Genomic DNA, 57,671 nt, shown 5'->3' with positions numbered 1-57,671 from the left:
GTTTTCAAATATCCCGCTGATTTTTTTGGATAAAAAAAAACTGGTTCGGTTTTGAGTTCTAATTGGAATCGTTAGAATTCCTCAAAAATTGGTTTTGCGCAAGTGCCAAATGAACCGTGATTTAAAAAAATAATTGCTGGATCGAGAAGGAATTGTGATTTCACTTGTTAAAACAGAAAATTAAAAGTATCTTAAGGAATATTCAAGTATTTATGTGTTTGTAAAGAAACGCGCCATTTTGGATTGTTCATTACATAATCGACAATAAGTGGTGTCATTTCTTCTTTTTTACTCCATTCGGGTTGGAGAAATAATATGGCTTTTTTGTTTACTTTTTCAGCTTGTTCTTCGGCAAAAATAAAGTCGTGTTTATTAAAAATAATTACCTTCAGCTCATGGGCTTTGTCATAAACGGTTTGTGTTGGCAATTTGTTTTTCTTTGGCGAAAGACAAATCCAATCCCATTTACCAGAAAGTTCATACGCTCCTGAAGTTTCGATATGTACTTTCAGGTTTTGGTCTTTTAGTTTTTGCGTCAATAAAGTCATATCCCAAGTTAAGGGTTCGCCTCCAGTAACCACAACCGTGTTGGCATATTTATTGGCATTGGCCACGATCAAATCAATATTTGTTGGGGGATGCAATTCTGCATTCCAACTTTCCTTCACATCGCACCAATGACAACCCACATCGCAACCACCAATTCTTATGAAATAAGCTGCTGTTCCTGTATGAAATCCTTCGCCTTGAATGGTGTAGAATTCTTCCATCAACGGGAGCATTGCACCCTTATTAACTTCTAATTGTATTTCTTTTGATAACATTTTTTTGATTTAAAGTGCAAAGATAGTGAATTTAAAAAGGTAATTTTATGCCATAAAAAAACCGATAGCTTTATTGAAACTATCGGTTTTGAATGATAAATTTCTTGATTATTTCAACAATTGCAAAGACTTGGTTGCATAATCATTAGTTGGATCAAGCGCTAGTGTTTTTGCGAAATATTCTTTAGCTTTAACTTTATCAGTATTTGCATAACTTGCAGCTATTGTATTATAAGACTCTATGACTTTTTTAGTTGTTGTTGGTTTTGCTAATTCCTCTGGGCCTTTTTCAGTTACTTTAGCAACATATTCATCATAATACTTAATCGTCATTGCATCATTCCCCATTAAACTATTCGTTCTACCTCTGTAAAGATATGCGTCCTGATACGTTGGCGAAGCTGTTATGACATTTCCAAAAGCAGTATCAGCCTTTTGTAAAGCAATTAAATCAGGCTTTACATCTTTTTTGTTATTGGCATAATAAATTGACAATCCGTAATAAATATTATCATCTACATAATTTTTATATTCTGTATTTGTTGTCCCAAATTCAAATATAGGAATAGCTTCTTTATATAATTTTTGGGTAAATAATTTTTTACCAACTTCATTTAAATCTTCGATAATTAAAGGCTCTATTTCTATCGCCTTTTTAATATCGGACAAGCCTGAATTATATAAATTTGCATCCATTGACAATCCATCTGCACTCAATCCTTTTTTAAATTTGGCTGTACCCAAATATAAATAGTCTTTTGCAATAACTTTATTGTCTGGATTCGCAATAAAACTTTCTAATGATTTAATAGCAACTTCAGTGTTTCCATTTTCATATGCTGAATAACCTAAATAGCGAAAGATTCTAGGATTAACTTTATCCATTTCAATCATTTTATTAGCCTCAGCTTCAAGTGCTTTATAATCTTTTACAAGAACAAGAAAGTCTGCGTGACGCATTCTTGAGTTCAAAGAATAATCTGTAAGACTAAGATATTTTTCATAAAATCCAATAGCAGTCTGCATATATTCGGGAGATTTTGAAGGCTTGTTTCTTCCCCATTTGTAATAAGTCTCAGCTAATTCTCTGTAAACAGGTCCGTAATTTGGATTGATAGCGATTACCTCATTAAAAGATTTTATAGCCTCGTCATAAGATTTTGCTCCTTTTAACAAAACGCCTAATTGCATTTTTGCTCTTAATAATGTAGGATCAAATTGAAAGGCATTTCTATAAGCAGCATAAGCTTCATTTTGGTTTTTATCTCCGTAAAAAGCATCCCCAAGCGCCAATTGTACTAAAGCATCATTAGGATTTATAAGTTTAGCTTTGTTTAAATATTCAATTGCTTTCTTATAATTAGGTTTAGTAGAATAAGTATAAGCTCTCCCTATGGCAATTAATTCTTCAACATCTTTCTTTTTGGCATCTTTTAACGCTAAAGCAAAATTTGCTTCAGCAGAAACGGCATTACCATTATCCAAATCTAATGTCCCTAAACCAATAAAATTTAGTCTAGCACCATCAGTACCTGCCAATCCTCTTTGATACGCAATTTTTGCCGAATCCGTTACGAATTGAATAAGATAGATATTTCCTAATATAAAATTTGCTCTACCGTTAATTGGACTAGTCTGTATAATCGACTTTAATATCGATTTTGCCTTTTCATATTGTTCTGCATCTATTGCCTTTTTTGCTTGGTTAATATCTTGGCCAAAACCAATTGTAACTGAAGTTAAAAAAACAATACTAAAAATTTTAAATTTATTCATCGATATTATATTAATTTATTTCTTTTCATTACTAATCTCATTCCTAATGTTTAATTTTCTGCCTGGAATTCTTACGGGTAACAATCCAGATTTTAAAATTATTCTTTGACCAATATCCCCAGCAACAAATGAGGCAAACCCCATTCCTAAACCAGAATATCCTTGTCCGTTGATGATATACAAATCACGTGCCAAAGGATATTTTCCTTCTGCAATATTGTTTTGACTTGGAGCATAAAAATTTACGCCAGTGAGGCTTTTTACACTTAATATATTTACCTTATCAACGTATTCTTGCATTACAGGCATTGGTTGCGACAACCAATTAACTCCTACAACACCAATCATTCCATTATTTTTAGCAACAAATTTAATTACGTCTTGATTTGATTTAAAAGAATAGACTCCTTTTTCAGGAATTGCCTTTACCCCGGCAAGTTTATTCATAAATCGTACTGTACTCGAATTAGGATTGTCAAAAACCAAACCTTTAATACTTGAATTAGGTTTTCCTTGCAAAAATTCTAAAACACTCTTTAACTCTACTAAAGTATCTTTATTACTCTTATTTGAAATAAAAGCTATAGCATCCGTTGCAAATTTAGTGATTTTTGGAGTAATTTTTTTTTGTTCAAAGATTTTATTTTCTTCAGAAGTTAAATTTCTGGTTAAAACAGCTATACCAGATTTATCTTTAAACAATGAAATGATTATTTCGGATTCCGATTTTGAAACAATATTGATTTTAGCATCATAATTGCTTTCAAAAACAGCAACCTGATCCTCAATTATTGGCGTAATTGTTTCGTCAACCAAAATATTCGCAGAACCTTTCAATATGGATTCTTTATTTGTATTTATTTTTTCTTTTTGATTACACATTACAAATAAAAAAACAATAAAAAAAAGGACAAAGACTTTGTTAATTTTACCCATGACTAATCATTATTTGAATTCATAAACCTCTTAAACCTAAAGAAAGAATAAACAATTAGAACAACACCAAGTAACATTCTGTAATTTGATGACATACTAATTGGAAATTTTTTGGGAAAAATAAAATCCCAAAAAAACACAACTAGACCCATACACAAATATAAGAAAAAAAACAAAATTCCTATAATGAAAAGAAATCGCTCTTTAGGCGATTTCTTTTTACTTTTATAAAGTGATTTTTTTAACATTATTCCGCTGATTGGATACTAATTGGTAAACTAAAAGTACACCTTACCTTTTTACCATTTTGTTCACCGGGAGTCCATTTTGGGCATTTATTTAAAACACGGATAGCTTCTTTTCCAGTACCGTAACCAATATCTCTAAGTACTTTGATATCAGTTAATGATCCATCTTTTTCTACTACAAATGTAACATAAACTTTTCCTTTAAGGCCTTCTTCTTCTGGAGCTTGGTAATTTTTTGCCACAAAAGCGTTAAACTTATCCATTCCTCCAGGGAAATCTGGTTTAACCTCTATTCCTGCAGTATTGTAAACCGTATTATCTTCTTCCACGACAGCTGCAACACCTGTTCCAACAGGTTCAACAGTTAGCTCAGCATCTGGATCACCTTTTATTGTTTCTTTACCAATGTTTTTATCTTTAAGATCTTTAACTACGGCAATTTCTTCAACAACATCTTCTGCCTTAGCAACTACCGGTTTAACAAATTTCACTTGATCCACTTTTGGTGGTGGTGGCGGTGGCGGCGGAAGATTCTCTTTTGGCTTGTCTTTTGGCGGTAACTTTATCGCTGTTATTTTTTGATCTAAGGTTGTGTCCTCTGATCTATCCGGAATCATACGCAAAATTGTAGGTATGCTTACAAGGATAACAAAAATTACTGTTCCAATGATAAAAGCCCTAACTGTGTTCTTGGTAATTGACTTTCTTAAATCGTAAGCACCATAACTTTTGTTACGACCTTCGAAAACAATTTCTAGCCAGTTATTATTTAATAAATCTAATTTCATATTTCTTAATTATTAGGTTATTGGGGAATAAGGATAGTTCTTATTTTCCTTCTAACAATTTTGTTTCTTCTGGTGTAAACTCATTCACAATGGCATAAGTTGGCACTTCAACAATTCCCATTTCATCTAAGATGTCAACCAAATTACGGTAATTTGATTTTTTACTTGGTTTGATAATTACAATCATCCCGTTTTTAGGTTTCCCTTTTGCAGTTGAATAAGCTAAAACTGATGCTTTTCTTGACAACAATTCTTTACGGATTCCTTCTTTACCATAAGCAAACTCTTTTGGGGCCCCTCCTGCAACAGGAGTCGCTAACAAACCTACATATCGAACTAACTTGTTATCTTTTCCTAACAAAATAGTCATAGTACGATTTTCATCAACTTTTATATCAACATTCTTTTGTTTAGGATCTTCTTTATCTGGCAATCCCAATTCCATTGCTTTTGGTTTAGACAAGGTTGTGGTAAGCATAAAGAATGTAATCAATAAAAAAGCCAAATCGACCATAGCAGTTAAATCTACTTTTGAGTTCTGTTTTTTACTTCTTACTTTTTTATCTTTTCCGCCACCACCGTCGCCTGTATTTAATTCAGCCATTTTAGTGTGTATTTTTTAATTAAAAATTCTTTCCTCTTAAACCAGTAACTAAACTAAAGCTATTGATTCCCTGGTCTTGTAAAATATCCATCACTTTTTTAATAGAAGGATATTCCTCTTTAGCATCTCCTTTTATGGCAATTTCCAATTCCTTGTCATTAATATCAATATTTGCACGGCGTGCAAATTGAATCCATTCTGCTAATTGATTATCAAGAGAGTCTTTTGGAACACCCGTTTGACCAGCTTTAGATCTTTCAGCACTCTTCATTTCGATAATCTGTTTCAGATTCCCAATAGGCACTCCAAAACCTTCCATTATTGAAAATTCTTTTTTATCATCCTCTGTGAATTCAACCCCATATTTTTGAGCCATCATTTCTAGAGCTTTAACACGTACTTCTCGGCCTTTCAAATCAAAAAACACTTTTCCTTTTCCAATTGTTAAGGTAGCTAAATTATTTTCTGGCAACTTAGATTGTACCGTTGATGCTGGCATGTCTACAGGCAATGCTTCCGGTACTTTGGCCGTAGCGGTCAAAATAAAAAAAGTAAGGAGAAGAAATGCTACATCACACATCGCCGTCATATCAATAGACGTCGCTTTTTTTTGCGTTTTTACAGCCATTAAGTATATATTTAAATTGTTAAGGAAATAGCATAAACTAATTAACCTAAATCCTTAAAAATTATTATTAATTATTTTTGAGTACCTCTGAAGTGTCTGTAAGTATTCACGATTGTAGAACCAGCCTCATCAATTGAATAAGTTAAAGTATCAATTTTTGAAGTAAACAAGTTGTAAACTATAATTGCCAAAGCTGAAGTAGAAATTCCTGTAGCAGTATTAATAAGTGCTTCAGAAATACCATTTGCTAACAATGCTTGATCTGGTGTTCCTGAGCTAGCCAATGCACCAAACGCTTTAATCATACCAGTTACAGTTCCTAATAATCCTGCAAGAGTTCCTAAAGAAACTAAGGTAGAAAGAATAGTCATGTGTTTTTCTAACATTGGCATTTCAAGTGAAGTAGCCTCTTCAATTTCTTTGTGGATTGTTTCAGCAGCAGTTTCGCTGTCTAAACCTTCTTTTTTAACATCTTGATATTTAATCAAAGCTGATCTTATTGCATTTGCAACAGAACCTTTTTGTTTATCACATGATACGATTGCACCTTCAATATCTCCTGATTTGATACTTTTCTGAACATCGTCCATAAATTTATCAAGATTTCCTTTACCAGCTGCTTTGGAAATAACAGAAAAACGTTCAAATGAAAATACTATTACCATTAAAAGTAATCCCATTAAAACTGGCACAATAGAACCTCCTTTGTAAACCATTGCTAAATAATTTCCCGGAAGTGGATGACCTGTATTAACTCCTCCTTCAAAATTTGCTCCATCACCCATTATGAATGACCAGATTAGCCATCCTGAAAAAATACATAATACAATTATGATTAATGAAATACTTCCTCCTAAACCTGCACCTTTTTCTTTTTTAACGTTTGCCATTTTCTTTAATTTTAATAGTTTTAATAGTTTTAATAATTTATTTTTTGTTACAATAAACTTTTGTTGAGGAGCAAATTTATATTTTTAGTTTAAATAAAAAAACTTTTTTTACTTTTATTCTAATTATTTTAACTTTACTCAAAAAAAGTTACTTTTTTTCATTTACGTTAAAATCAAAAACTTCCCAAAAATTTAGCTTTTTAAAAAAATAACACAGTGTTTTATGACTTTTTAGAACAAATTTTTAATGCTTTTTAAAAATAATTGAAAAATAAATATTTTGTTTTATCTAAATCGAAAACGTTATAATTAAACGTAAATGTTATCAAAATGTTATATTTACACATGCAAAAAATAATCTTTTGATAAATAAATTTAATCTAAAAACAGAGTATGTGTAAAAAAAAAGATTTCATAAAACAAATTAATGATAGCTGTCTTTCAGAAGAAAAAAATATTATTCATTGCAGTTTTATACTTGACATAGAAGCTTTAACCAACGCGCATAAAAAAATCACTATAGACGACAAGGAATGAAAAAAATCATACTAACGTTCTTTACACTTTTTGCCATCCAAACATTGATTTTTGGACAGTTAAAAGCAGAAACAAATGATGGAAAAAATCTTTTATTATATGAAAATGGTACTTGGCTTTACACTGACAGTATTCCATCAAATAATATTAAGGTAACAGGTATAACTAAATTAGAACTTCCCAAAACTAATTCCAAAGAAGAAATTATTACACACACAGGATATTCGCTTTCATACAACGAAACACACGAACAGGCAAATTGGGTCGCCTACAGGCTAACTAAAGAAGAAACAAATAGACTTTTTAAAAGAACCAATAAATTCATCCCTGACCCAAAAATTAAAACAGGTACTGCATCAAACAAAGATTATGAAGGCTCCGGTTATGACAGAGGACACCTAGCTCCTGCTTCTGATATGGGCTGGTCCTCTAACGCAATGGCAGAATCTTTTTACTACAGTAATATGAGTCCACAAACACCTAGTTTTAATAGAGGTATATGGAAAAATCTAGAGGGATTAGTTCGCACTTGGGCAATTGAAAACAACAGTATTTACATTACAACAGGACCCGTTTTAACAAATGGACTTCAAACAATTGGAGCAAATAAAGTTTCTGTTCCAAAATATTATTATAAAGTGATTTTAGATTACAGTGAACACGGCATAAAAGGTATTGGCTTTATTCTTCCAAATACCGGCTCAAAAGAATCCCTTCAATATTATGCCGTATCAATTGACAGTGTTGAGAAATTGACAGGAATTGATTTTTTCCCTTTGTTACAAGACGAGCAAGAAGATATTATTGAAAAAAAACTTTGTATTAAATGTTGGTCTTGGAAAAATATTAACACAACAAGTAAAAATAATGAAAATAAAGCTACTAAATCAGTTCAATGTTCTGGAACTACTAAGTCTGGTAATAGATGCAAAAGGATGACTACCGACTCCAGCGGAAGATGTTATCAACATTTGAATTAAAATCAAAAAAAACCACATCTAATTGAAATTAAATACGTTTGTGAAATAATTTCAATGGAAAAAGTCAATTTAAACAGCAAATATTTTTTTTTAAATGATAAGGACACGCAACATTTTGATTACTTATATTATCGAATATTTTTATGACCTTAGCTTGGTATGGACATTTAAAATTCAAAGAACTCAAATGGTTTGAAAATGCAGGCTTGATAGTTATTACTCTCATAAGCTGGTGATTAGCACCCTTCAAATGCTGTTTTGCTTTGCCAGTTCGAGCAAAGCTCTCGGGTCAAGTCCCAGCAAATCGAATAGGTTATGAAGGCAATGGTGGGCCATTTTCTTTGGTTCAACTCAAAGTGATTCAGGAAATAATAACCTTGGTAATCTTCGTGGGTTTTTCTTTATTATTTTTCAAAAACGAAACCTTTAGATGGAATCATTTTGTTGGGTTTCTATTTTTTGGTTTTGGCAGTTTACTTTATAATTAAACGATAAAAAATGAAAAAAGCTCTTCTATTGGTTTTTATTCTTATTATAATGTTTTAGTTGTATTCCAAAAAAGGCAATTCAATCAAAATACACATTAAAAGAAGAAGTATTCAAGGCTGAAGATGACTTTAAAAATCTTTCACTTTTCAAAGGAATTTCAGAAGCTTTTTATACTTTTGCCGATGAAAACGCTGTGATAAAAAGAGAAAACGACACACTAATCCGCGGCAAATAAAATATCAAAAACTATTACAGTAATCCTAAATTCAAAAAAGCCTCTATAACCTGGAAATCTAATTTTGTTGAAGTTTCGAAAGATGGAGAAATGGCTTTTACTTATGGGAAATATATTTGGACGGTTATAGATTCTTTGGGAAATAAGAAAGATTTCAAAGGTATAATTCACACCGTTTAGAAGAAACAAAAAGTTGGCTCCTAGAAATATGTCTGGGATTAAAAAAATATTGATAACTTAAATGAGATTGCTTCGTGCCTCGCAATGACAAAAATGAAAAAATACTTTATTCAAAAATCGCCTTTCGCAGTTCCAACAACTGATGGAAAACTAATCGAAGAACATCACGGAATGGCAACCACAAATAATGCAGCGATTTCAATTGCCCACATGATTGCACCACCACATTGGAAAGAACCTTTTCAAACTCCTGAATTTGAGGAATACACTTATATTATTTCGGGAAAAAAACAATTTATTATTGAAGGCGAAACCATAATTCTTGAAACGGGGCAATCGATAAAAATCGATAAAAATACGCGCATACAATATTCAAATCCGTTCGATGAACCTTGTGAATATATGGCAATTTGTATTCCGGCATTTGATTTTACGAAAGTACATCGGGAGGAATAAATTCAACCCTGTCAGGAGCTAAAACCCTGACAGGATTTGCGAAAATTATTTCATTGGACTAAAAACCAGTTTTGTCGAAGTCTTAATGATTTCTTCCTTGTTCAATTTCATTTTTCTGAACTTGCCAGTATTGTACATTTCCGCCTGATCGTTGTAGTGCTTGCTAAACGGATTTCCGGATTGGCCAGTTGGCAAAATGCTCATACTGTTTTCTATATCCGAAAAATCAATAACTCTTCGGGTTGATGGTCCGCCTTTCACGATATATTCACCGCTATCGGTAAAATCAAAAAACAGATTATTAATCACTTCGGTTGAACCCGGTACGTTAAAAGGACCAACATTAAAAATGCCTCTCAATGCAGCAACTTTCCCTAGAGGATGCTGATGTTCCAAGGTATGAACTCGGTTCCAGGTCCAAGAATCCACCTCTTTTCCCAATTGCTTTTCGAGTGCTGCAATTCCTTCGTGAAAAGATTTGTTTAGAATTTCTGCTCTTGTTTCTTTTTCCTTTTTTGTAGTAACATCATCCCACCAAACCGAGTTTTCGTTTTTACTTTGTGGGGCAATAATTTGTTTGACAATATGTGTGGTCAAAAGCATTTTAAAATTATCTTCTCCCAACTCGTCCTGAAACGTATTTTTTAAATACTCATAAATCCATTTCTGATAAATAGTCGGTGCAATATCCTTTAAATTATTCGAACCGCTCCATTTTTTAAGGATTTCCATGGCGCATTTTTCATTGTTTGAAAGGGATTTTAAATCCAAAACCGAAATCAAATTTTTAACCACACTTGGTGTAACTGATGATGTATTATCATTTATCATATTACCCACATCTTCTTTTGTCCAATTGTTTTTTGGCTCTAATAAACCAGAAATTCTTTTGGCTCTATCTTGCGGTAAATAATATCCCGGATACAAATAACCATTGACAGCTTCAGGCTGATTATTGGCAGAATAGATATAATTCCAACTTGGGTTTATGGCGTGAGGGTTTTTCGAGAAATTCAAATATTCTTTTTTGTCATCGACTCCATTTGTTCCATTTAATATGAAATTTGGATTGACTGATTTGTCTAATTTATATAATTTTCCAGAAGTATTCCAGGCGATATTTCCTTTGGCATCTCCATACATTATATTTAATCCCGGCGCAGCAATTAAGGAAACCCCTTTTCTAAAATCCTCCAAATTCTTGGAATGTGAAAGCGAATAAACAGCTTCCAGCATCTGATTGTTAAGCTGTGTATAAACCCAATACATTGCAACCGGCTTCTTGTCCTTGAGCCCTGCCAATAAATCGTTCATAACAGGGCCATGCTGGGTTTCCCGAACTTCTAAAACCACATCAGAACTGTCTTTTACCTTAATGGCTTCTTTCCGGATTTTATAATCCTGAAATCCGTTTGTCGTTTTGTATTGGTTTTTATTGTTTGGATTTTCTTCTTCCTGAAACAAATCGACATCATCGTTTTCGAACATTGTTAATCCATAAGCATAATTGTGATTGTGTGCCAAAAGTGGAAATGGTGTTCCAGCCAAATAATACCCGTAAATTTCATAATCAGGCACCACAATATGTGCTTCGTACCAAGTACAAGGCTGCGAAAAAGCAATGTGAGGATCATTGGCAAAAATAACTTTTCCGTTTTTGGTTTTATTAGGTGCAATTACCCAACTGTTGCTACCAATAAAAGCCGGCACTTGTGAACTCTCCAGCAAATCAGTAACAGATTTTGAGATTTTAGCATATTCAATGGCTTTCCCATCGAAGTTTTTAATTTGAGTCGTTCCTAAAGAGCCATCCAGGCCAAACTCTTTTAAATAATTTGCACCTAATTTATTCCGAATATCAGTCATTAACGGGTCATTTTTTTGAGCCATCGCAAAACTGAACGACATATATCCAAAGATATTATAGACATCCTTTATCGTGAATTTTTCTTTTTTTATTCCCAATATTTGGAACTCGACTGGTGTTTTTCCTTCTTTTATATATTGATTTACACCATCAATATAAGCCAAAGTGAGTTGATATGCTTGGGAGTTTTTATCCAATTTAGCAATTGCCTTTTCGGAATTTTCATTGATGCCCAAACCCGCAAAAAACTTATCGGTCTTTAAAACTTTCGACCCAAACATTTCTGACAATCTTCCCGGAGCAATTCGTCGCATTAATTCCATTTGCCACAAACGATCTTGTGCGTGAACATAACCCAAAGCAGTCATTGCATCTTTCTGAGAATTGGCATAAATATGCGGAACCCCAAAATCATCAAAATAGACCGTGGTTTCCTTTTGAATGTTTTTAAGTTGTAGTCTTCCTTCATAAGTTGGCTTCAAATAAAAAGCATAACCTACTAATACAAGTGCAAGAATAACAATCAAGGACAAAATGACAAGAAGAAATTTCTTTAGGTTTTTCATATTTCAATAAATTGGAGAAACAAATATATAGGATTTAAAAGTTATTTTAAACTATTTATTTCCAATGTGTTTATAATTCAAGATTCGAAAATTAAAATATTTTGTTTAATTTATACTGTATATCGTTAAACAAAAGTATCTTTGCATTAAAATAAAAAAGATGAAACACATTTCAAGAGATAAAATTTCTCAAATGGAGAAAATAGAAAGGCTGAATTTAATCAATTCTTGTACTGGATATAAATCGGCAAATCTTATAGCCACAAAATCTTTAGATGGTAAACCAAACGTGGCTATTTTTAGCAGTGTTACGCATTTGGGAAGCGAACCGGCATTAATTGGATTTATTATGCGTCCAACGACAGTTCCAAGAGATACTCATAAAAACATTAAGGAAACCGGGTTTTTTACGGTAAACCACATTACGGTAGATATGATTGCTGATGCGCATCATACATCGGTAAATTACGAATTGGGCATTTCAGAATTTGACAAAACAAACCTGAAAGAAGAATACAAGAATGCCATTGAAATCCCTTTTGTAAAAGGAAGTCCCGTTCAGTTGCACTGCAAATATGTGAATGAATATTACATCAAAGAAAATGACACTATTCATATTATAGCTTCTGTTGAAAACTTGTTTTTTGATGAAACCCTGCGACACGAGGATGGCTGGTTACAAATTGACAAAGGCAATGTTATCGCTTTGAATGGACTCGATGGCTATTGTTTGCCAAAATTAGTGGATCGTTTTCAATATGCCAGAAAAGACAAGCCTTCAAAATCATTTTTTAAATAAAAAATCTCGCCATTGCTGACGAGATTTAGTGAATTAATATTTTAATAGTTTTAGATGATTAACATCGCATCACCATAAGAATAGAACTTATACTGTTCTTTAATCGCTTCATCGTATGCTCTTTTCATTAAATCGTGTCCGCAAAAAGCAGAAATCATCATTAATAAAGTCGATTTTGGTGTGTGAAAATTAGTAATCATACACGTTGCCAAGCTAAAATCGTGAGGAGGAAAAACAAATTTATTGGTCCATCCTTCGAAAGGATTCAGTGTTCTTTGTGATGAAACCGAACTTTCAATGGCACGCATAGAAGTTGTTCCAACGGCACAAATGCGTTTTCTGTTTGCTTTTGCATTATTAACAATATCACAGACTTCCTGAGTAATTTTTAATTCTTCGGAATCCATTTTGTGTTTTGATAAATCTTCAACCTCAACAGGATTGAAAGTTCCCAATCCTACGTGAAGCGTTACTTCGGCAAATTTTACACCTTTGATTTCCAGTTTTTTCAACAAATGTTTCGAAAAGTGCAAACCAGCAGTTGGCGCTGCAACAGCACCTTCTTCTTTAGCATAAATGGTTTGGTAACGATCCGCATCTTCCGGAGTTACGTCTCTGCTGATGTATTTTGGAATTGGCGTTTCGCCAAGTTCGGTCAATTTATTTCTGAATTCTTCGTAAGAACCGTCATATAGAAAACGCAAAGTTCTTCCGCGTGAAGTTGTATTGTCAATAACTTCGGCAACTAATGAATCATCATTGCCAAAATACAATTTATTTCCAATACGAATTTTACGGGCTGGATCTACCAATACATCCCAAAGACGTTGTTCAGCATTTAGTTCTCTAAGCAAAAAAACTTCGATTCTGGCTCCGGTTTTTTCTTTGTTTCCGTATAAACGTGCTGGAAAAACTTTTGTGTTATTCAAAATAAGAACATCACCTTCATCAAAATAATCGATAACATCTTTGAACGTTTTATGCTCAATAGTTTGTTTTTTTCGGTCGATAACCATAAGACGCGATTCGTCTCTATTTTCGGCTGGGTATTCTGCAAGAAGTTCTTTTGGCAAATTGAATTGAAAATGTGATAATTTCATTTGAAAAAGTTATGAGTTATGGATTATAAATTACAAGTTTTGATGTCATAATTTTAAATCGTGTGCAAATATACGATTGTGAGATAGGCGTTGTCAAGTGTTTCGACGTTTATTTTAATAAGTCCAATGCCACAAAGGCTTTAAGCAGCAAATAGAAATTTAATTTAATCAATTTCTGATATTCCGAAACCCAAACTTTTTAAATCATTCCAGAAATCAGGAAAGGATTTTGAAACGACTTCGGCGTTTTCTATAATAATTGGCTCTTTTAATGCCAAAGGCGCAAATGCCATTGCCATTCGATGGTCATTATAGGTTGCGATTTTTACATCGGGATTAATGCGATTTGAAGGCACCAAAGTCAAACTGTCATTCGTAACCGAAATATTGGCTCCGAGTTTTGTCAATTCGATTCGTAAAGCTTCCAATCTGTCGGTTTCCTTAATTTTTAAAGTATGAAGACCCGTAAGATGGCATCCAATTCCCAATCCAAGACAAGTAACCACAATGGTTTGAGCAATATCTGGCGTGCTGTTTAGATCAAGGTTTAAAGTTTCAAGTTTAAAGTTAGATTGCTTAACCAATGTCATTTTATTTCCATCGAAATGAGTTTCAACACCCATTTTCTTGTAGATTTCTACTAAAGCGGAATCGCCTTGCAAGCTATTTTCTTTATAACTGGACAATGTAATTGTTGTTCCATCTTTGGCCAAAGCCACAATACTGAAAAAATAAGAAGCGGAACTCCAATCGGATTCGACCGTCATTACTTTTGTTTCTATTTCTGGTTTTGGAAAAACTTTGATTACATTCTCTTCAAAACTAGTATGTATCTTTAAATCATTAAGTAAGGCCAATGTCATTTTTATGTAAGGAACAGAAGTAATTTCACCTTCTAATGTCAATTCGATACCGTTTTCAAGCTTTCCAGCAATTAACAAAAGTGCCGAAATATATTGGCTACTTATGCTTGCCGGCAAAGAAACTTTGCTTTGCGACAATTTTTGTCCTGTGATTTTTATTGGCGGAAAACCTTCATTTTCTAAATATTCTATTTTGGCACCTAATTGTCGTAAAGCTTCAACAAGAATCTTAATAGGTCTTTCTTTCATACGCGGAGAACCTGTAAGCGTCACGGTTCTGTTTTCTTGAACGGCAAAAAAAGCAGTCAAAAATCGCATCGCCGTTCCAGTGTGATGAATATCGATGATTTCCTCGTTGCCTCTCAAAGCCATTTGCATCACTTCGCTGTCGTCCGAATTAGAGATGTTTTCTATGCTAATATTTGGAAACAAAGCCCGAAGTAACAATAACCGATTTGACTCGCTTTTTGAACCCGTAATCTTTAAGTGTGAATTGTCAATTATGAATTGTGAATTTGTGATTAATTTTAAATTCATGGTTTTAATTATGAGTTTTGGTTTTTTGTTTCAAATAATTTAGGGGCGCAATTTACTATTACTCCTTCACAATTCATAATTTACAATTCACAATTATTTCAACTTTTCATTGTTTTTGTGTCGGTCTTTATCCCGAATTGATTTTAAATCCATTTTCTTGTCAAAAGCGGCTTGCAAATCGATTCCGGTTTGATTTGCCAAACATAAAACCACAAAAACCACATCGGCCAGTTCTTCGCCAAGGTCTTTGTTTTTGTCGCTTTCTTTTTCGGATTGTTCACCGTAACGACGGGCTATAATTCTGGCTACCTCTCCTACTTCCTCAGTAAGTTGTGCCATATTTGTGAGTTCATTAAAGTAGCGAACACCGTGTTCTTTGATCCAATTGTCGACTTCGAGTTGGGAATTTTTTAGGTTCATTTGTTTTTGTCTTTTTAAAACCCAAAGATATTTATTCTAAAATTTGATTCCTTATATTTTTTTTAAAACAATTTTCTCATTTTGCTTATCAATCATTTGTTGATAGAAAACTTTTAAATCAGCATAAAAATCTGCCGAAACTATAGGCGCATTTGTTTCTTTTGTAATTACAATCTGTATTTTATTGTCAGCATTTGCAGCTAAAAATTTAAAACTCCCCATATTTTCTCCCGTAGCAATATTTATGGCGGCTGGTAATGATTCTACAGCATATCCTTTTGGAATCTCGATGTTAATATTATATTTATTTTGAACAGGAAAACCAAAATCAATTGGGGATTCCCTTACCTCTTGTTTTAATGGGTTTTCTTTTGTTGCCAAAAATAACATCGGAGAAATATAAATTTTATCATTAATAATTTCTATATCCTTGTTATCCTTAAAAGAAAAATTCTCAATGATAGGTTTAGACAAATCCAAGTCGTTTTCTCTTGCATAATCATTTATTTCAATATTATTATTTTGGTTTTCGAGTTCTTCGCGATAAGTATCTTTTGCAGTTAATATATTTTCCTGCCTAAATTCCAATGCTTTGTGATTGGTAAATTGTCTTCTTATTTTTCCATCAGCTGATCCATCACTATTCAAAACAATATTTACATTTGACACTACTTTCGAAAGTTCTTTTGGCATCAAATCCACTTCAGTTGAAGTTCCGTCCTTTCGTATCAATCGCCCTATCCAGTTTAAATCACGTAACGGCAAAACATTTGGCAATGAATATTTTTCAGTTGCATCGAGCAATATATTTCCCTCTGGTGTTTCTATTGCTGCAATCACATAATTAAAAGCCGTTCTGCTCGGAAATAAGGCAATCCCATTATCACGAGTACTAACCAAAACGGGGTTGGCATTTAATCCCGCAAAACGTAACATCGCAATAAGCATTAGGTTAATTTCAGCAACATTCCCTGTTTTGTCTTTATACGCTTTTTTTACACCATCATCACATGAATAGTTGTACAATTCATTCCATTTTACGGATGATTTAACGTAATTAAAAATTACCGAGATTTTCTCTTCATTGGTAACTAATTCTTTAATTAATGGATTTATATCTTCTTCAAAATAACCGCTTTTTTTGAGTTCTAAGCCAAAATCATCATAATCATAAATGGTTTTCACTACAGACTTCCAATCCGTTGAATACGTTTTTAAAGGTTGATTGGGATATTTAATTATTGATAATTCTTGAACTACACTTGCGGTATAATTATTCACATTATTCACATAGGCTTCTTCCTTCAATGCAGGAAGATTGTCAGCAACATAATTTGTTTTTGTTTCTTCGTAATTTAGTTCACTTTGAACATAAGAGCTTGTTTGTCTTGCCACAAAATTACCATCGTTTCTCTGAATATCCGAGAATTTTTGAGATTTTTGAGATTTCACAACTGTCACTTTTGGAAAAATATATCCTTTTGTATTTGTATTATAAACATAATATTCAGGCACATAGGTTGTGTATTCAGAGTGATTTACTGGAATAGAAGTTTGAAAATCCCAATCTCTAATATTTCCTATCGAATTGGAACGCAAAACATATTCAAATTCTATAATAGATCCTTCTTTAACATTAGGCATAGCAATTTTTTTTCGCCCCCAATATCTATTCCCTTTTTCATCAAAAACACCATCACTTTTTAGTTTTGTCTTTTCAATTTTTCCATCCACAAGATTATAGGTTATGGCATCATCAAATGATACCGACTCATTAATATTGGTCCCTAAATAATACCGAACGGCTTTGTTAGCCCATTCATAGCCCCCTTTTTTGTAAATTTTAATTTTAGATTTTACAGTATTAACCATTACAAAACCCTCATTCTTATTAAACACAAATCTAACTTCCCCAACACTAAATAATATTGCGGCATCTGCCGATGGGTCTTTTGGACATTCTTTTTCCTCCAGTTCTGCAATGGTTACCTTTCCTAATTCAAATTTTTGGGCATTTGTTTTTGAAAAAGAAATGATAAATAATAAAATGATAAGTGATTTGATTTTCATTTGGATTATATTTTCTTGGTTAAAATAATTTTGGCATTGTCGTTTCTTGAGACTTGCTCCATAAAAAGTCGGAATTTGTCATATTCATTCTTCTCATAAAGCCCTTTTTTTATAAATAAAGTACGTTTGTAAACTAAGTTATTATCGTCTTTTTTAGTGATTTCTGTTTTGCATTCCCCGAATTTACTGTTCAATTCAAAATTTTGAGGTAAAAATTCAATTGCAAAACCAGCGGGCAAACTGATTGCTATTTCATCCGAATCATTAGTGCCCCTTTGAATTTCGAAAGGCGTTTTACGGTTTCTGATTCGCTTTATACTTCCGGTGTATTGACTAAAAGCATTGACGACAAAAATCATTTTATTTCCTGAATTTTTGCCATAATTCTCCGCAGTAATTTCTAAATTTTCGGTAAAACTTATTTTTTCTTTGTCATTAGAAAATGCTGTTTTGTTTATTTTTAAATTACTGATATTGCCCCAAAACTCTTTATAATGCACTTCTTTATCCGTAGGTTGCAGCTTTTCAATTTGGGCTTTTCGGCTATATTGAGAACCTTCGGAAACCATTGAAATTATTGCCGTAAAATTGCCGTTTTCATCTAATGAATAATTGCCTTTCTTGATTTGTGTGTTGCCTTTGTCGGGATATATTTTGGTTCTCACTATTTCGCCTCCCTCGGGTTTCATTATTACAACATTCCTGTCATCTGTAAAATTGGCTTGGTATCCAAAAGGATCGTCCTGACTGGTGCATTCCAAAAACACATAATTATCCTTGTTTGGAATTGCCAAAATCACGTGATTTCCCTGTATGGAACAAAAATCAGATCTAATATCTATTTTATCGTTACCCCCAAATAACTCCGTATAATAGGAAGGTACGTCAACGGCATTTAAAAGAGCTCTTGTATAATTAGACAAAGCTTTGCAATCGCCATAACCCAAACGATCCACGTCATTGGCATACATGGGTTTAAAACCCCCAATACCAACTTGAATACTGACGTATCTTGATTTTTCCTGCATATAATTGTAAATCAACTTTGCCTTCTTGATTGGATCTGTTTCATTTCCAACCATAGTTTTCATTTTTGCTTTCGTCTCATCCGATAATTCCATTGTTCCTGTCAGAATTTTGTCCGAAAACCATTGCCCATATTCCTTCCAGTTTTTTGCATTACCATCGACTCCTTCTAGATTAAAAAACTCCAAGCCCATCATTACTTTTGGAAAAATATTAGAAAACGACGGACTATAATCTTCCTCTTTTTGAGCTGGGATATTCGTTGCTACATAAGAAAGTTGTGTTGAAGAATCAACAGTTTTTTTGATTTGGAAATCGGAAAAATTGAATTCCGTTTTTTTGAAACCAAGATCGGCAGGGTAATTCACGTTCAAAACGCTTTTTTCTATGCTTAAAACATAATTGTCCAACGGGAACCATTGCGGAATAAATGCGGTGTTCGAAGTTTCAACTTCGCTTTCATAAACTATGGTAAACGGGTATTGGGTTGGCGTATAATTCAAATAAATTAATCTGTTGTCCGAAAAAAGAGTTACACCATCTAGCGCACATTGATCTCGAAAATCTTTTCTCTTGACTTTTTTAATTTCGTTTCCAAAACCGTCAAAAACGGTCGCATTGATACTTTTAACCGAGGTTTGCTTATCATAATGTTCGAAGGCGTCAATTCCTCCAAGTCCCTTTTCGTTCAAGACAGTAACCACTCTTTTCTCTTTGATATTCATATTCCGTTGAGACGAAATTACAATGTCAATTTGGTTCAAACGTACCACAGCATTGGCATTTTGCTTTAAACTGTCTGAAATAAGTAATGTGGAGTATTCTGTTTTTTGGGAGTAAAGTGAAGTGGAAAATAAAAAAAATAGGAACAAAGCAGAAATAAATTTCATATCAGGGAAGTTTCCTCAAATTTATGAAATTTTTTTTAAGAATAATCCTAAATTATTCTTTATTTTTAGAATCAATTAAAATTGTCACCGGTCCATCATTGAGCAAAGCCACTTTCATATCGGCGCCAAAAACTCCGGTTTGCACTTTTTTGCCCATTTCCATTTCTAATTGTCTCGTGAAATTCTCATAAAGCGGAATGGCGATTTCGGGTTTTGCCGCTTTGATATAGGAAGGACGATTGCCTTTTTTGGTCAAGGCGTGAAGCGTAAATTGCGAAACAACAATTATTTCTCCATCAATATCTTTTACCGAGAGATTCATCACCTCATTTTCATCACCAAAAATGCGAAGATTGACAATTTTTGAAGTCAGCCAATCAATGTCTTCTTGATTATCGGCATCTTCAATTCCAAGCAGAACAAGCAAACCGTCTTGAATTTTGGCTACAATTTTAGAATCGATGGTTACTGATGCGGAAGAAACTCTTTGAATTACTGATTTCACTGTTGGCTAATTTACTGTTGGCTTTTGCCTAAATTATTTTCTCGTTTCATCACTTGCTTTTCGATCTTCATCATAAGAATCCGTGCGGTAATTTTCGTCGTCACCTTCCAGAATTTTAAGATATGAATTGTAGCGTGACCAGGCGATTTCATCTTTTTCCAAAGCCTTTTTTATGGCGCAATGTGGCTCTTCTTTATGCAAACAATTATTGAATTTGCATTGGTCTTTCAACTTGAAAAACTCCGGAAAATATCCACTAATTTCTTCTTTTTCCATATCGACAATCCCAAAACCCTTAATCCCCGGCGTGTCGATTATTCGGGCGCCAAAAGACAAATCATACATTTCGGCAAAAGTCGTGGTATGTTGTCCTTGCTTGCTGGCTTCGGAAATAGTTTTCGTTTTTAGATGTAAAGAAGGTTCCAAAGCGTTGACTAAAGTTGATTTTCCAACACCAGAATGCCCAGAAAACATGCTCACTTTGCCAATCATCATTTCCTTTAATTTGTCGATTCCCTTACTTTCTTTGGCAGAAGCCCGAAGGCATTTGTATCCAATGTTTTCGTAAATATGCTGCAAATACAATTGTTCGTCCAATGTTGGATCGTCAAAAGTGTCAATTTTATTGAAAACTAAAACCGTTTCTATTCCGTAAGCTTCAGCAGTAACCAAAAAACGATCAATAAAATTAGGCGTTGTTGGCGGATTATTGATGGTGACCAAAAGGAAAACACGGTCAATATTCGACGCAATAATGTGCATTTGATGCGATAAATTCACTGATTTTCGAACGATATAATTCTTTCTTTCGTGAATATTATGAATGGTTCCTGTAACTGTATCCGAGGTTTCTTCGAGTTCATAATCTACAATATCGCCCACGGCAATTGGGTTCGTGCTTTTTATTCCTTTAATTCGGAATTTCCCTTTCATACGGCATTCAATAAAATTACCGTGCTCGGATTTTACTGTGTACCAACTTCCTGTAGATTTATAAACGGTTCCTGTCATTTTTAATTACAAATGATAAATGGTGAATTGTGAATGCCAAAATTACACATTCTAATTCACCATTTATAATTTACCATTTACAATTTGTTCAAGATTTTTTCTTGATGACCAATACTTTCCTGGTGAATATCTTTGAATAATTTAACGATAAACTCTTCGGTTAATCCTTTTTTTCCACCTTCGGCAATCATTTTTGCCTGAATTTCGTTCCAACGATTGCTTTGCAGTACAGCAACATTGGCATCTTTTTTCACTTGGCCAATTTCATCCGCCACTTTCATACGTTTTCCTAGCAATTCCAATAAGTTGGCATCCAAAACATCAATGTTTGCTCTCAATTTTGTCATTTTATTGGCAAACTCATCAGTATCACCACTCACTTTTCTTACTTTCAAATCTTTAAAAATTTGCAGTAAAGCTTCTGGTGTCACTTGCTGTGCGGCATCACTCCAAGCATTGTCTGGATCATTGTGTGTTTCGATAATCATGCCGTCATAATTCAAATCCAAAGCTTCTTGCGTCACTTCAAGAATCATATCGCGATTTCCTGTGATGTGTGATGGATCAATAATCAAAGGCAAATCAGGGAATTTATTTTGCAATTCGATAGCAATTTGCCATTCTGGAATGTTTCTGTATTTTGTTTTTTCGTAAGTAGAAAAACCTCTGTGAATCACTCCTAAATTTTTGATTCCGGCAGCATACAAACGCTCCACACCACCAAGCCACAAAGCCATATCTGGATTTACTGGGTTTTTTATCAATACAATTTTATCCGTCCCTTTCAATGTGTCAGCAATTTCCTGAACCGCAAACGGATTTGCCGTTGTACGAGCGCCAACCCATAAAACATCAATATCATTTTCCAAAGCCAATTTACAGTGGGCAGCAGTGGCAACTTCAGTTCCCATTAACATTCCTGTTTCCGCTTTTGCTTTTTTTAACCATTTCAATCCAATTTCTCCAACACCTTCAAATCCTCCCGGACGTGTTCTTGGTTTCCAGATTCCTGCTCTAAAAACACTCACATCTGAATCTTTCAAGGCGTGAGCAATTTTTAAAACTTGTTCTTCGGTTTCAGCACTACAAGGTCCTGCTATCACAAATGGATGAGTCAAATTGAATTCGTTCAACCAGTTTCTCATTTCTTTCTTGTTTTCCATCTTTTCTAAATATTTATTTTATTATTTTATTCTGTGTTGTTTTTTTCTCAGTGTAAATTGCGTCAATACTCAGCTTACTTTTTACTGTTCATGCCGTTTAATATTTCCCTAATTCTATTTACGCCTTGCATTTCGTTGAAAATTGCATCGTAATTGTCATTCTCTAATAATTCTTTGAAATTAGATAAATTAGAAATATATTCTTCTAATCCTTTCACCACTTGTTTTTTATTCTGTTTAAAAATTGGTGTCCACATTGCCGGGGAACTTTTGGCCAAACGAACCGTACTTTCAAATCCAGAACCCGCCATATCAAAAATATCCTGCTCGTCTTTTTCTTTGTCAATCACCGTTTTTCCAAGCATAAAAGCACTAATATGGGACAAATGCGACACATAAGCAATGTGTTTATCGTGTGATTTTGGATCCATATATCGGATTCTCATTCCCATGCTTTTAAATAATTCCAAGGCTTTTTCCTGTAATTTGAAAGTCGTTTTTTCCACCTCACAAATAATATTGGTTTTCCCTTCGAACAATCCTCTTATCGCCGCCGAAGGCCCCGAAAATTCCGTTCCCGCAATGGGATGCGTAGCAATAAAATTCCTTCTTCTTGGATGATTTACCACCGCTTCGCAAATTGGCGTTTTCGTAGAACCTACTTCAAATACAATTGTATTTTCACCAATATGGTCCAAAACTTTTGGCAAAACCGCCAGTGCAACATCCACAGGAACCGAAACGATTACAAAATCGGCAGCAGCCAAATCATCGAATGTGGCGGCAGCATCAATAACTCCTAAAGCCAAGGCTTCCGCCAAATGGATTTCGTTAGTGTCAATCCCATAAATGGTCGCTTCCGGATGCAGTGATTTGATGTCCAACGCCATCGAACCGCCTATTAAACCAATGCCAATTACGTATATTTTCATCTGTTAAAATCTATCAATTGCTTCTTGCACTATTTCTTCTTTTACACACAATGCAAACCGAATATACCCTTCTCCATTAGAACCAAAAATTGTTCCCGGCGTTATGAAAATTGATTTTTCGTATAATATTTCGTCTATAAACTTCTCCGCCGATGTGATTCCTTCCGGTAATTTTGCCCAAACAAATAATCCAACGCCTTCTTTATATACTTTGCAACCTAGTTTTTCGGCCAATTGTTCCGTTAAAATTCGTCTTTTCTTGTAAACGGCATTCATAGAATCGAACCAAGAGTTGTCGCTTTTCAATGCTTCAATTGCTCCTTTTTGGATCCCAAAGAACATTCCGCTGTCCATATTGCTCTTTACTTTCAAAATTGCATCGATACAAGCGGCGTTCCCTAAAACCATTCCCACTCTCCAACCTGCCATATTGAAGGTTTTTGATAAAGAATTCAGTTCCAACGCCACCTCTTTTGCGCCTTCGACTTGTAACAAACTCATTGGATTATCATTCAAAACAAAACTATACGGATTGTCATTGATTAATAATATGTTGTGATTTTTGGCGAAAGCCACCAACTTTTCGAACAATTCTAGACTTCCCCTTGCTCCTGTTGGCATATGCGGATAACCCAACCACATGATTTTTACTTTGGATAAATCCAATTTTTCCAAAGCTTCAAAATCAGGTTCCCAATTATTCGCTGCTGCCAAATCATAATAAACAGGAACTGCCCCAACCAAATTCGTCACCGAAGTATAAGTAGGATACCCTGGATTTGGAATCAAAACCTGATCTCCCTCATTCAAAAAAGCCAGTGAAATATGCATAATTCCTTCTTTGGAACCCATTAAAGGCAAAATTTCGGTATTCGAATTCAAGGCAACACCATAATTATTTTGATAGAAATCAGCCATTCCTTTTCTCAATTCCGGCAAACCTTGGTAACTTTGATATTGATGCGCATTTTCTTCCTGCATCGCCAAAACAACGGCATCAATAACTTCCTGTGACGGACGCAAATCCGGGCTGCCAATTCCCATATTGATGATTGGTTTCCCCTCGGAGGCGAGTTGTCTTACTTCTCTCAATTTTGAGGAGAAATAATATTCTTCAATAATATCTAAACGTTTTGCAGTTTGTATCACGGTCTTGTGTTTTTATATTCACCCAATACTTTGAAGTATTCGGCCATAATTTCGATTAATGATTTTGCTTTGGCGTAATCCTCGTATTTATCGAAGGTAACATCCACGAAAAACGAATATTTCCAGGGCGTTTCTATTTTTGGCAAGGATTGTATTTTGGTTAAATTCAATTTGCAATCGCTCATTACATTGAGAACTGCGGCCAAACTTCCACGTTTATGATCCAATTCGAATTTGATGGAAGCGCGATTGATTTCGTTTTCCGCCACAAAAGAATTCTTTTTTTTAATAATAACAAAACGTGTCATATTGTTATTAATGGTTTGGATTTCCGGTGCCAAAATATCTAAATCATACATTTCGGCAGCTGTTTTACTAGCAATTGCGGCAATTCCAGAAAGTTGTTTTTTTTGAATTCTACGAGCTGTTTCGGCAGTATCTTTATCTTCGACCAATTTAATTTTTGGGTATTTTTTCAAGAATTCCATACATTGCAACAACGCCATTGGATGCGAATGAACTTCTAAAATATCTTTAATATTCTGTCCTTTCAGTGCCATTAAATTTTGATGAATATCTAAATAATGTTCGCCGATAATGTGTAAATTGTTCTTGTCAATCAAAGCATAATTTGGAATAATTGGACCCGCAATAGAATTTTCTATCGCCATAACTGCCTGATTCGATTTTCCGGACAACAAGCTGTCAACCAATTTATCGAAGGATAAACATTCGTCAACTTCTACATCATTGCCAAAATACTCCTGCGCCACCTGGTGATGGAAAGAGCCTTTTATACCTTGAATTGCTATTATTGTGTTCATAAATATTCAAAAAAAAATCCTGATTTTCATCAGGATTGTATATTAGTTTTATTTGTTTGTTGTATTTCAAATAACCATAGACAATCCTTACTTCCTAAAGAAGAAATAGTAAGTATTGCTAAAATAAAATTGGTTATTGGACATCTTGTTTCAGATTTTTGTTAAAAATTCTCTGCGAATGTATAAATTATTTTTTGCTAACCAAAAAAATTAGCTGATTTTATTAAACAAAAAAAGAATTCTCGATAAAACCTGTTTTTAATTATATAATATTCAAAAATGAAGTTCGAAATTAACTTTTAAGCAACTGCTTTTGAGCAATGTCAAGCCCAAAAATCATTATTTCCAATAACCGTAATTCATATTTTATTAAAGTTTGCCATAGCACAAAATTTTACAACCATCGTTGTACCAAAAAAACAATAATCCAACACTTTTTCTGTTTACTTTTGCTACAAATAAAATACAATGTCAATAGAAGTAAATAACATATCGAAAAGTTACGGTGCGCAAAAAGCATTGGACAACATTTCATTTTCTGTCAAAAAAGGAGAAATCGTGGGCTTTTTGGGTCCAAATGGCGCCGGAAAATCAACTTTAATGAAAATATTGACTACCTATATTTCCGCCGACGAAGGTTCAGCTTCAGTAAATGGATTTGATGTTAACTCACAAGCCAAATCCGTGCAACAATCCATTGGTTATTTACCGGAACATAATCCGTTATACTTGGATTTATATGTTCGGGAATATCTGGCTTTTAATGCCGATGTTTATAAAGTTGCTAAATCCAGAGTCGAAGAAGTGATTCAGCTTACGGGCTTATCCACCGAAAGCCACAAAAAAATAGGGCAATTATCTAAAGGTTTTCGTCAGCGCGTAGGACTTGCCAACGCTTTATTACACAATCCCGATGTTTTGATTCTGGATGAACCCACCACAGGTTTAGACCCGAATCAATTGGCAGAAATTAGAAACGTGATTAAAAACGTAGGTAAAGACAAAACCGTTTTCCTTTCCACACACATTATGCAGGAAGTAGAAGCCATTTGCGACCGGGTGATTATCATCAATAACGGTAAAATTGTCGCCGACAAAAAACTGGACAACTTAATTTCAGCAGAAAAAGAACAAGTTATCGAAGTCGAATTTGACTATAAAGTCGAAGAACAATTGATTGCCAAAATCGAAAATCTGACTTCCTTTAAGAACACCCACGATATGATTTGGGAATTGACTTTCAACGCCGATAAAGATATGCGTCCCGCAGTTTTTGATTTTGCGAATGCCAATGGTTTGAAAACATTACAACTCAATCAGAAAAATAAAAATCTGGAGGCGGTTTTTAGGGAAATAACTAAACAATAGAATTCTTTTTGCAGATAAAAAACTCGTATAACCCTAACTATTTGTGGGAAATTAATCGAGCTTTTTAGAAATTGATTTGAGTTTTTTATTTTCAATAGCTCTCCTAATCAAAACGGCAATAATTATTAGCCATCCAATCGGAAATGGCAGAATCAATAAACCCCACCACCACGACAGTGCTGATGTTCCTCCAAAACCGCCAAGTGAGGAAAAATAAAACATAAAAGACACTCCAATCACAATCATTATCAATGATACAGTGAAAATTTTAGAATGTCTGTCACTTGTTACATACGCTGACAAGGCAAGAAGTGCGCTTCCGGCAATTATTACAACTGACCCTTCCAAAGGATCGATGGCACCAATTAGTAAGGCGACAACCCCAATAATGTAAATGATGCGTGTCCATTTTGCTTTCTCTACCATTTATTTTGATTTTAAGATTGGCTTCCCTAATAAAACATTAATGATTTGAGTGACATAAAGATACGCAAAAAAGAGAATAAAGCGTATTAATTAAGTGGGGAAATATATCTTTTATAAATGTAAATAGCTTTTTTATGGAGAATAGGAAAAAAAAGTCCTCACAGGTTTCTATAACTTGTGAGGTCTGATTAAAACAGAACTATTTTGAATCCTAAAAAACCTTGCTCGCTATTTGCCGAATGTTTTCTGATTTTCCCATAGAATAATAATGCAGAACAGGAACGCCGGCAGCTTTGAGTTCTAACGATTGTTGGATTGCCCATTCAATTCCCACTTGTTTGATATCGGCAGGGGATTTGCATTTTTCGATTGCGTGAATTAAATCTTCCGGCAAGTCGATTCGGAAAATTTGTGGCAGAATTTGCAAATGTCTTTGCACCGCAATTGGTTTTATTCCCGGAATAATTGGAACCGTGATTCCCATTTCTCTGGCTTTGGCAACAAATTCGAAGTATTTGGCATTGTCAAAAAACATTTGGGTCACCACATAATCCGCTCCGGCATCCACTTTTTCTTTTAGCCTTTTTAAATCCGAAATTAAGGAAGGTGATTCTAAATGTTTCTCCGGATAACCGGCAACTCCAACACAAAAATCAGCTTTGTTGTCAATGTGCATTACATCGTGTAAATACTTCCCTTGATTCAATTGGTGAATTTGTTTAACTAAATCTACCGCATAATTATTTCCGCCTTCTTTTGCCACAAAAGATTGTTCCTCTTTCATTGCATCGCCACGCAAAGCCATTACGTTATTGATTTCTAAATAATGACAATCGACTAATAAATACTCAGTTTCCTCTTTCGTGAATCCACCGCAAAGCACGTGTGGAACTGTGTCAACAGAATATTTATGTTTTATGGAAGCACAAATTCCCAAGGTTCCGGGACGCATTCTGGTGAGTTTTTTGTCCAATAATCCATTGCCTTTATCCACATAAATATACTCTTCACGCGAAGTTGTCACGTCTATAAAAGGCGGCTTGAACTCCATTAACGGATCAATATTGTCGTATAAATCCTGAATGCTTTTCCCTTTTTGTGGCGGAATAATCTCGAAAGAAAACAACGTTTTCCCTTGTGCGTTTTCTATATGTTGTGTTACTTTCATATTAAAGTTATGAGTTATAAATTATGAGTTATGAGTTGAGAAATCTGAAATGCTTCGCCAGTTCGCTATCGCTCGGGTCAAAAATCATAAATCAATTAATCTGCAATATTAGGATTCAACCATTTTGTCGCTGTTTCTGTTGGTATATTTCTTCGTTTGGCATAATCCACGACTTGGTCTTCCTTTATTTTTCCAATTCCAAAATACTTGCTTTCCGGATTACCAAAATAATATCCGGAAACCGAAGAAACCGGCCACATTGCCATACTTTCTGTCAAAGTCACTCCAATCTCCTTTTCCACATTTAGCAATTTCCAAATTGTTGGTTTTTCTAAATGGTCGGGACAAGCCGGATAACCCGGTGCCGGACGAATCCCCTTATACGTTTCGGCTATCATTTCTTCGGCACTCAAAACTTCGTTTTTGGAATAACCCCAAATTTCCTTTCTTATTTTTTCGTGTAGATATTCGGCAAAAGCTTCCGCAAAACGATCTGCCAAAGCCTTGACCATAATCGAATTGTAATCGTCCAAATCCTTTTCGAACTCGGCCGCCCATTCATCAACACCAAACCCAGTGGTTACACAAAATGTACCCATATAATCTATTTTACCACTATCTTTCGGAGCAATAAAATCAGCCAAAGCGATGTTTGGTTTGCCTTTTGATTTTTGTGCTTGCTGGCGCAAAGTCAAGAATTTATCCAAGATTTTTCCGCTTTCGTCTCTCAATTCTATATCATCATCATTGACTTGATTCGCCGGAAAAATGCCGTAAATTCCTTTGGCAGTCAATTTCTTTTCTTTCAAAATCACTTTCAACATTTCCTGGGCATCGTAAAAAACAGAAGTCGCTTGTTCTCCAACAACTTCATCAGTTAAAATCGCAGGATATTTCCCGAATAATTCCCAGGTTCTAAAAAACGGAGTCCAGTCGATATAGGGAACCAACAAGTCCAAATCAACTTCGATAGTTTTCGTTCCTATAAAATTAGGTGTCATCGGATTGTAATTTTCCCAATCCAATTGCAACTTGTTTTTACGCGCTTGTTCGATAGTCAAGAAATTTTTATCTCTTGAACGGTTCAAAAACGTTTCTCTGAAAGCGTCATAGTCGGCCCTAATTGAATTTGTATACGTTTCTTTATCGCTATTCAGTAAATTTCCCGCCACCGTCACGGCTCTCGAAGCATCATTTACGTGAACCACGGTTTCCCTATATTGAGGCGCAATTTTCACGGCTGTGTGTGCTCTAGAAGTAGTTGCTCCGCCAATCATTATTGGAATTTTGATATTTTGTTTGTCTAATTCTTTGGCCAAATAAACCATTTCGTCCAAGGATGGCGTTATCAATCCGCTTAATCCAATGATGTCAACATTGTGTTCAATCGCTGCCGCAATAATTTTCTCTGGCGCAACCATCACTCCTAAATCGACGATTTCATAGTTATTGCAAGCCAAAACCACCGAAACAATATTTTTTCCAATGTCGTGAACATCGCCTTTTACGGTTGCCATTAAAACACGACCCGCCCCTCGCGAGGAAGCATCTTTACTTTCTTCAATAAATGGAAGTAAATATGCCACGGCTTTTTTCATAACCCTTGCCGATTTTACCACTTGCGGCAAAAACATTTTTCCGCTTCCGAATAAATCTCCCACCACATTCATTCCCGCCATCAAGTTGATTTCGATAACTTCGATGGGTTTTGAAGCTGCCAATCGAGCTTCTTCGATATCCAATTCTATAAATTCATCAATTCCTCGTACCAAAGAATGCGTTAATCTTTCTTGGATTGTTCCTGAACGCCATTCTTGAACGGCTTTTTCATTGACTTTCGCACCGCCTTTTACATTCTCGGCAAAGTCCAATAATCGTTCCGTGGCATCTTCTCTTCGGTTTAACAAAACATCCTCAACGTGTTCCAAAAGATCTTTTGGAATTTCATCATAAATAGACAACATTTCAGGATTTACAATTCCCATTGTCATCCCGTTTTGAATCGCATGGTACAAAAATGCCGAGTGCATCGCTTCGCGCACCGTGTCATTTCCCCTAAAAGAAAACGAAACGTTACTCACACCGCCACTTACGTGCGCATGCGGCAAATTTTCTTTAATCCATTTTGTGGCTCTGAAGAAATCCAAAGCGTTCAATTTATGTTCGTCCATTCCTGTGGCAACAGGAAAAATATTAGGGTCAAATATGATGTCTTCAGCCGGAAAACCTACTTCGTTCACCAAAATATCATACGAACGTTTGCAAATTTCGATACGTCTTTCGTAGTTGTCGGCTTGCCCTTTTTCGTCGAAAGCCATAACAATAACGGCAGCTCCGTATCGTTTTACCAATTTGGCGTGATGAATAAATCGTTCTTCTCCTTCTTTCAAAGAAATCGAATTCACTACACTTTTACCTTGGGCCACTTTCAAACCGGCTTCGATAATTTCCCATTTCGAACTGTCAATCATCAAGGGAACACGGGAAATATCCGGTTCCGAAGCGATCAAATTCAGGAAAGTGGTCATGGCATAAACGCCGTCGAGCATTCCTTCATCCATATTGATATCGATGATTTGTGCGCCGCCTTCTACTTGGTCACGAGCCACGGCAAGTGCTTCGGCGTATTTTTCCTCTTTTATAAGACGCAAAAATTTTCGCGAACCGGTTACATTCGTTCTTTCACCAACGTTTACAAAGTTGGTTTCCGGCGTAATGATTAACGGTTCAAGACCTGATAACTTTAAATATTTTTTTGTTTTTGACATATTTTATTTTTAAATCCTGCAAGGTTTTTTTTAAACCTTGTAGGTATGCTTTTCAAAGCGTGACAATTGGTCACGGTTTCCGTTTAACTTTTTATTTCAGTTGGTTACAATTTGTAGCCAACTTATTTTTTTATTCCATACGCCCAAAATTCCTTTTCATATATGCTGTGCGAAGTCTCCCGACTTCGTACCCAATCCTATATACAGTTCCAACTTTAGCAACTTACTAACTAGTGTTTGTTGCTCATTGGAATGGCTACGAAGTCGGGAGACTTCGCAGAGCATTCCGCCTTTTAGGAACTTTCATTTTTTAAAAGAACACTTCGAAGAGCTGGATTACAATTTGTAGCCAACTTATTTTTTTATTCCATACGCTCAAAATTCCTTTTCATATATGCTGTGCGAAGTCTGCCGACTTCGTACCCAATCCTATATACAGTTCCAACTTTAGCAACTTACTAACTAGTGTTTGTTGCTCATTGGAATGGCTACGAAGTCGGGAGACTTCGCAGAGCATTCCGCAGAGCATTCCGCCTTTTAAGAACTTTCATTTTTTAAAAGAACACTTCGAATAGCTGGGGTCGGGAGACTTCGCAGAGCATTCCGCCTTTTAAGAACTTTCATTTTTTAAAAGAACACTTCGAATAGCTGGGGTCGGGAGACTTCGCAGAGCATTCCCCTTTTAATAACTTTCATTTTTTAAAAGAACACTTCGAAGAGCTGGGGACGCTTGCGCTAGCGAGGGCTTTCGTACTTTTATTTATTTCGTTTATAAAATTCTTCTTTCACATATTTTTTTGCACCACGTTGTGCTTCGTCGATTAGAAAATAAAAATCTATAATTGTTGGTCTTACATTTCGTTTCAGTGAATATTCTTGAATTACTCGAACAGCTTTTCTAAAATTTTTGTCTCCAATTTCTTCTTCTACAAATTTTAGTTTTTTCGCAACTTTCATTACTACTAAATCTGGTTTCACGCAATCATAACCACTATCTAATAAAAAATGCAACAACGAAGTTGTTGATTGAAAAAATGGAATTTTATTTTCTTTTAGTGTTTTTAGCAATATGTCAAATCCGTTCCAAAAGTTTGCAATATCATCTTCAGTTTTAATTTCTTTCGGAATATTTATGTTATTCAGTAATTTATAAAATGAGCCAATCGCTTTTATTTTTCTTGCTAGTGTTACAATATGAAATAATTTTCCTTGTTGTCTAATTCCTTTTATGCTTTCCCAAGAATTATCTGCAATATCACAAGGATTTAATTTTGCGACTTTATCAATCTCAAAATTTTCAAATGCTTTGTCATAATTTCCAGATTTCAATATTTGCTCAACTAATTCAGAATTTGCATTTTGACTATAAGCGATTAAATATGCAAACGTTTTTAAAATTTCGTTGTCATTTTTAAAATCAGAAACGATTTTATTTTGTCTTCTATTTTTCTCAATACTAAAGTTTGGCTCGTTCTTATAATTATCAATTCTTTCAATTAGCAAATCGATTTCTTTGTAGAGATTTTCTTTTTCGTTCATTTTCGTTTCTGTTTTGGTAGTATGACTCACAACTCATAAATATATGCGATTTTTACATTTTCGCTTCCAAAACCCTTGGTTTATACTCCTTCGCCACTTCAGCAATTAATCGGATGTGATCCGGATTTGTGCCGCAACAGCCGCCAATAATATTGATTAAATTTTCGTCTAAATATTCCTTGATTTGCGTTTGCATTTCTTTTGGTGTTTCGTCGTATTGCCCGAAAGCGTTTGGCAATCCTGCATTGGGATGCGCCGAAACATTGAAAGACGTGTTTTGTGACAATTGTTTTAAATACGGTTTCAGTTGGTGCGCTCCAAGAGCACAATTGAAACCTACACTCAACAACGGAATATGCGAAATCGAAATCAAGAAAGCTTCCACGGTTTGCCCTGAAAGTGTTCTTCCAGAAGCATCAGTAATCGTTCCTGAAACCATGATTGGAATATCGATTTTGCGTTCGTCTTTGACTTCTTCAATGGCGAAAAGTGCTGCTTTTGCATTCAACGTATCGAAAATAGTTTCGACCAAAAGTAAATCTACGCCACCATCAAGTAACGCTTCGATTTGCTGTTTGTACGCCAAGCTCAAATCATCGAAAGATACGGCTCTGTAACCCGGATCATTTACGTCTGGCGACATACTTGCCGTTCTGTTGGTCGGCCCAATGGAACCGGCAACAAAACGAGGTTTTTCCGGATTTCGTGCGGTAAATTCATCGGCGACTTCGCGAGCTATTTTTGCCGATTGGAAGTTCAATTCGTATACAATATCTTCGAGATGATAATCGGCCATACCGATTGTGGTGCTCGAAAAAGTATTGGTTTCGACAATATCAGCTCCGGCTTCGAAATATTGCGCGTGAATAGCTGCAATCGCTTGAGGTTGCGTTATGGACAACAAATCGTTATTCCCTTTTAAGGAATACGGAAAGTCTTTGAAACGTTCTCCCCGAAAATCTTCTTCGGAAAAATTATAGCGTTGCAACATCGTTCCCATTGCTCCGTCGAGTACGAGAATCCGTTTTTTGATTTCTTCTTGAATTTTTGGCATTTTGTTCTTTTAAATTAAAATGTTCATCGCATTTTCTGATTAGCCCTGATGGAAGCGGAAATCCTTTTTTATACCTGACAGGTTTTAAAACCTGTCAGGTATAAAAAAGATTGCAACGTACAGCAGGAAATAGCTCCAAAAAAAGCTGCTGTTTAAAAAATTGTAAATGTTATCGTAAAAAGTGAGAAGATTTCTCGTGGTTATCTTTTCCCGATAATTGGGACAGAATGTAGCACCTTCTTTACAGATAAAGGGTTGCTAAGGTTTCATCGGGTCTTTCCCTCCGCCTTTCGTGATAACAATCAATAAATGTATGAACGCTGCAAATGTAATACTAAAAATTAAAATATGAAATAATTTCTATTCTTGCTTTTAAGAATCAACACTATGTACCGTTTTAAGATATTTTATACTGCGGAAAAATATCATTTATAAACCGCCCACAAGAAATAAAGTAGCGCCTTTTTATTCTAAAACGACAAATGGATCCTTGCTTTTTATAATTATGATTCGGGTGCTAGTGCAATCTCTAATCCTTCTAAAGCATTGGTTATATAAATCTGGCATCCCAATCGGCTGTTGTCTTTTACATTAAAGGCTTCTGAGAGCATGGCTTCTTCATCATCGTTTCTTTCCGGCAAAGTTACTTGGTTTAATACATAACACTGACAAGAGGCGCACATAGCCATCCCGCCACAAATTCCAATGGTCCCTTCTGGAGCCAATTCATAGGCACTCACGAGTTCCATAACATTCATGTTCATGTCTGTGGGTGCTAGTACTTCGTGTATTATTCCTTCTCTATCGGTAATTTTTATAGTTACGTCTTGTGTCATATAGTATTTATTTATGAATATTGATACCCAAAATTGTATCAAAATAGTATTAATCTATTGCCTTTACAACAGCTTTAGGTGCTTCCTTACGACTGCCATCGAATCCATCAATACCTGAAACGGTGGTGTATTTCATCAAATATTTTTTGCCGGGATTTATAATTTGGTAAGCCGCTTGACACATTAAAGTCGCTTCGTGGAATCCGCAAAGAATCAATTTCAGTTTCCCAGGATAAGTATTGACATCACCTATGGCAAAAACTCCGGGAATATTTGTTTGATAATCTAAGGCATTATTTACTTTGATAGCGTTTTTCTCGATTTCTAATCCCCAGTTTGCGATTGGCCCCAATTTTGGAGTTAATCCAAAAAGCGGAATAAAATAATCAGTTGGAATTGTTCGGTGTGCGCCATTTTCTTCAATTACAATCGATTCTAAATGTTCAGCACCATTTAACCCAATGACTTCGGCAGGTGTAATTAATTTTATTTTTCCTGCTGTTTTGAGTTCCTGCACTTTTTCTACCGAATCTAAAGCGCCTCTGAATTCGTTTCTGCGGTGAATTAAAGTCACTTCAGAAGCCACATTAGAAAGGAAAACACTCCAATCTAAAGCTGAATCTCCACCACCGGCAATAACTACTCTTTTGTTTCTAAATTTTTCTGGATTTTTGATAAAGTATTTCACGCCTTTGTTTTCGTAAAATTCAACATCTTGAATCAATGGTTTACGAGGTTCAAAACTACCTAATCCTCCGGCAATAGCCACTACCGAAGCATGGAATTTTTTTCCTTTATTAGAGGTTACAATAAAACTCCCGTCTTCCTGTTTCTCTAATGTTTCGGCTCGTTCCCCAAGTGTAAATCCAGGCTCAAATTGTTTAATTTGCTCCATTAAATTATTAACCAAATCTCCTGCCAATACTTCTGGAAAGCCAGGGATGTCATAAATAGGCTTTTTGGGGTACAATTCAGATAATTGCCCTCCAGGTTGCGGTAAACTGTCTAAAATATGGCAATTCAATTTTAATAATCCTGCCTCAAAAACGGTAAATAATCCCGTTGGTCCAGCCCCTATTATAAGTATATCTGTCTTAATCATTTTGTTTAATTTTTTTTCTCTATTCTACCTTTTCTGAAGGAAGGTGAGCAGAGAATGAGTTGCGTTATATGTTTTTGGAATATCTTTATTCAATATAATTTTTAACGAATTATATTTAATCCGCTGTCACAAAACCTGTTATTTCTGCGTATTTTATTGTTGTTTTTTTAATGTTTCAGTAATTTTGTTCATTTTCTGAACCTTTTCTTCGAAATCTCCTTTTAAAGTTTTGCGATATTCATTCAGGTTTTCGACCATTGAATTGATATCGTCCGGAATAATTTCTTCGAAAAATTCGCGTAATCTTTTAGCGGTTGTTGGCGATTTTCCGTTGGTTGAAATGGCAATTTTTACATTTCCTTTGGTCACGATCCCGCCTAAATAATAGTCGCACAAGGGTGGTGTATCAGCGATATTACAAATCAAATATCTTTTTCGGGATAAATCATAAACTCGTTTATTGACTTTTAAATCGTCGGTGCAAGCGATAACCATGTGGCGTTTGCGAAGCATCCAGCGATTGAATTTTTTATACGTCAGTTTTACCGAAGGATGTTTTTGCGCTAGTTCTTCTAATTGAGGTAAAAACTTTGGTGCAACTACTTCAACATTGGCGTTTGGACTGGATTTTAACATAAACGAAAGTTTTTCTAAACCCACGTTTCCTCCACCAACAATGAGCACATTGAGTTGGTGGAGTTTTAAAAAAATGGGGTATAATTCGTTCCTATCCATTATTCTCTTGCCCAAACTTTATTGGAGGCAAATTTTTCGTTAAAATTTTTTAACTTATTACTTTCTCGTACAACTTCGCCAATTACAATAATTGCCGGGGAACTCAAACTATTATCTGCGACCACTTTCGTAATTGTATTTATGGTTCCAACACCAATTTTTTCGGTGGGCATCGTTCCGTTTTGAATAATCGCAACCGGAATTTCGCCTTTAGATTCGTTTTGGAATAACGCCACGATTTGTTCGAGTTTGCTCATTCCCATCAAAATCACGACCGTTGCCGATGATTGAGCTGCGAGGGCGACATCTTTAGATAATTCCCTGCTAGAAGTTGTACCTGTAATCACCCAAAAACTTTCGGAAACCCCTCTTTTTGTCAACGAAATACCTTGATTTGCAGGAACGGCAATCGATGAGGAAATTCCCGGAATTACCGCCGTAGGAATCCCGAAACTTTCAATGTATTCGATTTCTTCGCTTCCGCGACCAAAAATAAATGGATCCCCGCCTTTTAGTCGCACCACGTTTCCGTAAGTAAGCGCATTGTCAACAATCAATTGATTGATTTGATCTTGCGAATATTCGTGACAGCCTTTTCTTTTTCCAACAAATAACTTGATGGATTTTTTGGGCGCATAGGCCAATATTTCTTCGTTTGCCAAAGCATCATACAAAACCACATTTGCATCGGCAAGCGCTTTTGCCCCTTTGATGGTAAGCAAATCCGGGTCACCCGGACCAGCACCTACTAAAGTTACTCTTGGTTTTATAATTTTATTCATTTGCTAAATCTTTGGCTCTGTATAATTCTATCGCTTCAAAAAAGGCTGTCGCATCTTGAATGTAAGTCTTAGCAAAGGCTTCCGAAGGTTCATTTTGGTTAATTTGGTAAACCAATTCTCTGAAAGTAGATTTCAATTTGATTTTGTCTGTCGCTGTAAAAACAGTGTCGAACAAATCGATGATTCCTGCGTGATGATTTGTTTTTTCGTTTTCGGCAAGCAATAATGCTTTGGCACCATTTACAAAACCAGCATAAGCAAGGTAAATTGCATCGGACCATTTTTTGTCCTCGAAAGCTTCTTGAGCGAAAGTCATTTTATCTTTGGCTTCTAGTATCAATGTCGTTACTAAATCAATTACAACGCCGGCGCATTCGCCCACACCAATCGCTTTTACATAATTATCGGCATTCCCCCAATCGACAAAATCGGCTTCCGTTAGATTGGTAACGTCCGATAATTCTTTTAATAATTCGAAAAAATATTTCTCCCCTTGGGCATCATAATACTCCAAAAAGGATTGTCCGTTGGCATTCGCCTCGAAATCATTCAAAATAAAACGCAACGCATCCGGACCACGACGACTCGGGATTTTAATTACTTTATCGGCAAATCTACCCGCTCCATTCCCTAAAATCCCTCCGCCCAACAATACTTGAAGTGCCGGAGCCACCAGTTTTCCTGAATTGATTGACATTCCTTGAAAACCAATGTGCGCCATATTGTGTTGTCCGCAAGCATTCATACAGCCGCTAATTTTTATGGCGATTTCTTTGTTATTAAAATATTGTGGATATTCCGTAGCCAAAACTCTTTCCAATTCCGTGGCAATTCCTGTGCTGCTCGCAATACCAAGATTACAAGTATCGGTTCCTGGACAAGCTGTAATATCGGCAGTAGAATTATATCCTAAAGAAACGAAATCTAATTTGGCCAATTCTTGGTAGAAAAAAGCTAAATCTTCTTCTTTTATATGACGGATAAGAATATCTTGTCTGAGGGAAAAACGCAATTCATTAGCTCCAAAATTTTTGATTAATTCTGCTAATAATCTGGCTTTATCGGTATAGAAATCGCCTAATGAAACTTTGATTCCAATGGCTACATAACCGGCTTGCTTTTGTTTAATAACATTCGAATTTTTCCAAACTTCGAAAGCGGCAACATCTTCGATTACCACTTTTGGAGCTACCAATAAAGGTGTTGCAATGGGAGCATCAAATGCCGTTGTGTCGATTTCAACCGTTTGGTAGGACAATGCTTCTTTCTCTTCTTCAACCAATTTCAAAAACGCATCTCTTCCTAAATCTTTGATTAAGAATTTCATACGTGCTTTCAAACGTTTGTTTCTTTCACCAAAACGGTCGAATATTCTTAGAACGCCTTCAGTTGTTGGAATAATTTGATTTACCGGAATAAATTCCGATAATAATTCGGCATGATGCGGCTGCGAACCTAATCCGCCACCCAACATTACTTTAAAACCTCTTTCGCCATTTACAATTTTTGGAATAAATCCTAAATCGTGTAAATAACTCAAAGCCGAATCTTTATCCGATGAGGAGAATGATATTTTGAATTTTCGTCCCATTTCCTGACAAACTGGATTTCTCAAGAAAAACTGGAACAATGCGTGTGCATAAGGCGAAACGTCAAAAGGTTCGTCAACATCAATTCCTGCTGTTTCGCTGGCTGTAATATTTCTGACGGTATTTCCGCAGGCTTCACGAAGTGTGATGTCACTTTTTTCTAATTCGGCCCAAAGTTCAGGAGTTCTGTCCAAACTTACGTAATGAATCTGAATATCCTGACGGGTTGTGATATGTAAACGACCTCTAGAATATTCGTCCGAAACATCTGAAATTCGAACTAATTGCTCACTCGATACTTTACCAAAAGGCAATTTGATACGAATCATTTGAACGCCTTCCTGACGCTGACCATAAACACCACGCGCTAAACGTAAGCTTCGGAAACGTTCGTCATCAATTTTTCCATCGCGGAACAAAGCAATTTTTCTTTCTAAATCGATAATGTCTTTTTGTACAATCGGATCTTCTATTTCGGTTCTAAAACTCTGCATAATTTTTTGTTGTTTTGTTGTTCTTGATTCTTTTTGTCGAAAATATTAGCAATCTAAAACTATTTTATAAACCCAACTCCTGCTGTTGTGTTTGTTGCCACATCTATCAAGATAAAAGCCCCGTTTGATTTATTATGATTATAAGCGTCAAAATACAAAGCTTTGCTTAACTTAATATTGACTTCGCCTATTTCATTAATGTTCAATTGAGTTGCTTCTTTTGTTCCTGAATAATCTGTAGAAATCGTGTTTTTCACACTATCTATTTTAGCCAAAACCCGATTCGTGTTATGCTGAACGATGTATTTTGTTCCTGCAACCAGCTTTTTGCTGTCCATCCAACAAACTGTAGTGTTGATGTCTTTCTCTATTCTTGGAAGTTCTCCTGATTTTACAATCATATCTCCGCGAGTTACGTTGATATCATTTTCCAATTCTAAAACTATTGAAGAGCCAGCTGTGGCTTCGTCAAATTGTTTGTCGAAAAAGTGAATTTTCGAAACTTTCGATTCGGTCAATGAAGGAAGTACTGTTACGGCATCTCCAACTTTAATATTATTTCCGTATAATTTTCCGGCATATCCTCTAAAATCGTGATATTCTTCTGTTTTTGGTCTAATCACTGTTTGAACCGGGAAACGAACTTCTCCTTTTTCGAAAACATCTTTTGGCTCCAAATCTTCTAAATGTTCCAAAACAGTTTGGCCTGTGTACCAAGGCATATTTTCGGATTTGTCCACCACATTTCCACCATTGATGGCACTTAACGGAATGTAACTTACCACTTGTTCTTTGAATGTGCTTTTGGCATTCAATGCTTCAAAATCAGCCTTGATTTTGTTATACACTTCTTCCGAATAATCAACTAAATCCATTTTGTTTACGGCAACAATCACCTCTTTTACACGCAATAAATTATTGATAAAAAAGTGACGGTAGGTTTGCTCAATAACTCCTTTTCGAGCATCAATCAAAATAATGGAAACTTGAGAAGTCGAAGCTCCGGTAACCATATTTCGAGTATATTCAACGTGACCTGGCGTATCGGCAATGATGTAACTTTTCTTAGCTGTCGAAAAATAAATATGGGCTACGTCAATCGTAATTCCTTGTTCACGCTCAGCAACCAAACCATCGGTAGCCAAAGAAAAATCAAGGTAATCGTATCCTTTTTGCTTGCTACTTCTTTCTATTGCTTCAATTTTATCGGTTGTCAACGATTTTGTATCGTATAATAATCTCCCGATTAATGTGCTCTTTCCGTCATCTACACTTCCTGCTGTTGCTATTTTTAAAACTTCCATTCTTGTTTTTGTTTAAATTTTAAAAGTTTAAGGTTTCAAGTCTTCCAAAAACACCCTAAGTAAACTTCTAAATTTGATTTTTTTATTTTAATGTTGAATTTTAAATGTCTAGAACAATTTATAATTCATAACTCATAATTATTTTTTAAAAGTATCCTTGTTGTTTTCTTTTTTCCATTGCGGCTTCAGAACGTTTATCATCTATTCTGGCACCTCTTTCGGAGATTGTTGAAGTCCTGATTTCGCCAACCACTTCTGCAATTGTTGCTGCATAAGAATCAACAGCTGCCGTACAACTCATATCACCTACGGTTCTAAAACGCACGATTCTTTCTTCGATTGCTTCATCTTCTTCTTGGTAAACAAAAGGAGAATGTGACCAAATCATACCATCACGAATAAATACTTTTCTTTTGTGTGAAAAGTATATGGATGGAATTTCAATTTTTTCTTGTTCGATATAACTCCAAACATCTAATTCTGTCCAATTCGAAATTGGGAAAACACGAACGTTTTGTCCATTTTCGATTTTACCATTCAATAAATCAAACAATTCCGGTCGTTGATTTTTTTCGTCCCATTGTCCAAAATCATCACGAACCGAGAAAATACGTTCTTTAGCTCTTGCTTTTTCTTCGTCACGACGAGCGCCACCAATACAAGCATCAAATTTAAATTCTTCGATTGCATCCAAAAGCGTTGTCGTTTGTAACATATTTCGGCTTGAATAACGACCTGTTTCTTCAATTACTTTTCCTTCGTCGATTGAATCCTGAACGTTACGAACGATTAATTCCAATCCTAATTCGGCCACCAATTTGTCTCTAAATTCGATAGTTTCAGGAAAATTGTGACCAGTATCAACGTGTAGCAACGGAAAAGGAATCTTTGCAGGGAAGAAAGCTTTTTGCGCTAAACGTACTAATGTAATCGAATCTTTTCCACCAGAGAAAAGCAAAACTGGTTTGTCGAACTGAGAAATTACTTCTCTGAAAATGTAAATCGCTTCGCTTTCTAAAGCATTTGTTTTTAATATTGAACTCATTGTATTTATTTAAAGATTTAAATGATTGAAAAAATTAAAGATTCCAACAATCATTTATAATTTATAATTATTTTTGGTGCAAGCCACATTCTTTATGGCTAGATTCCCACCACCATCTTCCGGCTCTTATATCTTCGTCAGCATTGATAGCTCTTGTACAAGGCGCACATCCTATACTTACAAATCCTTTTTTGTGAAGCGTGTTTTGTGGCACATTATTATTGTCAATATATTTTTGAACGTCTTCTAAAGTCCATTTCAGCAACGGATTGAATTTTATGATATCAAAATGAGCATCATATTCAAAAAGCGCTAAATCATTTCTATTTTCGGATTGTTCGGCACGTAAACCTGTAATCCAAATTGCATTTCCTTTCAAAGCTTTGGTCAATGGCGCTACTTTTCGAATAAAACAACACTCTTTTCGGTTTTCAACTGAATCGTAAAAACTGTTTGGACCTTTTTCTTCCAATAATTTCTCCACTGCCGAAGCTTCCGGAAAATAGACTTTAATTTCTTTTTTATACTTTTTCAACGTCTTATGAAAAACATCATAGGTTTCCTGAAACAATCGACCTGTATCCAAAGTAAAAATGGTAATCGGCAAATCATTTGTGGCGATTAAAGCCGTAATTACTTGATCTTCCTGTCCGAAAGAAGTTGAAAAAATAGCTTTTCCTTCGTACTCCTTAGCCAAAAAAGCAAGGGTTTCTTCAATCGAGAAACTGGCTGTTTTTTCTAATAATGTATTTACTATTGCCGCGCTCATTATCTTTTAATTTTAAATGTCAAATCTATTACCCTATCGGTTTGGTAGATTAGTCCGCAAAATTACTACTTATTTCTAAATAACAAAACAATATTTGGCTTTTTTGCAATTAATATTTATTTACTAAAGTCTATCAAATCCATAGGATAATAGTAAAATAATTGTACTTTTGCAAAAAAAATTTGATATGGATTTTCAAATAGGCTTAGTAATTGCAGGATTAACGGTTGGTTTTATAGTTGGATTGACAGGTGTAGGAGGCGGATCTTTAATGACTCCCATTTTATTGTGGTTTGGTATTCCCCCAACTACGGCTGTTGGCACTGATTTACTATATGCAGCTTTTACTAAACTAGGCGGTGTTTATGTGCATCATAAAAAAATGAATATTAATTGGACTATCACGGGTTGGCTTTCTTTGGGAAGTGTTCCTGCTGCTTTATTGACTTTGTGGATTCTTCATACCATGAAAACCGACACAACTGCAATGAATGCAATAATAAAATACAGTTTGGGTTGGGCTTTACTTTTTACTTCGGTGGCCGTTTTATTCAAAAAGAAACTCTTGGTGTTCTCGCAAAAACATGCTGGTGATAAATTTCATCGCGAGAGTAAAACCCAGAATTTCTTAACTGTCGCTATTGGCATAATGCTTGGAGCTACTGTAACCCTAACTTCAATTGGAGCGGGCGCTTTAGGAACGGTTACTTTATTTTTCTTGTACCCTCTTTTGCCGACCCCAAAATTAGTTGGAACCGAAATTGCCCATGCTATACCTTTAACTCTTGTTGCCGGATTTGGACATGCGTCAATGGGAAATTTAGATTTTGGTTTATTAGGTCAGTTATTAATGGGATCTCTTCCAGGAATTGTCATTGGAAGTATGTTGAGCGGAAAAGTACCAGACTTGTTCCTTAGAAATGCTATTGCGATAATGCTATTTTTCGTGGGATATAAATTGGTTTTTTAGCCACCAACTATTTCAGTACATCTAAAAAGTACAAACCTCAAATTCGCAAATTATAATTCAATAAAATATTTGAAATTTGCGAATTTTCGGTAAATTTTAAAATGCAATATCGGCCAAAGTGTTATTTTCCAATATCATCAGGGTATTATCACGCACTTCCATCATCAATTTGCGAACGGCACACAAGGATTCATCTGTGCAATCGTCGCATTTTTCATAAAAATTGTGACTGGCGCAAGGCAACAAGGCAATAGGTCCTTCGAGAATGCGATAGACTTTTGCCATATTAATATCTTTGGGTTCTTTGATCAAATAATAACCGCCGCCTTTTCCTTTTTTTGCTCCAAGAAAACCCGAATGGCGCAAGAGCAATAAAATACTTTCGAGAAACTTAATCGAAATATGTTCTGCTTTAGCAATTTCAGCAATAGCAACAGGAGTTTGATCTTTCTGGCGCGCCAAGAAAGTCAAAGCTTTTATTCCGTATTTTGTTTTTTTTGAAAGCATTTAAAAAAGATATAAGATTGAAGATTAACGATTTTTGATTTCAGATTTTAAAGTAATCCGAAATCTACATGTCTTTTATTGTTGCAACAAAAATATACTTTTTGATTTAAGAATAGTGAATGAAGATTAACGATTTTCGATTTACACTAAATCTGCTCCCGAACTTCGGAATAAAAATCTTTACGACAACGCCTGTTCCAAATCAGCAATAACATCTTTCACGGTTTCTAATCCTACTGAAACTCGTACCAAACCATCGGTAATACTTACTGCCAAACGTTCTTCGACAGATAATTTGCTATGAGTTGTTGATGCTGGATGCGTTACAATGGTTCTGGTATCACCCAAATTTGGAGATAGCGAACACAGTTTTATTTTATCCAAAAAGTTTCTGCCCGCTTCAAGACCTCCTTTTATTTCGAAAGCCACAATATTGCCGCCTAACTTCATTTGTTTTTTGGCAATTTCATATTGAGGATGTGATTTTAAGAACGGATATTTCACCCGATTTACGTTGGGATGCTGTTCTAAAAACTCAGCTACTTTCATGGCATTTTCGCAATGTCTGTCTAAACGAATTGCCAAAGTCTCCAAACTTTTTGATAAAACCCACGCATTAAATGGCGATAAAGAAGGACCCGTCAATCGAGAAAACAAATAGATTTTTTGAATCAATTCGGCATCACCAACGGTTATTCCTCCCAAAACTCTACCTTGACCGTCCATTAATTTTGTCGCCGAATGGATAACTAAATCAGCTCCCCATTTTATAGGCTGCTGCAAATAAGGCGTTGCAAAACAGTTGTCGATTATTAAAATTAAATTGTGTTTTTTGGCAATTGCTCCTAACAATTCCAAATCAATAATATCTATTGCTGGATTCGTAGGCGATTCCGCAAAAAGAATTTTAGTGTTTGGTTTGATAAAACTCTCGATAGTTTCCGGTTTATCAATGTCAAAATACGAAGTTTCAATTCCCCATTTTGGAAAATAATTGATAAACAAAGAGTGTGTCGCTCCAAAAACGCTTCCTGCCGAAACGATATGATCACCCGAATTTAACAAAGCCGCCAAGGTTGAATATACCGCCGCCATTCCTGAGGCGAATGCAAAGCCAGCAGATGCGCCTTCCATTTGGCAAACTTTATCCACAAATTCGTTAGTGTTTGGATTGCTGTATCGACTATAAATATTGCGCTCTTTCTCTTCGGCAAATGAGGCACGCATATCTTCGGCATCTTCAAATACAAAACTAGAAGTCAAGTACAAAGGTACTGAGTGTTCGAGATATTGAGTGCGTTCTAATTGATTGCGTATGGCATTGGTTTCAAAACCAAATTCTTGTTCGTTCATTCTATTTTTTTTAAAGTTTAAGGATGATGAATTTAGATTTTCGCTAATTCCATTCCGTTCAAAACTACTTTATAATGTATAGTTGCTGTTGGTTCCAATGTTTTAGAAACTGAACAGTATTTTTCGAAAGAAAGTTGGGCTGCTTTTGCGGCTTTATCTTCTTTAATATTTCCTTCCAAAAAGAAAACCACATAAATATCTTTGAATGGTTTTGCTTCGCCAACTTGAACGCGCTCGCCTTCAACCTCAGCTTTAAAAGAAGTAATTTCTTGTCTCTGTTTTTTTAAAATCGAAATCATATCGATTCCGCTACAGCCCGCAACGCCCATTAATAGCAATTCCATTGGACTTGGTCCCATATCATTACCTCCAAAATCAGGTCTGGCATCTACATTTACAATATGACCACGTTCGTTTTTCAATTCGAAGTGGAAGTTTTCGTTTACTCTGTTTAATGTTATTTTCATTGTTTTATTTATCTCCCGTTTCTATATTAATATTCCCGTTTAAATAATTCTTAATTATACTTTCAGCTTGTTCAAAATCTGATTCATCAACTTGTAACTTTACAGGATTTAAACCTCCCGAAGTGACAACCCAAGGCTCAATACTTGACATATATTCATTTTGGATAAATACTGAAATTTCTTTTTCTTCCAATAAATTTCTAACATTCATAGCCTCGAAATACGGGCCATTAAAGACTACTGTCATAACTATTACATGTGTTTTTGTTAAAATTTGAAATCAAAAAACGTTAATCTACAATCCTAATTCTTCTTTCCCCTCTTTGGGGGTTAGGGGGCTACCCTTTCTCTGACAATCTCAAAATATCCCCAAAAACTCCTCTCGCTGTCACTGCGGAACCTGCGCCGGCTCCTTGAATTACGATGGGTCTGTCGCCATACGATTCTGTGTAAACTTCAAAGAAAGAATCAGAACCTTTCAATCCGCCCAGCGCCGTATCCGAAGGTACGGAAACTAATTTAACTTCAAGGTTTCCTTTGTCATTTTGTAAATCTCCGGACAACTCTCCAATGTATCTCAAAACATGATTTGGTTCTTGTTCGGATTTTATTTTGTCATAAATTAGGTCGAATTCCTTTAATTTATGCAAGAAATCGGAAACATTTCCTTCTCGCAAATGTTCCGGAATCAGGTTTTGAATGCTGATTTCTTCAAATTCATTTTGCAAGTCTAATTCTCTCGCCAAAATCAATAATTTTCTGCCCACATCGTTTCCGCATAAATCTTCTCTTGGATCTGGTTCCGTATAACCATTATCGATAGCTTCTTTCAAAACTTCGCTAAAAGGAACATCTTTTGCCGAGAAATTATTAAATAAATAACTCAATGTTCCGGAAAAAACTCCTTTGATTTTGGTGATATTTTCGCCTGAAAGATGTAATAATTTTATGGTGTCAATTAATGGCAAACCTGCGCCCACATTGGTTTCATATAAATAAGACTTTTGGTTTTCCGCCAAAACTTTTCGCAAGTCTTTGTAAAATTTATAACTCAAGGTATTCGCCACCTTATTGGAAGAAATCAAGTCAAAACTACTTTCGGCCAATGTAACATAATTCTCCACAAACGTAGCACTTGCCGTATTGTCAATGGCAATTAAGTTCTCTAAATTATTCGCAGTGGCATAATCGATAACATCATCAATTGTGTACGAAAACCCATTGTTTTGAATCTCGTTTTTCCAATTTTGTGAAACTCCGTTTTTATTCAAAAGCAAGTTCTTGGAATTGGCAATCGCAAAAACATTCAACTTTATATCTTTTCTCTTTTCAATTGCTGAAGCCGATTCCAAAATTTGGTTAATCAAAGTTCCACCAACTAATCCGTGACCGAAAACGGCAATATTTATTTTCTTCGAAACTCCAAAAATCTCACCGTGAATAACATTTAACGCCTTGTTCAATTGTGATTTTTTGACCACCAAACTCACGTTTTTTCCCGTTACCGTATTGTTGAAAAGAATCGGAATGACTTTGTTTTTAATCAAAGCCGTGTACGGTTTATGAAAAGTGCTCAAATCCTGACCAATAATCGAAATCACCGAAACATCATCCGTAATCGAGATTTTGTTGACGTCTTTAGAATAGAAATCATTTTCGAATTCTTTCTCCAATTCAATCATCGCTTTTGTGGCTTGATTTGAATTTACAACTAGACCAATTCCTCGTTCAGAAGAACCTTGAGAAATGATGCTCACGCTAATATCATTGTCACCCATCACTCTAAAAATTCGAGCATCAACACCAGTTTTTCCTAACAATCCTCTTCCTTCTAAGTTGACCAAGGCCACATTTTCAAGAACCGAAAGTGTTTTAATTCCTTCTTTATTTGATTTTGAAGTGATTAATGTTCCTTGATTTTCATGGTTGAATGTGTTTAAAATTCGCAACGGAATATTTTTTTCCAAAAGTGGAATAATCGTTTTGGCATGCAAAATGGTTGCTCCAAAATTCGCTATTTCATTTGCTTCATTAAACGACAAACGATCAATTTTCTTGGCATCAGGAACTAAATCAGGGTTTGCTGTGTAAATTCCGTCAACGTGTGAATAGTTTTGAAGCTCTTCGGCGTCGAGATAATTTGCAATCAGGGAAGCGGTATAATTACTGCCATTCCTGCCTAAAGTCGTGGTGTCGTTATTGTTGTTAGAGCCAATAAAACCGGTAATTATATTAATGGCATCGCTATTTTTTTTGAAATATTGAACAACATTTTTTCTGGAAATTTGTTCCAATGGCTGGGCATCGCCAAAATGAGAATCCGTTTTTATCAACTCTCTTGAATCAGTAAAATGAGCGGCAATTCCCTTTTCTTGCAAAACTGCGGTTATTAATTTTGCCGCGAGCAATTCGCCTTGAGCCAATACTTGGTCTTTAATTTTTTCGCTATAATCGCCAATCAGACTTACCCCTTCAAAAAGTTTGTCCAAAATTGCGAACTCTTCCGATAAATCGACGTTGGTATAAATGTCCTGCTGATAGGTTTTGAAACTTTCTAATAAGGGCTTATAATTGCCGTTTTTAGCAGCAATGGTCAAAATATCTTCTAATTCATCCGTAGCATTTCCTCTTGCCGAAACGACAACAGCTATATTTTCGTTTTTACTTTTTTTATCGATAATAATATCCAAAACTTTATTTATTCCTTCTCCGTTAGCCAATGATTTTCCGCCAAATTTTAATATCTTCATTTTATTTTTTTTATTTTTAAAAACAACATCCAGTAAATTGTTTAATTGATCGTATTCCATTAAAAAAGCATCGTGTCCGTGCTGTGAATCAATTTCGCTATAGAAAACATTTTGTTTGAATTTTTTAATTTCTTGGTAGGTTTCCTTGTTTTCATTTGCCGTAAAAAACAAATCCGAATTGATTCCGATGATATAAATATTGGCATCGACTTCTGTAATTATTTTTTCAAAAGAAGTTCTGCCTCTAGTAATATCAATGGTTTTAAGCAATTGATTCATCATTTTATACGCCGAAAGCTGAAACCTCTTTTGCAGTTTTTCTCCATGATGATTAAGCCAGCTTTCCACTTGAAACGACTCAAAAGAATCAGTTGACGTTCTTTGGAATTTTTCTTTGAAAGATTCCGGTGTTCGATAGCACAACATTGCGTGAATGCGAGCATCTTCAATAGGTTTCGAAGAATTGTTCAAGATTTTTTCTTGCAGATAACAATTGGCAATCAACCAATCTGTAGATTTCCAATCGGAAGCAATCGGAATAAAATTATGCGTTAATTTAGGTTCTAAAGCGACCATTTCCCAGGCAATTCCGCCGCCTACAGAACCACCAATAATAGCGAATATTTCTCTGATTTTCAGAAATCGAATTCCTTCAATAAAAAGTCTGGCTATATCTCGTGCATTAAAATCCAGGTATTTATCAATGTAAGTCTTGTCGTAACCATTTCCCGGGACGTTAAAAGATAATATGGTGTATTTATTAGTATCGATTGTTTTGTTTTCGCCAATGAGACTATTCCACCAACCGGTTGAACCAATAACTTGGGAGTTTCCCGTCAAGGCGTGATTTACCAAAACAATAGGAGCGGTATTCAATGGTTGACCAAAAGCCTGAAAACTTAAGTTTAAGGTTGCATAAAATGCGCCACTTTCGGTGGTGAAATTTTGTAAAGTAATAGATGTTGGTTTATTTTCCAATTTTCAAATCTTTTATGATTTTTTGATTTGTGTCTGGAAATATTAGAAAGAAAGCTAGAAGTAAACTAGAAGAATTCTCGTAAGTTATCTTTCCACGCCAAGCGCGGTAGAATGCAGCACCTTCTTCGTTTACCGAAGGGTTGCTAAGGCTTCATCGGGTCTAATCCCTCTGCCTTTCTTTATAACATTTCAATACAGTTGTGAACTTAAAGGCACAAATTAACTACATTTTTTTTTAACAACCAAATTTAACACAGTTTGGTTTCTACATTTAAAATTAAAACCAGCATCGGAAAGAGTTTCTAAACAGACTCTCACCGTTGCTCGTTTTAAAATTCAAAACATTTTTATCCTACTCTTTTCAGATAAACAGCGTTTCGTTTTCCTCAGCATACATTTGATGAAACAAAGAATTTGGAACTTTACCTGATGCTGAAGTTTGTTTTAAATTAACCCCAAATTTGGTATGTGTGAATTCAATCTGATCTTTATCCCTAGTATTAGTTTTTATATTCAAACTTTTGAAAAACGGAATTACTTTTGAAATATATTTTAGTGTTTTCATAATGTTATATTTTTAGATGTTTTACTTTTTTATTTTAAAACACATTGAATTCAGTTTTCCCAAGTTCAAATATGTTACTTTTTATACTTTCAAATTTTCGAAAGCAGCCTTTAAATCGGCTTTCAAATCTTCAATGTCTTCTAATCCAACCGAGAGTCTGATTAAATCTTTGGTTACTCCTGTTGCGACTTGTTCTGCATCTGACAACTGCTGGTGCGTAGTGCTCGCCGGATGGATAATCAATGATTTTGTGTCTCCAATATTGGCCAAAAGCGAAAATAACTTCGTTTCATCGGCCACTTTCTTAGCAGCTTCAAAGCCTCCTTTAAGGCCGAAAGTTAGCAATCCGTTTTGTCCTTTAGGTAAATACTGTGTTGCCAAATCGTAATATTTACTGGATTTCAATCCCGGATAATTGACCCAGGCGACTTGGTCTTGACTTTCTAACCATCTGGCCAAAGCCAATCCGTTTTCGCTGTGCTTCTGGACGCGAATTGGTAATGTTTCGAGTCCCTGAATAATCTGGAAGGCATTAAATGGACTCAAAGCTGCTCCAAAATCCCGTAAACCTTCGATACGAACTTTAGCAATAAAAGCGGCATTTCCCAGCGCTTCGTGATACACTAACCCGTGATAACTTTCCGATGGTTCCGTAAATTCAGGGAATCTTCCGCTGCTCCAATCGAATGTTCCCGCATCGATTATGGCTCCACCAAGAGAAGTTCCGTTTCCTGCAATATATTTGGTCAAGGAATGAATCACAATATTGGCACCGTATTCAATTGGGTTAAGCAAATAAGGAGAAGGAACGGTATTATCAACAATGAAAGGAACTTTAAACGCTTTGGCTTCTGCCGAAATGGCTTTCAAATCCAAAACGTCTAATTTTGGGTTTCCTAAACTTTCTGCAAAGAATACTTTGGTGTTTTCATTGGCTGCTTTGGTGAAATTGCTTGCATCCGATGGATCTACGAACGTGGTGGTAATTCCCAATCTTGGCAAAGTTGCTTTCAATAAATTATAAGTTCCGCCATACAAACTGTTTGAAGCAACAATATGATCTCCCGTCTTCAGTAAAACTAATAATGAAGTTGCAATTGCTGCCGTTCCAGATGCGGTAACCACTGCGGCGATTCCACCTTCGAGCACTGCCAATCGTTGTTCCAGAATATCATTTGTTGGGTTATTTAATCGGGTGTATATAAATCCTGCTTCGGCAAGACCAAATAAATTGGCTGCGTGATCCGAATTATTGAACACATAAGAACTGGTTTGGTAAATAGGCACCGCTCTGGTTCCTGCTGTTTTAGTAACGTCGTGACCTGCGTGTAATGCGTTTGTTGCGAATTTTGGAGTACTCATAATTTCTTTAATTTTTAGATTTGATTTTAGACTTTAAACTGATTTCATTTCAGTTTTGTTTTTATTTAATTTATAAATGACTCGAATTGGGGACATAAAAAACAAAAAACCCTTTTAGAAATATCCAAAAGGGTTTTAAGTTGTGTTATAAACTTATACTTTCGGAATCAACAGACATAAATGCACATCATTACATTGGCACAAATCATTGATTTGACATTGCACGAATTCATTTGTTTCTGTTTTAAGTTGTTCATTTTATAGGTGTAATTAGTTTTTAATATAATTCAAAAAAAAACCTCCCGTTTTGTGGGAGGCTTAGCTATATAATTTTGATTTAAAATTTAAGCAACAAACGACCCACAGGATTTTTCCTGCATCGATTTATAAATATTGCAAACATTAAATTTCATTTTCTTTCTTTTGTTTTACAAATGTCTAAACTTTTATTTAGAAATCCAAATAAATTTAAAAAAAATATACACAAGTTAACAAAACCTTAAACAATCGATAATAATATAAAATACTGTATTTAATTTTTTAGGTCAAAAAAAAGTTAAGAATAATTTGCAATTCAAAATGGTTTCATACATTTGCACTCGAATATTAGAGGAAAAATTTGAACTGATTGCAACCTCGTTAAAAAATGCTAAAGCAGGAACCCTTCTTTAGTATTTCCCAGCAATCCTTTTTTTTCTCGTTTAATTTAAAAAACTATATTATTATGGCTTATTTATTTACGTCAGAATCAGTGAGTGAAGGACATCCAGACAAAGTAGCTGATCAAATCTCAGACGCATTAATTGATAATTTTTTGGCATTTGACCCTGAGTCAAAAGTAGCTTGTGAAACATTGGTAACAACTGGCTTAGTAGTCTTGGCGGGCGAAGTGAAATCTGAAACTTATTTAGATGTTCAAACTATAGCGAGAGATGTCATCAAGAAAATTGGTTACACTAAGAGCGAATATATGTTTGAAGCTAATTCTTGTGGCGTTCTTTCGGCAATTCACGAACAATCTGCCGATATCAATCAAGGTGTTGACAGAGCAAGTAAAGAAGAGCAAGGTGCTGGTGACCAAGGAATGATGTTTGGTTATGCAACCAATGAAACTGAAAATCTTATGCCTTTGGCTTTGGATTTATCCCATAAATTATTGCAGGAATTGGCGGTTATACGTCGTGAAAACAATGAAATTACTTATTTGCGTCCAGATGCAAAATCACAGGTAACTTTAGAATATGACGATGACAACAAACCATCTCGCATTGATGCCATTGTTATTTCGACTCAACACGATGATTTTGATGAAGAAGCTGCGATGTTGGCAAAAATCAAAAGTGATTTAGTTGGTGTTTTGATTCCAAGAATCATCAAAAACAATCCACAATATGCTCATTTATTCAACGATAAAATTACCTATCATATTAATCCAACCGGGAAATTCGTTATTGGCGGACCTCACGGAGATACAGGATTGACTGGAAGAAAAATTATTGTTGACACTTACGGCGGAAAAGGTGCTCACGGCGGAGGAGCTTTCTCAGGAAAAGATCCAAGTAAAGTAGACAGAAGTGCCGCTTATGCAACACGTCACATTGCTAAAAACCTAGTTGCAGCTGGTGTTGCCGATGAGATTTTAGTTCAGGTTTCATATGCTATTGGTGTTGCAAAACCGATGGGAATTTTTATTGAAACTTATGGCACTTCAAAAGTAAATTTGACCAATGGAGAAATCGCCAAAAAAGTGGAATCTCTTTTTGATATGCGTCCTTATTTTATTGAGCAACGTTTAAAGTTAAGAAACCCGATTTATAGCGAAACTGCTGCTTACGGCCATATGGGGCGTACTCCAGAAACAGTGACAAAAACGTTTTCTGCTCCGGGAGGAATCGAAAAAACTGTTACAGTTGAATTGTTTACTTGGGAAAAATTAGATTTTGTTGATCAAGTGAAAGTTGCTTTTGGATTATAGAGTTTAAGTGCAAAATTCGCAAAGAAATATAAAAGCCTAACTAAAATTTATTAGTCAGGCTTTTTAGTTTTTGGATTATCTGTAAGGACAAACTCTTTCATTAATTTTTTGTAATTTAGCTTTCCGGAAAATCGGATATCACGATTTACAAAGTTTGAGTAAACAGTATGAGTAAAAAACTAATTCTTCTGCTTTTAATATTGCCTTTAGTTTCTGCTTTTTCGCAAGAGCAAAGTCTGAAAGCACAACTTATTTCGACCCAGAAAATCGAAGCCGATACATTTGTTGGTTTTGATGGTATGGAAAACTTGTATTACATTAAAAACAATATTTTCTTTAAGAAGCATAAGGAGGAATTGTGGCAATATAAAAACCTTTCTTTAGGTAAAATCACAAAAGTTGAAATACAAAATCCAATGAAAATTGTTTTGTTTTATGAAAATTTCAACACCATTGTGACATTGGACAATCAATTGAGTGAAACTCAAAAAATCAATTTTTCTGAAAATAACACTCCAATACTTGCAGTGGCAACGGGAATTGCATCTCAAAACAGACTTTGGATTTACAATAGTCTATCACAACAAATTGGACTTTTTGACTATTTAAAAAATACATACCAATCAATAACACCTTCTTTTCAAGGAAATTTAAAATATTATTCTTCTGATTTCAATACTTTTCAATGGATTGATGACAAATTGAATTGGTATTCTTGTGATGTCTTTGGAAAAGTTTCTACTTTGGGAAAAGTTACTGATTTTGACCAAATTCAGGTTATCGCAAACCAAGTTTTGGTTTTTTCGAAAGACGGAAAATTACATCTTCAGGATTTAAGCAAGAACAGTATTTATACGATTGAAAATGTGGAAAAATCATTTAAAAATTTCTACTACAAAGACCAAATTTTGTCTATTTTTACCAATCAGGAAATTATAAATTATAAAATCACGATACCATAATGCACATAGCAGTAGCAGGAAATATAGGCGCAGGAAAAACAACTTTGACACGTTTATTAGCAAAACATTTTAAATGGGAACCGCATTTTGAAGACGTGGTTGACAATCCTTATTTGGACGATTTTTATCACCAAATGGAACGTTGGTCATTTAATTTACAGATTTATTTCTTGAATAGTCGTTTTCGTCAAGTGCTTCAAATTCGTGAAAGCGGAAAAAAAATCATTCAAGACAGAACCATTTATGAAGATGCTAATATTTTTGCTCCCAATCTTCACGCTATGGGCTTGATGACTAACCGTGATTTTCAAAACTATTCTTCATTATTTGAATTAATGGAATCCAAGGTTGAAGCTCCCGATATGCTTATCTATTTAAGAAGTTCCATCCCCAATTTAGTAAGCCAAATTCACAAACGCGGTCGTGAATATGAAAATACCATTTCTATCGATTACCTCAACCGATTAAATGAGCGTTATGAGGCTTGGATCCAGACTTATACCAAAGGAAAATTACTAATTATTGACGTGGACAACATTAATTTTGTGGATAATCCAGAAGATTTAGGAATGATTATCAATAAAATTGACGCAGAATTGAACGGGTTGTTTTAAGACACAAATTTTAATAAATAACTAAAATAAAAAAAATGCCTCGCAATAATTGCGAGGCATTTTTATGTAATTATAGAACAGAAATTACTATTTCAAAGCTTCAACTTTCGCTTTTACTTCTTCCAATGAACCTTCAAAAACCTGAACGTTTGCATTTCCTTTTTCAGAATTGGTTACCGTAGCTTTTGCTTTTCCGTTAGTATTGATGATTTCAACTTTAATATTTTTATCATTCATCCTTTTTTTAGCACAACATGCTTTTTCACCTTCAGTAGCAATGAACTTTCCATTTGCATCGTAATGTGACATACACATTTCTTTTTGCGCTGGAGTACATCCTATGGAATCACACATTTTAGCACATTCATCTTTGCTCATTGTGGCACATTTTGACAGGTCACATTTACCAATAGGCATTGCATCTTTTACGTTTATCATTGGACGTCTTGATTGTATTATCATCTCCATTTTACCGAATTTATTGAATTCATTAGTAGGATTTCCGTTTCCTAAAATCGGAGCAATTACTAATCCAATCAAACACGTTAATTTAATCAAGATATTCATTGACGGTCCAGAAGTGTCTTTGAATGGGTCTCCAACAGTATCTCCAGTAACCGCGGCTTTATGAGCATCAGACCCTTTAAAACTCATTGCTCCATCAACTAAAACTCCAGCTTCAAAAGATTTTTTTGCATTATCCCAAGCACCACCGGCATTGTTTTGAAAAATAGCCCAAACTACACCTGAAACAGTAACTCCAGCCATATATCCACCTAACATTTCAGCAACCATAGAGTTTGCAATGGCATCACCCATATAAACAAATTTACCTAGCAATACAATTCCAATAGGAAAACCAATTGTCAAAATTCCTGGCAATATCATTTCGTGTAAAGCGGCTTTTGTAGAAATATCGACACATTTTGCATATTCAGGTTTTCCCGTTCCTTCCATAATTCCAGGTATTTCCCTAAACTGACGACGAACTTCATTCACCATATCCATTGCGGCTTTTCCAACAGAATTCATTACCAATGCAGAGAAAACTACTGGTATCATTGCACCTACGAATAACATTGATAAAACGGGTGCTTTGAAGATATTGATTCCGTCGATTCCTGTGAAAGTTACATAAGCAGCAAACAAACCTAGAGATGTTAATGCAGCCGAAGCAATTGCAAATCCTTTTCCGGTTGCAGCAGTTGTGTTTCCAACTGAATCCAAAATATCAGTTCTTGTACGAACTTCTTTTGGCAATTCACTCATTTCGGCAATTCCACCAGCATTGTCAGATATTGGTCCGAAAGCATCAATTGCTAATTGCATAGCCGTTGTAGCCATCATTGCAGATGCAGCAAGGGCAACTCCGTAAAAACCTGCAAAAGAATAAGAAATCCAAATTGCAGCAGCTAATACAAGCACTTTTGGAAATGTAGAAATCATACCTGTTGATAAACCAGCAATAATGTTAGTTCCTGCTCCAGTTGAAGATTTTGCAACAATTGCCAATACTGGTTTTGTTCCCAAACCAGTGTAATATTCAGTAACTGATGAGATAATTGCACCAACTACCAATCCTACGATTGAAGCATAGAAAACTCTCATTGAAGAAATTTCTTTTATTCCTTCACCAAAGAAATTCATTTTCATTGTTGAAGGCAACATATATTTAATTAATAAAAAACAAGCAATAGCTGTCAGTATAATAGAAATCCAGTTTCCAAAATTTAATGCTCTTTGTACTTGTGCTTCTTTAGCATCATTATCAGTAATTTTAACAAACATTGTTCCAATGATAGAGGACAATATTCCGAAACCAGCAATAGCCATTGGCAATAAAATAGGTCCAATTCCACCAAAGGCATCTTGAATGTTACCACCCATATCTTTAATTACATAGTTTCCAAGAACCATCGTAGCAAGAACTGTTGCTACATAAGAACCGAATAAATCAGCACCCATTCCTGCAACGTCACCCACGTTATCACCAACATTATCTGCAATTGTAGCAGGATTTCTTGGATCATCTTCAGGAATTCCTGCTTCAACTTTACCCACTAAATCAGCTCCAACATCGGCAGCTTTTGTATAAATTCCACCTCCAACACGTGCAAACAAAGCAATAGATTCGGCTCCAAGAGAAAAACCAGCTAATGTTTCCAGAACAGTAGTCATGTCTTCGGATGAAGTCCAAACTCCGCCCATATATATAAAATAAAATAAAATAAAAAAACCTGTAAGCCCTAAAACAGCCAATCCCGCAACACCTAATCCCATAACCGTTCCGCCACCAAAAGAAACTTGAAGTGCTTTTGGCAAACTTGTTCTGGCGGCTTGCGTTGTCCTAACATTTGTTTTTGTTGCTATTTTCATACCCAAATTTCCAGCCAAAGCCGAGAAAATTGCTCCAAAAATAAAAGCAACAACAATTAATAAATGCGTGGAAGTTCCTGGTATAAACGTAATCCCAGCCAAAACAACACTTGCCAAAACCACAAATATTGTCAATAATCTATATTCTGCATTAAGAAAAGCCAGTGCACCCTCGTGGATATATTCTGAAATCTCTTTCATTTTTCCATCTCCAGCATCCTGTTTTAAAACCCAGGCTCTTTTAAAAGCCATAAAAGCTAATCCAATTATTGCCAATATTATTGGCACATAAATCATTATTGTATTCATAAAAATGTTTTTGGTTAGTGTTGATTTTACAAATGTAACAAACCTAAATAAATAAAAAAGCAATATTCTATACAGAATATTGCTTTTTTGATAAAAATTTTGGTAAAAAATTATTTTATACTAAACAATCCTTTTGGTTTGTTTTCGATTTCTTCAAAACGCTTGGTACATTCTTCTATAATACCGAATGCTTCGTTTATATCTCCCCAGC

Annotated in this window: 49 protein-coding genes, 1 pseudogene and 2 riboswitches (1 of these 52 only partly in view); of the genes and pseudogenes, 9 read left to right on the top strand and 41 right to left on the bottom strand. The window is 35.1% G+C overall.

Going from position 1 to position 57,671, the window contains the following annotated elements; all coding sequences use genetic code 11:
* Positions 1-191 precede the first annotated feature (191 nt).
* The 7 genes from IR213_RS05145 to IR213_RS05115 form a co-directional block, all read right to left on the bottom strand.
* The gene (locus IR213_RS05145; protein WP_194311244.1) at positions 192-824 is read right to left on the bottom strand and encodes a 7-carboxy-7-deazaguanine synthase QueE; all 633 of its coding nucleotides are present in this window, start codon (positions 822-824) and stop codon (positions 192-194) included.
* A 108-nt stretch (positions 825-932) separates the two neighbouring features.
* Positions 933-2,600 (bottom strand): tetratricopeptide repeat protein, encoded by a 1,668-nt coding sequence (locus tag IR213_RS05140; RefSeq protein ID WP_194311243.1) that lies wholly within the window; start codon positions 2,598-2,600, stop codon positions 933-935.
* Positions 2,601-2,615: 15 nt separating this feature from the next.
* A complete protein-coding gene (locus IR213_RS05135) occupies positions 2,616-3,536 on the bottom strand; it encodes a PstS family phosphate ABC transporter substrate-binding protein (protein WP_194311242.1) in 921 nt (306 codons plus the stop codon).
* 247 nt (positions 3,537-3,783) lie between these two features.
* Positions 3,784-4,572, bottom strand: coding sequence for an energy transducer TonB (locus IR213_RS05130; RefSeq protein WP_194311241.1), 789 nt, complete (start codon positions 4,570-4,572; stop codon positions 3,784-3,786).
* A gap of 40 nt (positions 4,573-4,612) precedes the next feature.
* A complete protein-coding gene (locus IR213_RS05125) occupies positions 4,613-5,176 on the bottom strand; it encodes an ExbD/TolR family protein (protein WP_194311240.1) in 564 nt (187 codons plus the stop codon).
* Between the two features lie 19 nt (positions 5,177-5,195).
* Positions 5,196-5,804 (bottom strand): ExbD/TolR family protein, encoded by a 609-nt coding sequence (locus IR213_RS05120; protein ID WP_194311239.1) that lies wholly within the window; start codon positions 5,802-5,804, stop codon positions 5,196-5,198.
* A gap of 71 nt (positions 5,805-5,875) precedes the next feature.
* Positions 5,876-6,694 (bottom strand): MotA/TolQ/ExbB proton channel family protein, encoded by an 819-nt coding sequence (locus IR213_RS05115; RefSeq protein WP_194311238.1) that lies wholly within the window; start codon positions 6,692-6,694, stop codon positions 5,876-5,878.
* A gap of 533 nt (positions 6,695-7,227) precedes the next feature.
* On the opposite strand from IR213_RS05115, the gene IR213_RS05110 reads away from it, so the two are divergent.
* The 3 genes and pseudogenes from IR213_RS05110 (at position 7,228) to IR213_RS05100 (ending at position 9,571) form a co-directional block, all read left to right on the top strand.
* Positions 7,228-8,211, top strand: a complete 984-nt coding sequence (locus IR213_RS05110) for a DNA/RNA non-specific endonuclease (protein WP_194311237.1) — start codon at positions 7,228-7,230, stop codon at positions 8,209-8,211.
* A gap of 143 nt (positions 8,212-8,354) precedes the next feature.
* Positions 8,355-8,699: pseudogene (locus tag IR213_RS05105) on the top strand (DMT family protein).
* Positions 8,700-9,208: 509 nt separating this feature from the next.
* Positions 9,209-9,571 (top strand): cupin domain-containing protein, encoded by a 363-nt coding sequence (locus IR213_RS05100; protein WP_194311236.1) that lies wholly within the window; start codon positions 9,209-9,211, stop codon positions 9,569-9,571.
* 45 nt (positions 9,572-9,616) lie between these two features.
* Here IR213_RS05100 and IR213_RS05095 read toward each other — a convergent pair whose 3' ends face one another.
* Positions 9,617-12,004 carry a penicillin acylase family protein gene (locus IR213_RS05095; RefSeq protein ID WP_194311235.1) on the bottom strand — a complete coding sequence of 796 codons (2,388 nt, stop codon included), beginning with the start codon at positions 12,002-12,004 and terminating at the stop codon, positions 9,617-9,619.
* Between the two features lie 160 nt (positions 12,005-12,164).
* Here IR213_RS05095 and IR213_RS05090 point away from each other — a divergent pair, with 160 nt between their 5' ends.
* Positions 12,165-12,803: a flavin reductase family protein gene (locus IR213_RS05090; protein WP_194311234.1), complete on the top strand. Its 639-nt coding sequence runs from the start codon at positions 12,165-12,167 to the stop codon at positions 12,801-12,803.
* Positions 12,804-12,853: 50 nt separating this feature from the next.
* Here the strand turns inward: IR213_RS05090 and queA are convergent, their stop codons facing one another.
* The 11 genes from queA to IR213_RS05035 form a co-directional block, all read right to left on the bottom strand.
* Positions 12,854-13,903, bottom strand: a complete 1,050-nt coding sequence (gene queA / locus IR213_RS05085; RefSeq protein WP_194311233.1) for a tRNA preQ1(34) S-adenosylmethionine ribosyltransferase-isomerase QueA — start codon at positions 13,901-13,903, stop codon at positions 12,854-12,856.
* 164 nt (positions 13,904-14,067) lie between these two features.
* On the bottom strand, positions 14,068-15,303 hold the full coding sequence (aroA, locus tag IR213_RS05080; RefSeq protein ID WP_194311232.1) for a 3-phosphoshikimate 1-carboxyvinyltransferase: 1,236 nt from the start codon (positions 15,301-15,303) through the stop codon (positions 14,068-14,070).
* A 93-nt stretch (positions 15,304-15,396) separates the two neighbouring features.
* Positions 15,397-15,723: a nucleotide pyrophosphohydrolase gene (locus IR213_RS05075; RefSeq protein WP_194311231.1), complete on the bottom strand. Its 327-nt coding sequence runs from the start codon at positions 15,721-15,723 to the stop codon at positions 15,397-15,399.
* 51 nt (positions 15,724-15,774) lie between these two features.
* Positions 15,775-17,793, bottom strand: a complete 2,019-nt coding sequence (locus IR213_RS05070) for a transglutaminase domain-containing protein (protein WP_194311230.1) — start codon at positions 17,791-17,793, stop codon at positions 15,775-15,777.
* Positions 17,794-17,798: 5 nt separating this feature from the next.
* Positions 17,799-19,709 (bottom strand): DUF3857 domain-containing protein, encoded by a 1,911-nt coding sequence (locus tag IR213_RS05065; protein WP_194311229.1) that lies wholly within the window; start codon positions 19,707-19,709, stop codon positions 17,799-17,801.
* A gap of 52 nt (positions 19,710-19,761) precedes the next feature.
* A complete protein-coding gene (gene dtd, locus IR213_RS05060) occupies positions 19,762-20,214 on the bottom strand; it encodes a D-aminoacyl-tRNA deacylase (RefSeq protein ID WP_194311228.1) in 453 nt (150 codons plus the stop codon).
* 33 nt (positions 20,215-20,247) lie between these two features.
* Positions 20,248-21,225: a ribosome small subunit-dependent GTPase A gene (gene rsgA, locus IR213_RS05055; protein ID WP_194311227.1), complete on the bottom strand. Its 978-nt coding sequence runs from the start codon at positions 21,223-21,225 to the stop codon at positions 20,248-20,250.
* A 77-nt stretch (positions 21,226-21,302) separates the two neighbouring features.
* A complete protein-coding gene (locus IR213_RS05050) occupies positions 21,303-22,388 on the bottom strand; it encodes a bifunctional 3-deoxy-7-phosphoheptulonate synthase/chorismate mutase type II (protein WP_194311226.1) in 1,086 nt (361 codons plus the stop codon).
* 74 nt (positions 22,389-22,462) lie between these two features.
* A complete protein-coding gene (locus IR213_RS05045) occupies positions 22,463-23,320 on the bottom strand; it encodes a prephenate dehydrogenase (RefSeq protein ID WP_194311225.1) in 858 nt (285 codons plus the stop codon).
* Positions 23,321-23,323: 3 nt separating this feature from the next.
* Positions 23,324-24,469, bottom strand: coding sequence for a pyridoxal phosphate-dependent aminotransferase (locus IR213_RS05040; protein ID WP_194311224.1), 1,146 nt, complete (start codon positions 24,467-24,469; stop codon positions 23,324-23,326).
* A complete protein-coding gene (locus IR213_RS05035; RefSeq protein WP_194311223.1) occupies positions 24,466-25,293 on the bottom strand; it encodes a prephenate dehydratase in 828 nt (275 codons plus the stop codon). Before IR213_RS05035 ends, IR213_RS05040 begins: the two co-directional genes overlap by 4 nt.
* Before the next feature lie 468 nt (positions 25,294-25,761).
* Here IR213_RS05035 and gldA point away from each other — a divergent pair, with 468 nt between their 5' ends.
* Complete coding sequence (gene gldA / locus IR213_RS05030) at positions 25,762-26,661, top strand: gliding motility-associated ABC transporter ATP-binding subunit GldA (protein ID WP_194311222.1); 900 nt, start codon at positions 25,762-25,764, stop codon at positions 26,659-26,661.
* A 51-nt stretch (positions 26,662-26,712) separates the two neighbouring features.
* Here gldA and IR213_RS05025 read toward each other — a convergent pair whose 3' ends face one another.
* The 13 genes from IR213_RS05025 to IR213_RS04965 form a co-directional block, all read right to left on the bottom strand.
* Positions 26,713-27,087, bottom strand: coding sequence for a hypothetical protein (locus IR213_RS05025; protein WP_194311221.1), 375 nt, complete (start codon positions 27,085-27,087; stop codon positions 26,713-26,715).
* A 211-nt stretch (positions 27,088-27,298) separates the two neighbouring features.
* Complete coding sequence (gene metF / locus IR213_RS05020) at positions 27,299-28,255, bottom strand: methylenetetrahydrofolate reductase [NAD(P)H] (RefSeq protein WP_194311220.1); 957 nt, start codon at positions 28,253-28,255, stop codon at positions 27,299-27,301.
* Positions 28,256-28,350: 95 nt separating this feature from the next.
* Positions 28,351-31,023: a methionine synthase gene (gene metH / locus IR213_RS05015; protein ID WP_194311219.1), complete on the bottom strand. Its 2,673-nt coding sequence runs from the start codon at positions 31,021-31,023 to the stop codon at positions 28,351-28,353.
* A gap of 756 nt (positions 31,024-31,779) precedes the next feature.
* Complete coding sequence (locus IR213_RS05010; RefSeq protein ID WP_194311218.1) at positions 31,780-32,562, bottom strand: DNA-3-methyladenine glycosylase I; 783 nt, start codon at positions 32,560-32,562, stop codon at positions 31,780-31,782.
* 52 nt (positions 32,563-32,614) lie between these two features.
* Positions 32,615-33,616, bottom strand: a complete 1,002-nt coding sequence (locus IR213_RS05005) for a homocysteine S-methyltransferase family protein (protein ID WP_194311217.1) — start codon at positions 33,614-33,616, stop codon at positions 32,615-32,617.
* Between the two features lie 197 nt (positions 33,617-33,813).
* Positions 33,814-33,918, bottom strand: a riboswitch (SAM riboswitch).
* A gap of 201 nt (positions 33,919-34,119) precedes the next feature.
* Entirely contained in the window at positions 34,120-34,452 is a 333-nt protein-coding gene (locus tag IR213_RS05000; protein WP_194311216.1) for a 2Fe-2S iron-sulfur cluster-binding family protein, read from the bottom strand.
* A gap of 49 nt (positions 34,453-34,501) precedes the next feature.
* Positions 34,502-35,554, bottom strand: a complete 1,053-nt coding sequence (locus IR213_RS04995; RefSeq protein ID WP_194311215.1) for an NAD(P)/FAD-dependent oxidoreductase — start codon at positions 35,552-35,554, stop codon at positions 34,502-34,504.
* 153 nt (positions 35,555-35,707) lie between these two features.
* Positions 35,708-36,289: a precorrin-2 dehydrogenase/sirohydrochlorin ferrochelatase family protein gene (locus IR213_RS04990; protein ID WP_194311214.1), complete on the bottom strand. Its 582-nt coding sequence runs from the start codon at positions 36,287-36,289 to the stop codon at positions 35,708-35,710.
* A complete protein-coding gene (gene cobA, locus IR213_RS04985) occupies positions 36,289-37,071 on the bottom strand; it encodes a uroporphyrinogen-III C-methyltransferase (RefSeq protein ID WP_194311213.1) in 783 nt (260 codons plus the stop codon). Before cobA ends, IR213_RS04990 begins: the two co-directional genes overlap by 1 nt.
* Positions 37,064-39,154: a HEPN domain-containing protein gene (locus tag IR213_RS04980; RefSeq protein WP_194311212.1), complete on the bottom strand. Its 2,091-nt coding sequence runs from the start codon at positions 39,152-39,154 to the stop codon at positions 37,064-37,066. Before IR213_RS04980 ends, cobA begins: the two co-directional genes overlap by 8 nt.
* Before the next feature lie 59 nt (positions 39,155-39,213).
* Entirely contained in the window at positions 39,214-40,458 is a 1,245-nt protein-coding gene (locus IR213_RS04975) for a sulfate adenylyltransferase subunit 1 (RefSeq protein WP_194311211.1), read from the bottom strand.
* Positions 40,459-40,603: 145 nt separating this feature from the next.
* Positions 40,604-41,503 (bottom strand): sulfate adenylyltransferase subunit CysD, encoded by a 900-nt coding sequence (gene cysD / locus IR213_RS04970; RefSeq protein ID WP_194311210.1) that lies wholly within the window; start codon positions 41,501-41,503, stop codon positions 40,604-40,606.
* A gap of 67 nt (positions 41,504-41,570) precedes the next feature.
* Positions 41,571-42,272 carry a phosphoadenylyl-sulfate reductase gene (locus tag IR213_RS04965; protein ID WP_194311209.1) on the bottom strand — a complete coding sequence of 234 codons (702 nt, stop codon included), beginning with the start codon at positions 42,270-42,272 and terminating at the stop codon, positions 41,571-41,573.
* Positions 42,273-42,459: 187 nt separating this feature from the next.
* On the opposite strand from IR213_RS04965, the gene IR213_RS04960 reads away from it, so the two are divergent.
* Positions 42,460-43,242, top strand: coding sequence for a sulfite exporter TauE/SafE family protein (locus tag IR213_RS04960; protein ID WP_194311208.1), 783 nt, complete (start codon positions 42,460-42,462; stop codon positions 43,240-43,242).
* 96 nt (positions 43,243-43,338) lie between these two features.
* On the opposite strand, the gene IR213_RS04955 is transcribed toward IR213_RS04960, so the two are convergent.
* The 7 genes from IR213_RS04955 to IR213_RS04925 all read right to left on the bottom strand — a co-directional run bounded on the left by IR213_RS04955 (position 43,339) and on the right by IR213_RS04925 (position 51,224).
* The gene (locus tag IR213_RS04955) at positions 43,339-43,749 is read right to left on the bottom strand and encodes an RrF2 family transcriptional regulator (RefSeq protein WP_194311207.1); all 411 of its coding nucleotides are present in this window, start codon (positions 43,747-43,749) and stop codon (positions 43,339-43,341) included.
* 180 nt (positions 43,750-43,929) lie between these two features.
* Positions 43,930-45,102: a trans-sulfuration enzyme family protein gene (locus tag IR213_RS04950; protein ID WP_194311206.1), complete on the bottom strand. Its 1,173-nt coding sequence runs from the start codon at positions 45,100-45,102 to the stop codon at positions 43,930-43,932.
* Positions 45,103-45,134: 32 nt separating this feature from the next.
* Positions 45,135-45,569, bottom strand: coding sequence for an OsmC family protein (locus tag IR213_RS04945; RefSeq protein ID WP_194311205.1), 435 nt, complete (start codon positions 45,567-45,569; stop codon positions 45,135-45,137).
* Positions 45,570-45,573: 4 nt separating this feature from the next.
* On the bottom strand, positions 45,574-45,816 hold the full coding sequence (locus IR213_RS04940; RefSeq protein ID WP_194311204.1) for a putative signal transducing protein: 243 nt from the start codon (positions 45,814-45,816) through the stop codon (positions 45,574-45,576).
* A 91-nt stretch (positions 45,817-45,907) separates the two neighbouring features.
* The gene (thrA, locus tag IR213_RS04935) at positions 45,908-49,297 is read right to left on the bottom strand and encodes a bifunctional aspartate kinase/homoserine dehydrogenase I (RefSeq protein ID WP_194311203.1); all 3,390 of its coding nucleotides are present in this window, start codon (positions 49,295-49,297) and stop codon (positions 45,908-45,910) included.
* Positions 49,298-49,378: 81 nt separating this feature from the next.
* Positions 49,379-49,485, bottom strand: a riboswitch (SAM riboswitch).
* Between the two features lie 173 nt (positions 49,486-49,658).
* Complete coding sequence (locus IR213_RS04930; protein ID WP_194311202.1) at positions 49,659-49,862, bottom strand: hypothetical protein; 204 nt, start codon at positions 49,860-49,862, stop codon at positions 49,659-49,661.
* An 81-nt stretch (positions 49,863-49,943) separates the two neighbouring features.
* The gene (locus IR213_RS04925; RefSeq protein ID WP_194311201.1) at positions 49,944-51,224 is read right to left on the bottom strand and encodes an O-acetylhomoserine aminocarboxypropyltransferase/cysteine synthase family protein; all 1,281 of its coding nucleotides are present in this window, start codon (positions 51,222-51,224) and stop codon (positions 49,944-49,946) included.
* Positions 51,225-51,948: 724 nt separating this feature from the next.
* On the opposite strand from IR213_RS04925, the gene metK reads away from it, so the two are divergent.
* The 3 genes from metK (at position 51,949) to IR213_RS04910 (ending at position 54,775) form a co-directional block, all read left to right on the top strand.
* Positions 51,949-53,199: a methionine adenosyltransferase gene (gene metK, locus IR213_RS04920; RefSeq protein WP_194311200.1), complete on the top strand. Its 1,251-nt coding sequence runs from the start codon at positions 51,949-51,951 to the stop codon at positions 53,197-53,199.
* Positions 53,200-53,366: 167 nt separating this feature from the next.
* Complete coding sequence (locus IR213_RS04915; protein ID WP_194311199.1) at positions 53,367-54,161, top strand: hypothetical protein; 795 nt, start codon at positions 53,367-53,369, stop codon at positions 54,159-54,161.
* Positions 54,161-54,775 carry a deoxynucleoside kinase gene (locus tag IR213_RS04910; RefSeq protein ID WP_194311198.1) on the top strand — a complete coding sequence of 205 codons (615 nt, stop codon included), beginning with the start codon at positions 54,161-54,163 and terminating at the stop codon, positions 54,773-54,775. Before IR213_RS04915 ends, IR213_RS04910 begins: the two co-directional genes overlap by 1 nt.
* A gap of 87 nt (positions 54,776-54,862) precedes the next feature.
* Here IR213_RS04910 and IR213_RS04905 read toward each other — a convergent pair whose 3' ends face one another.
* Together IR213_RS04905 and IR213_RS04900 are read right to left on the bottom strand one after the other, a co-directional pair.
* Positions 54,863-57,460: a sodium-translocating pyrophosphatase gene (locus IR213_RS04905; protein ID WP_194311197.1), complete on the bottom strand. Its 2,598-nt coding sequence runs from the start codon at positions 57,458-57,460 to the stop codon at positions 54,863-54,865.
* A gap of 110 nt (positions 57,461-57,570) precedes the next feature.
* A protein-coding gene (locus tag IR213_RS04900) for an inorganic diphosphatase (protein WP_194311196.1) crosses the window boundary here: on the bottom strand, positions 57,571-57,671 show its end. 430 nt of this gene lie beyond the right edge of the window; 101 of the gene's 531 nt are visible here — the last part of the coding sequence; its start codon lies beyond the right edge, outside the window; its stop codon occupies positions 57,571-57,573.

This window comes from Flavobacterium soyangense, from assembly GCF_015277675.1.
GTDB classification, from domain to species: Bacteria; Bacteroidota; Bacteroidia; order Flavobacteriales; family Flavobacteriaceae; genus Flavobacterium; species Flavobacterium soyangense.
Note: the sequence above shows the minus strand (reverse complement) of the source record. Positions and strands in the feature narration are given on the sequence as shown.

Bases quoted from the DNA above. Each gene is read 5' to 3' on its own strand.
- queA (WP_194311233.1), bottom strand. From the start codon at position 13,903: ATGAAATTATCACATTTTCAATTCAATTTGCCAAAAGAACTTCTTGCA.
- IR213_RS05025 (WP_194311221.1), bottom strand. From the start codon at position 27,087: ATGGTAGAGAAAGCAAAATGGACACGCATCATTTACATTATTGGGGTT.
- IR213_RS05110 (WP_194311237.1), top strand. From the start codon at position 7,228: ATGAAAAAAATCATACTAACGTTCTTTACACTTTTTGCCATCCAAACA.
- IR213_RS04905 (WP_194311197.1), bottom strand. From the start codon at position 57,460: ATGAATACAATAATGATTTATGTGCCAATAATATTGGCAATAATTGGA.
- IR213_RS04930 (WP_194311202.1), bottom strand. From the start codon at position 49,862: ATGAAAACACTAAAATATATTTCAAAAGTAATTCCGTTTTTCAAAAGT.
- IR213_RS04955 (WP_194311207.1), bottom strand. From the start codon at position 43,749: ATGCTTTCAAAAAAAACAAAATACGGAATAAAAGCTTTGACTTTCTTG.
- IR213_RS04995 (WP_194311215.1), bottom strand. From the start codon at position 35,554: ATGATTAAGACAGATATACTTATAATAGGGGCTGGACCAACGGGATTA.
- IR213_RS04940 (WP_194311204.1), bottom strand. From the start codon at position 45,816: ATGACAGTAGTCTTTAATGGCCCGTATTTCGAGGCTATGAATGTTAGA.
- IR213_RS04965 (WP_194311209.1), bottom strand. From the start codon at position 42,272: ATGAGCGCGGCAATAGTAAATACATTATTAGAAAAAACAGCCAGTTTC.
- IR213_RS04910 (WP_194311198.1), top strand. From the start codon at position 54,161: ATGCACATAGCAGTAGCAGGAAATATAGGCGCAGGAAAAACAACTTTG.
- IR213_RS04945 (WP_194311205.1), bottom strand. From the start codon at position 45,569: ATGAAAATAACATTAAACAGAGTAAACGAAAACTTCCACTTCGAATTG.
- IR213_RS04960 (WP_194311208.1), top strand. From the start codon at position 42,460: ATGGATTTTCAAATAGGCTTAGTAATTGCAGGATTAACGGTTGGTTTT.
- IR213_RS05005 (WP_194311217.1), bottom strand. From the start codon at position 33,616: ATGCCAAAAATTCAAGAAGAAATCAAAAAACGGATTCTCGTACTCGAC.
- IR213_RS05045 (WP_194311225.1), bottom strand. From the start codon at position 23,320: ATGAAAATATACGTAATTGGCATTGGTTTAATAGGCGGTTCGATGGCG.
- IR213_RS05140 (WP_194311243.1), bottom strand. From the start codon at position 2,600: ATGAATAAATTTAAAATTTTTAGTATTGTTTTTTTAACTTCAGTTACA.
- IR213_RS04925 (WP_194311201.1), bottom strand. From the start codon at position 51,224: ATGAGTACTCCAAAATTCGCAACAAACGCATTACACGCAGGTCACGAC.
- IR213_RS04915 (WP_194311199.1), top strand. From the start codon at position 53,367: ATGAGTAAAAAACTAATTCTTCTGCTTTTAATATTGCCTTTAGTTTCT.
- IR213_RS05130 (WP_194311241.1), bottom strand. From the start codon at position 4,572: ATGAAATTAGATTTATTAAATAATAACTGGCTAGAAATTGTTTTCGAA.
- IR213_RS05145 (WP_194311244.1), bottom strand. From the start codon at position 824: ATGTTATCAAAAGAAATACAATTAGAAGTTAATAAGGGTGCAATGCTC.
- IR213_RS05135 (WP_194311242.1), bottom strand. From the start codon at position 3,536: ATGGGTAAAATTAACAAAGTCTTTGTCCTTTTTTTTATTGTTTTTTTA.
- IR213_RS05120 (WP_194311239.1), bottom strand. From the start codon at position 5,804: ATGGCTGTAAAAACGCAAAAAAAAGCGACGTCTATTGATATGACGGCG.
- cobA (WP_194311213.1), bottom strand. From the start codon at position 37,071: ATGAATAAAATTATAAAACCAAGAGTAACTTTAGTAGGTGCTGGTCCG.
- gldA (WP_194311222.1), top strand. From the start codon at position 25,762: ATGTCAATAGAAGTAAATAACATATCGAAAAGTTACGGTGCGCAAAAA.
- IR213_RS05070 (WP_194311230.1), bottom strand. From the start codon at position 17,793: ATGAAAATCAAATCACTTATCATTTTATTATTTATCATTTCTTTTTCA.
- IR213_RS04980 (WP_194311212.1), bottom strand. From the start codon at position 39,154: ATGCAGAGTTTTAGAACCGAAATAGAAGATCCGATTGTACAAAAAGAC.
- aroA (WP_194311232.1), bottom strand. From the start codon at position 15,303: ATGAATTTAAAATTAATCACAAATTCACAATTCATAATTGACAATTCA.
- IR213_RS05035 (WP_194311223.1), bottom strand. From the start codon at position 25,293: ATGAACACAATAATAGCAATTCAAGGTATAAAAGGCTCTTTCCATCAC.
- IR213_RS04990 (WP_194311214.1), bottom strand. From the start codon at position 36,289: ATGGATAGGAACGAATTATACCCCATTTTTTTAAAACTCCACCAACTC.
- IR213_RS05000 (WP_194311216.1), bottom strand. From the start codon at position 34,452: ATGACACAAGACGTAACTATAAAAATTACCGATAGAGAAGGAATAATA.
- IR213_RS05125 (WP_194311240.1), bottom strand. From the start codon at position 5,176: ATGGCTGAATTAAATACAGGCGACGGTGGTGGCGGAAAAGATAAAAAA.
- IR213_RS05010 (WP_194311218.1), bottom strand. From the start codon at position 32,562: ATGAACGAAAAAGAAAATCTCTACAAAGAAATCGATTTGCTAATTGAA.
- IR213_RS05050 (WP_194311226.1), bottom strand. From the start codon at position 22,388: ATGGAAAACAAGAAAGAAATGAGAAACTGGTTGAACGAATTCAATTTG.
- metF (WP_194311220.1), bottom strand. From the start codon at position 28,255: ATGAAAGTAACACAACATATAGAAAACGCACAAGGGAAAACGTTGTTT.
- IR213_RS05115 (WP_194311238.1), bottom strand. From the start codon at position 6,694: ATGGCAAACGTTAAAAAAGAAAAAGGTGCAGGTTTAGGAGGAAGTATT.
- IR213_RS05090 (WP_194311234.1), top strand. From the start codon at position 12,165: ATGAAACACATTTCAAGAGATAAAATTTCTCAAATGGAGAAAATAGAA.
- IR213_RS05075 (WP_194311231.1), bottom strand. From the start codon at position 15,723: ATGAACCTAAAAAATTCCCAACTCGAAGTCGACAATTGGATCAAAGAA.
- IR213_RS04975 (WP_194311211.1), bottom strand. From the start codon at position 40,458: ATGGAAGTTTTAAAAATAGCAACAGCAGGAAGTGTAGATGACGGAAAG.
- rsgA (WP_194311227.1), bottom strand. From the start codon at position 21,225: ATGACAGGAACCGTTTATAAATCTACAGGAAGTTGGTACACAGTAAAA.
- IR213_RS05095 (WP_194311235.1), bottom strand. From the start codon at position 12,004: ATGAAAAACCTAAAGAAATTTCTTCTTGTCATTTTGTCCTTGATTGTT.
- metH (WP_194311219.1), bottom strand. From the start codon at position 31,023: ATGTCAAAAACAAAAAAATATTTAAAGTTATCAGGTCTTGAACCGTTA.
- metK (WP_194311200.1), top strand. From the start codon at position 51,949: ATGGCTTATTTATTTACGTCAGAATCAGTGAGTGAAGGACATCCAGAC.
- cysD (WP_194311210.1), bottom strand. From the start codon at position 41,503: ATGAGTTCAATATTAAAAACAAATGCTTTAGAAAGCGAAGCGATTTAC.
- IR213_RS05100 (WP_194311236.1), top strand. From the start codon at position 9,209: ATGAAAAAATACTTTATTCAAAAATCGCCTTTCGCAGTTCCAACAACT.
- IR213_RS04950 (WP_194311206.1), bottom strand. From the start codon at position 45,102: ATGAACGAACAAGAATTTGGTTTTGAAACCAATGCCATACGCAATCAA.
- IR213_RS05065 (WP_194311229.1), bottom strand. From the start codon at position 19,709: ATGAAATTTATTTCTGCTTTGTTCCTATTTTTTTTATTTTCCACTTCA.